This is a genomic window from Pelomonas dachongensis (assembly GCF_043555865.1).
GTDB classification, from domain to species: domain Bacteria; phylum Pseudomonadota; class Gammaproteobacteria; order Burkholderiales; family Burkholderiaceae_C; genus Pelomonas; species Pelomonas dachongensis.
This window is the reverse complement of the sequence record NZ_JBIGHY010000004.1, coordinates 397,412-453,450: the sequence shown is the minus strand read 5'-3', so window position 1 is coordinate 453,450 and position 56,039 is coordinate 397,412. Positions and strand designations below refer to the sequence as shown.

Sequence of the window (56,039 nt, the reverse complement as noted above, 5' to 3'; positions counted from 1 at the left end):
GCGGGCAGGAATGGCTGCTGGCCCACCCGGACTGCGACACCGGCTTCGTGCGCCTGCTGCGCCTGGAGGGCGCAGGCCCGCAGCTGGACATCCGCGCCGATGACCAATGCTGGGACAGCGGCGGCATCTTCGACCTGAACGTGCGCGTGCTGAACGTCGACGCGATGGCCGCCCGCATGCGTGCGCTGCAGTGGCATGGCGTGGCACCACCCATCGCGTGGGACTTCGGCACGCTGGGCGTCAAGGAATGGCTGGTGCGTGGGCCCGACAACGTGCGGCTGGCGCTGATCGAGCGCCTGCACCCGCCGCTGCAAGGCTTCGACCATCTGCGCGACTTCAGCCAGGTGTTCAACTCCACCCAGATCGTGCGCGACCTGCCCGCAGCGCTGGACTTCTACCAGCGCGTGCTGGGCTTCGAGGTGGCCTCGCGCTACGAATCGCCCGGCTTCGCGCCCGGGCCCAACCTGTTCGGCGCGCCGCCCGGGCTGGCCGCGCAGATCGGGCTGCAGCTGTGCATCGTCCATCCGCAAGGCAAGGTCGAGGGTTCGGTCGAGCTGGTCGCCGCGCCGGGCGCCGACGGACGCGACCTGTCCCATGACGCCGGCCCGCCGCACTTCGGCATGGCGACGCTGCGCTTCCCGGTGCGCGGCATCGAGGCGTTGTCCCGCCATGTCGAAGCCACCGGCCACCCGCTGGCGATGCGCCTCAGCACGGTGACGCTGGCACCGCATGGCGAGGTGCGCCTGCTGGCGCTGCGCGCGCCGGATGGCGCCTGGCTGGAGTTCTTCGAGGTGGTGTCCCCAGTGCTCGCAGGCTGATCATCCCGCCAGCCGGCTTTGGCCGGCGCCGCACGCCGGCCTATCGTTCCTGGCAAAGGAGCGACGCATGGAAATATCCGACAAGACCGCGCGCCAGATCTGGGCCGACATCAAGGCCAACCCCGGGCGGGCCCGCTTCAGCTACGGCCGCAAGGCCGTGCTGGTGAACATCGACTTCCAGTGCGCCTACACCAAGGTCGACGAGTTCAAGACCGCCTACGAGACCGACCCGCGCCAGATCGAGCATGTCAACGCGCTGGCCAAACGCTTCCGTGCGCTGGGCTGGCCGGTGGTGTGGACCCATGTGGCTTACGCCGAGTCAGGCGAGGACGCCGGCGTCTGGGGCACGCGCACCGACACGCCGGACTCGCTGCAGAACATCAAGCACGGCTCGCGCCGCGCGGCTTTCGACGAGCGCTGCGAGATCCTGACCGGCGAGCAAGGCCGCGACCTCGTCTATTGCAAGCGCATGCCCTCGCCCTTCTTCGAGACGCCGCTGCAGTCGCTGCTGGTCTGGCACCAGGTGGACACCGTGGTCATCACCGGCGGCTCCACGTCGGGCTGCGTGCGCGCGGCCGCGGTGGATTCGTTGTCGCGCGGCTACCGCACCATCGTGCCGGAGCAATGCGTGGCGGACAAACACGAGTCCTACCACTTCGCCAACCTGACGGACCTGATGCTGAAGTACGCCGACGTCGTCGACGTGCACGAAACGCTGGGCTGGCTGGACGCGCAGGCAAAGGCGACGGCATGAAGCCCGACACCGGCCACTACGACCACTGGCCCTACCGCAACCGCCCGAAGATCCGCTGGCCTGGCGGCGCGCGCGTGGCCTTCTGGGTGGCACCCAACATCGAGTTCTACGAGCTGGCCCCACCGGCCAACCCGGCTCGCGCGGCTTGGCCCCACCCCTACCCGGCCGTGCCGGGCTACTCCATCCGCGACTACGGCAACCGCGTGGGCCACGTGCGGCAAATGCAGCTGCTGGACAAGTACGGCATCCGCGGCTCCATCTCGCTGTCCACGGCGCTGTGCACCCACCATCCCGAGATCATCTCGATGTGCCGCGAGCGAGACTGGGAGTTCTTCAGCCACGGCATCTACAACACACGCTACACCTACGGCATGTCCGAGGCGCAGGAGCGCTCGATGATCCTCGAATCGATGGAGACCATCGAGCAGCACACGGGCCGCCTGCCGGCCGGCTACCTGGCGCCGGCGCTGTCGCACAGCGACCATACGCTGGACCTGTTCGCCGAGCTAGGCGGCATCTACAGCTGCGACTTGTTCCACGACGACCAGCCCACGCCGCTGCGGGTGCGCGGCGGCCAGCGTTTCGTGTCGGTGCCGTACTCGCTGGAGCTCAACGACACCATCGCGTTCGTGGTCAACAAGATCGAGCCGCGCCGCTATGGCCAGATGATCAAGGACAGCTTCGACCGCCTGTACGCAGAAGGCGCCGAGTCCGGCACCGTGATGTGCATCCCCACGCACAACTACCAGGTCAGCTGCCCGCACCGGCTCAAGGCCTTCGAGGACGCGCTGGCCTACATCACCGGCCACAGCGAGGTCTGGGTCACCACCGGCCGCGAGATCGCCGAGCACTACCTCGCGCATCACCACGACGAGTCGCTGGCCGACATCGCGAGCAAGGGGAATATCTGATGGCCCTCGATCAAGCGCACCTCGCCTACCCGCAGCGCCGCTACGGCATGGACCATGACCGCTACGACTGGTCGCTGCTGGCCGCCCGCCCGCCCGTGCGCTGGCCCGGGGCCAAGCCGCTGGCGGTCTGGGTCAACGTGAGCCTGCAGCACTTCCCGATGAACCCGTCGGCCAACCTGAAGCTGCCCGGCTCCATGACCATGCCTTACCCCGACCTGCGCCACTTCACGCTGCGCGACTACGGCAACCGCGTGGGCATCTACCGCTTCCTGCGTGCGTTCGACCGCTTCGCCATCCGGCCCAGCTTCGCCATCAACGCCGAGCTGGCGCTGCGCTACCCGGCGCTGATGGCCGACATCCGCGCGCGCGGCGACGAGGTGCTGGGCCACTCCTGGTCCATGGACACGCCGCATGTCGGCGGCCTGGCAGCAGACGAAGAGCGCGCCATCGTGCAGCGCTCGCTCGCCACGCTGCGCGAGGCCAGCGGCCAGCCCGTGCGCGGATGGCTCAGCCCCGGCAAGCTGCAAAGCCCCCACACACCCGAGCTGCTCAAGGCCGAGGGTATCGACTACTTCTGCGACTGGGTCAACGACGAGCTGCCCTACGCCTTCCACACCGCCCAGGGCAGCCTGTGGAACCTGCCGCTGACCACCGAGATCGAGGACCGTTTCGTCGTCATGGACAACCTGCATGCCGAGGCCTCCTGGGCGGAACAGGTGATGGATGCCTTCGACCTACTGCTGGCCGAAGCCCGCGAGCAGGGCGGCCGGCTGCTCAGCCTGTCGCTGCACCCCTGGGTGATGGGCCAGCCCCACCGCATCAAGCACCTGGAGACGGTACTGCAGCACATCAGCGCTTCCGCCGAGGTCTGGCAGGCGCAGCCTGGCGAGATCATCGACGCGTTCGCAGCCAACGAGGTGGCCGCATGACGAACACCCCAACTGAGCGCGACGTTCTCATCAGCGAAGTTGGCCCGCGCGACGGCCTGCAGAGCATCGCAGCCATCATGGCCACCGACGACAAGAAGGCCTGGGTCAGCGCGGCGGCGGCGGCCGGCGTGGCCGAGATCGAGGTCGGCTCCTTCGTGCCGGCCCACGTGCTGCCACAGCTGGCCGACACGGCCGAAATCGTGGCGCATGCGCGCACGATCCCTGGCCTCAATGTCGCCGTGCTGGTGCCCAACCTCAAGGGCGCTCAGGCCGCCATCGCCGCAGGCGCGCACAAGATCACCATTCCGCTGTCGGTCAGCGAGACGCACAGCCTGCGCAATGTGCGCCGCAGCCACGCACAGATGCTGGACGAGGTGCGCCAGATCTCGGCCCTCATCCACAGCCTGCCCACCGGCGAGCGACCGCATCTGGAGGGCGGGCTGTCGACGGCCTTCGGCTGCACGCTGGAAGGCGTGGTGCCGGAGCGCCGCGTGCTGGAACTGGCCGTGGCGCTGATGGAAGCCGGCTGCGACGAGGTAGGCCTGTCCGACACGACGGGCTATGCCAACCCGGCCCAGGTGCGGCGGCTGATCCGCGCCGTCTGGTCGGCCGTGGGCCGCGACCAGCTGACAGGCATCCACCTGCACAACACGCGCGGCCAGGGCCTGGCCAACGTGGTGGCCGCGCTGGACGTGGGCCTGACCACGCTGGACGCCTCGCTGGGCGGCCTGGGCGGCTGCCCGTTCGCGCCGGGCGCCAGCGGCAACATCGTCACGGAGGACCTGGTCTTCATGCTCGAAGCCATGGGCCTGCGCACCGGCATTGACATCGAGGCGCTGTTCGCCACGCGCGAGCTGCTGGCCGCCGCACTGCCGGGCGAGCCGTTGTACGGCCTGACGCCGCTGGCCGGCCTGCCCAAGGGCTTCGTGCCCGCCACTCCCCAGAAGACCGACAACGCATGACGACTCCGCAAGACCCGCCCGCCCCGTCTGACCTTCCCCTGGCCGGCCTGAAGGTGATCGAGTTCACCCACATGGTGATGGGCCCCAGCATCGGCATCATCCTCGCCGACATGGGCGCCGACGTGACCAAGGTCGAGCCCGTGCAGGGCGACAACACGCGCCGCCTGAGCGGCTCCGGCGCCGGCTACTTCGCGATGTACAACCGCAACAAGAAGAGCCTGGCCATCGACACCAAGTCGGCCAAGGGCCGCGAGATCGTGCAGCAGCTGCTGAGCGACGCCGACATCGTCATCGAGAACTTCCGTGCCGGCTCGATGGACGAGCTGGGCTTCGGCTACGACGCGCTGGCCGCCACCAACCCGCGCCTGATCTACTGCTCAGGCAAGGGCTTCCTCACGGGGCCTTACGAGCACCGCACCGCGCTGGACGAAGTGGCCCAGATGATGGGCGGACTGGCCTACATGACGGGCCTGCCCGACAAGCCCATGCGTGCCGGCGCCTCGGTCATCGACGTGACGGGCGCGATGTTCGGCGTCATCGGCATCCTCGGCGCGCTGGAGCAGCGCCACCGCACCGGCCGCGGTCAGCGCATCACCACCTCGCTGTACGAGACGACGGCCTTTCTCGTGGGCCAGCACATGGCGCAGTTCGCCGTCACCGGCAAGGCTGCGCCGCCCATGTCCATCCGCCAGTCGGCCTGGGCCGTGTACGACGTGTTCGAGGCCGGCGACGGCGAGCGCGTGTTCGCCGCCGTCGTCAGCGACACGCAATGGCGCAAGTTCTGCGAGGCCTTCGGCTTCGACGACTTCCTGGCCGACGCCAGCCTGGCCGGCAACACCGAGCGCGTACGCCAGCGCGAGCGCACGCTGCCCGTCATCCGCGAGCGTTTCCGACAGTTCGACAAGGCCGGCCTGATGGCCCGGCTGGAGGCGACGGGCCTGCCGTTCGCGCCCATCGCCAAGCCCGAGGAACTGCTGGACGACCCCCACTTGAACGCCGCGGGCGGCCTGGTGCCGGTGACGCTGCCGGACGGCCGCAGCACCCGGCTGCCGGCGCTGCCCATCGAGATGGACGGCCGCCGCTTCGGGCTGCGCCACGACCTGCCGCAGGTCGGCGCCAACAACCGTGAGCTGCTGCTGGCACGGGGCCTCAGCGGGGCCGACGTGGACGCGCTGGTCGCGCAAGGCGTGCTGCACCCATGAGCGCCGCGCAGGGCCGTCCCAAGCAAGCTCGCTCCCGCCTGGCGGGACAGGCGGCAGGCCGAAGGGTGCAGCAATGACCGGACTTTCCCTGTTCGAGAAGCTCTGGCGCCAGCATCGGGTGGCCGAGCTGGACGAGGGCGACAGCCTGATCCACATCGACCGCGTGTTCCTGCACGAGCGTACCGGCGGCGTGGCGCTGCAGGCGCTGGCCGAAGCCGGGCACACGGTGCGCAACCCGCAGCTGGCCTTCGCGACGCTGGACCACATCGTCGACACGGTCCCGGGCCGCAGCGACAACACCTTGATGCCCGGCGGCGAGGCCTTCATCCGCATCACGCGCGAGCAGACGGCCAAGAGCGGCATCCAGCTCTTCGACCTGGGCGACCCGCGCCAGGGCATCGTCCATGTGGTGTCGCCCGAGCAGGGCATCGTGCTGCCGGGCGCCACCGTCGTGTGCCCGGACAGCCACACCTGCACGCAGGGCGCCCTGGGCGCGCTGGCCTGGGGCATCGGTTCGTCGGAGGCCGAGCACGCGCTGGCCACGCAGACGCTGCGCGTCGTCAAGCCGAAGTCGATGCGGGTGACCTTCGACGGCACGCTGCCGCCAGGCGTGGGCGCCAAGGACATGATCCTCGCGCTGATCGCCCGCGACAGCGCCTCCGGTGCGCGCGGCGCGGTGGTGGAGTTCGATGGCGAGGCAGTGCGTGCACTGGGCATGGAAGCGCGCATGACCCTGTGCAACATGGCCGTGGAGTTCTCGGCCTTCACCGGCGTGATCGCGCCGGACGAGGCCACGCTGGCCTACCTCCAGGGCCGCCCGTTCGCGCCGAAGGGCGACGACTGGGAGCGTGCCTGCGCCACCTGGCGCGGACTGCGCAGCGACGCCGATGCGGTGTTCGATGCCCAGACGCGCATGGAGGTCAGCACCTTGCACCCGATGCTGACCTGGGGCACCAGCCCGCAGCACGCAGTGGGCGTGGACGCCCGCGTGCCCGACCCGGCCGACGCGGCCGACCGCGCCACGCAGGAAGCCATGCACAAGGCGCTGGCCTACATGGACCTGCAACCCGGCCAGGCGCTGGCCGGCACACCCATCGACGCGGCCTTCATCGGCTCCTGCACCAACAGCCGCCTGTCCGACCTGCGCGCCGCCGCCGCCGTGCTGCGGGGCCGCCGCGTGGCCGAGGGCGTGAAGGCCATCTGCGTACCGGGCTCCACGCAGGTCAAGCTCGCCGCGGAGGCCGAAGGGCTGCACCAGGTGTTCCTGGACGCCGGCTTCGAGTGGCGCGAGTCCGGCTGCTCGATGTGCTTCTACGCCGGCGGCGAGAGCTTCGGCCTGCGCCAGCGCGTCGTCAGCACCACCAACCGCAACTTCGAGAGCCGCCAGGGCCCGCAGACGCGCACCCACCTGGCCAGCCCGGTCACCGTGGCAGCCTCGGCCATCGCCGGCTGCATCGCCGACCCTCGCGCCCTGCTCTGACATGGAACCGTTCATCACCCACACCGGCGTCGCCGCGGCGCTGCTGCGCAGCAACATCGACACCGACGCCATCATCCCGTCGCGCGAGATGAAGACGGTCTCCAAGACCGGCCTCGCGGGCGGCCTGTTCGCCGGCTGGCGCTACGTGCAGGCGCGCGAGCCCGACCCCAACTTCGTGTTGAACCGGGTCAACCAGCGCGGCAGCAGCATCCTGCTGGCCGGGCTGAACTTCGGCTGCGGCTCGTCGCGCGAGCACGCCGTCTGGGCGCTGAAGGAGTACGGCATCCGCGCCCTCATCGCACCCAGCTTCGGAGCCATCTTTGCGGGCAACTGCGTGCGCAACGGCCTGCTGCCCGTCGTGCTGCCCGAGGCCCAGGTCAACGCGCTGGCCGCCTCGGTGGCGGCCGACCCGCAGGGCCGCAAGCTCAGCGTGGACCTGCAGCGCTGCGTCGTCAACGACGCCGCCGGCAAGGCCTACCCGTTCGAGATCGCCGCCAGCCAGCGCGAGATGCTGCTGAAGGGACTGGACCCGATCGCGCTGACGCTGGCCTCCAGCGCCACCATCGACGCCTTCCAGGCCGCCGACCGCCAGGCGCGGCCGTGGATCTACGGGAACTGACGTGCTCGACCGCCCGCACACCGAGTTCGTCCAGGCGCAGATGCTGCCGTGGCGCCGCATCCCGCCCGGCGCGGCGCGGCCCGACGCCGAGTACAAATACCTCAGCCGCGACGCCGGTACCGGCGCCTGCACCTGCCTGATCCGCTACCCCGCCGGCTGGTCGCGCCTGGCCGACGAATCCCTCGACGCCGCCGAGGAGTTCTACGTGCTGGAGGGCGAGCTGGAGATCAACGGCGTGCGCTTCGGCGCCGACCACTACGGCCAGGTGCCGCGCGGCCTGCTGCGCCGCTCGATGTCGACGCTGCGCGGCGCCGTCGTGCTGACCTTCTTCGACGCCCGGCCCGAGCTGGGCCGTCCGGTGCCGCAGGCTGGCCTGCCGGCCATCGGGCAGCGCGACGTGCTGCACATGCCCTGGGACATGCGGCTCAACGACCAGAAGCTCGCCCACCTGGGCATTTCGCGCAAGGACCTGCGCACCGACCCGGTGACGGGCGAGCGCACCTTCCTGTCGATGATGCTGCCTCACTCCGAGCCGCCCGGCTCGCAGGGCCCGCGCGAATCGCACCCCGTGGTGGAGGAGTGCTTCGTCATCGCCGGCTCGCTGGTGGGCCCGCACGGCGAGATGCATGCCGGCGCCTACTTCTGGCGGCCACCGGGCATCCCGCACGGGCCCTTCGGCACGCGCTGGGGCTGCGTCGCGCTGATCCGCTTCGTCGGCGGCCGCCACGTCAACGTCTGGACGGCCGACGAAGCGCCGTTCGATTTCCACCAGCCCTATGCGCCCGTGCTGCCGCCTGAGATGAGCCACCTGCGCGATGTGCCCTGGCACCCGGCGCGCAGCTACTGACGATGTTCATCGACCGCCACTTCCTGCGCCTGGCCGACGGCCGGCTGGCGCACTACCGCGCGGCCGGCGAAGCCCGGCCCGGCGAGCTGCCGCTGCTGCTGGCCCATGCCGGGCCGGGCTCGTCGGCCGGGCTGGTGCCGCTGATGCAGCAACTGGCGCCGCACCGCCGCGTCATCGCGCCGGACATGCCCGGCAATGGCGACTCCGAGCCGCTGCCGATGGCGCAGCCCTGCATGGCCGACTACGTCGAGCAGATGGTCGAGCTGCTGGACCGCCTGGGCATTGCCCAAGTGGACTTCTGCGGCCAGCACACCGGCGCGCACATCGGCATGGAGCTGGCGCTGCGCCATCCCCCGCGCGTGCGGCGGTTGATGCTGGACGGGCTCGGCCTGTTCGAGCCCGAGCTGCGCGCGCAGATGGTGGCCCGCTACGCACCGCCGGTCGTGCCCGATGACTTCGGCGGCCATCTGGCGTGGGCCTGGCATTTCGTCGAAGGCATGTTCCTGCACTTCCCCTACCACCTGCCCGACCCCGCGCATCGCCTGCACAGCAACGCCGTGCCACCTGCGGCCGCCCGGCAGGCGCTGGTGGTGGACGTGCTGAAGGCTTTGCCGAGCTACCACCTGGCCTACCAGGCCGTTTTTGCCCACCCGACCGCCGAGCGCCTGGCGCTGTTGAAGCACCCGACCTTGCTGATGGCTGACGACGGCGACCCGCTGGCGGTCTACCTGGATGCCGCTGCGGCGTTGGTCCCTGGGAGTGTGAAGGCGCGGATGGCGCGCGAGGAGCGGGCGGGGGTGATGCTGGGGTTTGTGGCCGGCGGGTGAGTGGCCCCGCCCTCAAAGGAGCGCCAGCACCGTCAGCGTGAGGCCGCCACTGCCGTCAAAGCAGGCAACTCCGGCGAACAAGCTTCAAACGGCACCCCTCTTTCGAGTCAAAGACCCATGTCGGTCAGCCCTGGATGGTCGTCCGGGCGGCGGCCGAGCGGCCAGTGGAACTTGCGATCCTCGGCCTTGATCGGCCTGTCATTGATGCTCGCGTGACGATGCGTCATCAGGCCATGTTCGTCGAACTCCCAGTTCTCGTTGCCATGGCTGCGGAACCAGTTACCCGCATCGTCGTGCCACTCGTAGACGAAGCGCACCGCGATGCGATTGCCGTCGAAGGACCACAGCTCCTTGATCAGTCGGTAGTCCAGTTCACGCGCCCACTTGCGTTCCAGCAGCGCCTGCGCCTGGACCCGACCGCGCGGGAACTCCGCCCGATTGCGCCAGACGGTGTCGGCGCTGTAGGCAAGCACGATGCGTGCGGGATCGCGGGTGTTCCAGCCGTCTTCTGCGAGGCGGATCTTCTGGACCGCGGTTTCTCGGCTGAAGGGAGGCAGCGGTAGGCGGGTGTCCATGGCGGAGGCTTTCAGTAAGGGTCATGAGGTGCCGAAGACCGACGGCATGTAGACAACTCTGTCTACATGGCGGATTCTGCCGCCTGTAGACAGACCTGTCTATAGTCGTTGCATGACCCATGACATCGGCACCGGCGACCTCTCCGCCCGAGAACGCATCCTGCGCACGGCGCATCACCTCTTCTATGCCGAGGGAATCCGGGCCACCGGTATCGACCGCGTCATCGCCGAAGCCGGCGTGACCAAGGTGACCTTCTACCGGCACTTTCCAAGCAAGAACGACCTCATACAGGCGTACCTGAACCATCGCCACGAGCAGTGGATAAAGTGGTTCACCGAAGCCCTGGAGCGTCACGGCGGTACTTCCGCGGGTGCGCAGGCGATCCCGCCGGCGATGAAGGAATGGTTCTGCGGTCAGGCGCTCGGTGACTTCCGAGGCTGTGCGTTCCTCAATGGTGTCAGCGAGTTGGGGCCGGTACTGCCTGCCGTCGTTGAGACAACACGTCAACACAAGCAGCAAATGACCGATGCCATCGAGGCATTGCTGCCGCAGTCGCATCGGCGAAGGCGCACGGCCGAGGCCTTGGCCACGGCCGTTGATGGCGCCATCGTGCAGAGCCAGTACAGCGGTGATCCGGCACCCGCGCTCAGCGCACTGCAGCTCATTGCCGACCTGTTGACCACAGCCGCCTGAAGCTGTCTTGAGTCTGCCGGGCACCGGGGTTTCAGCAAGACTGACCCCAATCCGGGCAGCGCCGACGCCAAACCCGGCGCAACCGCTGAATAGATACCCGGCCCTTTGGGATCTCACCGACAGGCGAACACGCCCCGCCCCGCGCTTCGGCCTCCCGTGGCTCGATGCCAGCATCCGCCCATCCATGAGCCGGTCCGGCTTCACGTCACCGGCCCGTGCGTTCGTCCCGGATGCCTGACCGAGCCCTGTCACCATGAAACGAAATCGCCAGAAGTACCTGCTGCGTCTCCTCGCGCCGACCCTCGTCCCTGCGCTGCTCTGCGCCAACGCCGCCAGCGCCGAAACCCACGCCGCCCGCGACGCCCCCGACGCCCGCGCCGCGCGCGTCGAGGCGCAGATGACCGATGCCGAGCGCATGGGCCTGCTGGTGGGCGTGATGCCCATCCCCTTCCCGGGACTGAAGGCCGACTTCCCACCCGGCGTGCCGCCGACGGCCGGCTATGTGCCGGGCGTACCGCGCCTGGGCGTGCCGCCGCAGCTGGCCACCGATGCCGGCCTGGGCGTGGGCAACCCCAACCTGGCCCGGCCGGGCGATGTCGCCACGGCCATGCCGTCGGGCCTGGCGCTGGCCTCGTCCTTCGACGCCGCGCTGGCCGCTCGCGTTGGCGCGACGGTGGCAAGCGAGGCCCGAGCCAAGGGCTTCAACGTGCTGCTGGCCGGCGGCATGAACCTGGCGCGCGACCCGCGCAACGGCCGCAACTTCGAATACTTGGGCGAAGACCCGCTGCTGGCCGGCGTGCTGGCCGGGCATTCCATCAAGGCCATCCAGCAGCAAGGCGTGGTGTCGACCATCAAGCACTTCGCGCTGAACGGGCAGGAGACGCTGCGCTTCTACGCGGACTCGGTCATTGCCGAGGCGCCGCTGCGCGAGAGCGAGCTGCTGGCCTTCCAGATCGGCATCGAGATCGGCCAGCCCGGCTCGGTGATGTGCGCCTACAACCTCGTCAACGGCCACAAGGCCTGCGGCAACGACTTCCTGCTGAACACCGTGCTCAAGCGCGACTGGGGCTACAAGGGCTGGGTCATGTCGGACTGGGGTGCCGTCAGCGCGGCCGAGTTCATCAACGCCGGTCTGGACCAGCAGGCCGGCAGCCAACTGGACAAGCAGGTCTGGTTCGGCCAACCGCTGCAGGCGCTGATCGATGCCGGCACCGTGAGCAAGGCACGCGTGTCGGACGCCGTGCGCCGCATGCTGCGCAGCTTCTACGCGCTGGGCATCGAGGCGCCCTACGCGCCCCAGCCCATCGACTACAAGGCCAACGCGCAGGTGGCACTGGAGGCCGCGCGAGCCGGGCTGGTGCTGCTGAAGAACGAGGGCGGCCTGCTGCCGCTGGACAAGGCCGCGCTGGCCGGCAAGAACGTGCTGGTCGTCGGCGCGAACGCGGACTTCGGCGTGCTGTCGGGCGGTGGTTCCAGCCAGGTCTTCTCCAGCAACGGCAAGCCGCGCTTCGCCAGCGGTGACGCGACGGACCCGTCGACCACCTTCACCCGCCAGGTCTTCACGCCAGGCGCGCCGCTGGCCGCGCTGAAGGCGGCGCTGCCCGACGCGAAGTTCCGCTTCAACACCGGCTACTCGCCCGACACGGCCGCCGCCTACGCGGCGCACGCCGACCTGGTCGTCGTGTTCGCCACCAAGTGGGAGGGCGAGGCCTTCGACTCCGGTTCGCTGGCACTGCCCCAGGGGCAGGACGAGCTGATCGCCAAGCTGGCCGCGGCCAATCGCAATGTCGTCGTCGTGCTGCAGACCGGCAACCCGGTCACCATGCCCTGGCTGCGCGACGTGCGCGCGGTTCTGCAGGCCTGGTACCCGGGCCAGGAGGGCGCGCAGGCCATCGCCGAGGCAATGACGGGGGCCACCAATCCTTCGGGCCGCCTGCCGGTGAGCTTCCCGCAGTCCATCGCGCAATGGCCGCGCGCCGCGCTGCCGGGCCTGGGGCTGGTCGAGCGCACGCCGGTCAAGGTGGTCTATGACGAAGGCGCCGACGCCGGCTACCGCTGGTTCGCCAAGACGGGGCTGACGCCGCTGTTCCCGTTCGGCCACGGCCTGAGCTACACACGCTTCACGCACAGCGGCGCCTGGGCGCGCCACGATGCGAAGCAAGGCGTGGAACTGGGCCTGACCGTCAGCAACGACGGCGCGCTGGCTGGCGCGGATGTGCCGCAGGCCTATCTCATTGCACGCAACGGGCAGAAGCTGCAGCGCCTGGTGGGCTTCGGCAAGCTGCCGCTGAAGGCCGGCGAGAGGCAGTCGCTGACCGTCAAGGTCGACCCGCGCCTGCTGGCCGACTACCGCGAGGAAAAAGGCCTGGGCGGATGGACCCTGCCGGCCGGCACCTACACCTTCGCCTTCGGCAAGAGCGCGGCCGAGCTGGGTGAGCCGGTGGAGCTGAAGCTGCCGGCGCAGCGGCTCAAGCCCTGACGCTCATTCAACAGGCGGACACCGCCGCAGCCTCGATTGGCTGCGCGCGAGGCGCCCGCAATCATGACTGCATCCCCCTGCTGACACGAGGACACCCGCCATGCGACCGCATGTAGAGCTCATCGACGAGAAAGACCTGATCTGGCACCCCGCCGAACTGCCGCACGGCAGCGGCGAGGCGCGCCAGCGCAACCTGAACTACTGCGAGGAAAAAGGCGAGGCCTCGCTGCTGGTGGAGTTCACCAGCGACTGGCGCCGCCCCGCCGGCCTGCATGCCGCGCAGACGGAGTGGTATGTGCTGTCGGGTGAGATCAGCGTCGGCGACGCCGTGCTGGTCAAGGACGACTACCTGATGGCCCCGCAAGGCGTGCTGATGCCGGCCGTCCAGGCCAAGGCCGGCACGCGCATCCTGCTGTTCCGCGAGTACGCCGACTGGGCCTTCACGCCGGGCAATGCGCACGGAGCGCACCGCAACCCGGCGCACGAGCTGGTCATCAAGCAGGCCAGCAAGATGGACTGGTATGACGTGACGCACCCGACGCACGGCAGCCCGATGGACTTCTCGCGCGGCGGCACGCCGGTGCCGGGCCTGTTCATCAAGCTGCTGCACCACGACAAGGTCACCGGCTTCTACACGCGGTTGATCCACGCCAAGGCCAACTGGAAGGAGCATCCGCTCGCCCACCACCCCTGCTACGAAGAGGCCTTCACGCTGGAAGGCAGCTTTGAATACAACTTCGGCACCATGTATCCGGGCACGTACTTCTTCCGCCCGGCCGGCGTGCGCCACGGCGACTTCGTGGCCGGCGACGAGGGCACGACGTGGCTGCTGCGCTGCGACGGCCGCCTCGTGGACTGGTACACGGACAACGCGCGTGTCGAGATGCACGGCGACCCGGTCAACTGGGGCCCCGAGTTCCCCGGCAGCGAGCCGCCGGTGCTGTTGCAGGCCACGCGCTCGCGCTCCGTCGGCCCCATGAAAGATCCGAGCTACGTATGAGCAAGATTCCCCATCCCCAAGGCCGTGACACGTTGGGCTGGCGCAAGGTCTTCGCCTGCTTCGGCCCATCCACCAACACTGTGGTCGAGCCCGAGTTCGCCGCCATGCGTCCGGCCGGCGTGACCAACCAGTACCGCGACATCTACATCGAGAACGCCAAGGCGCTGTCCAACGACTCCTTCATGGCCGGCATGGATGTGCTGCAGGCCGCGGTGGATGCGGCCATCCGCAGCGCCATGACGGCCGAGCCCGACTACTACGTGATGGGCGTGTCGGCGGTGTCCTTCATCGGCGGCGCCCAGGCCTGCCATGCCCAGCTCAAGCACCTGCGCGAGCTCGCTGGCAAGGACTTCAGCGTGGGCCCGATCAGCTGCGTGGAGGCCATCAAGGCTTATGGCGGCATCCGCCGCATCGCGGTGATCTCGCCGTACTATCCGGTGGCCAACCAGCACGTGAAGAACTTCTTCAGCGACTACGGCATAGAGACGGTGCGTGACGTGCCGCTGCAGTGCAAGAGCTGGACTGATATTTCACGCGTGACCGAGCCGCAGATCGCCACCGCGCTCAAGCAGCTCGACGGCGACGACATCGACGCCATCGTGCAGGTGGGAACCAACCTGAGCATGGCGCGCATGGCGCCCTATGCCGAGCATTTCCTCGGCAAGCCAGTCATCGCCATCAACACCGCGACTTACTGGCACGCACTGCGCACCAACGGCATTCAGGACGCGGTGGAAGGCTTCGGGCCGCTGCTGCAGCACTTGGACCTGAAGCGCGACTGAGCGCGCGGCGCGCAACACACAGGCCCGGCCGCATGTGGCGACCGGGCCTTTTCTCCTTCGGCTCGCGGTGTGCGCCGCTGGTCAGCGCGTGCCGCCCAGCCCCAGCACGCCGGGGTTCAGCGCCAGCGACGGATCAACGGCCGCCTTGATGGCCTCCAGCAGCTGCCAACTGGCCTCGTCGCGGCTGGCGCAATAGGGGTAGGTGCGGCCGATCTGGAAATGCCCGCAGCCGAAGCGCTGAAACACCGCGATGACGCGCTGCCGCGCCTGCACCACCACGGCCGTGGCAGCCGGGTCGTCCGGCAGCGCTGGCAGGCGGGCGAGATGCTCGGGCTGAATCGCGGCCGCATGCACGGCCAGGCGCTCGCCGGGCCAGTAGAAGACCGGCTCGACAAGCAGCGCGTTCGTCGAGATCGACGAGAAAAGGTAGCCCGCCTTGACGCCGCAGCGCTGGAAGTCCGCCGCCATGTCGGCGAAGACCTGTTCGATGGCCTCGAACACGTCGGGCGCGGTGGACAGCGGCGCCACGCCATGCACCGGCGCCCAGCGCTCGCCGCCCGGGCCCAGCACACTGTTCAGCGGCGGGAACGGCTGGGCGCGGATCACCTTGGCGATGGTGTTGGCGATCTCCTCGCCGCGGTGTGCTGCGGCGAGTCGCCGCGCCTCGGCGATGTCAGCCTGCACGGCGGCGGCGCTGCGGCCATCGGCAATCAGGTGCAGCGAGTAGTTTTCCTCGCCCACGAAGTCGCGCCCGGCCAGCGCCATCCTGCCGGCGGCCAGCAAGCCCTTCACCAGCGTCTTCTGCCGTCCCACCACGGCGCCCAGCGTCCTCACGTCGCTGGCCAGCGAGGAACGCTGCATGCGCACGCGGGTGAGGCCGGGGTCGAAGGCGCACATCTCGCTGGCGATGCCCGCACGTGCCATCGCCGCCATGGCCTGCAACAGGTCGCGGCCGGTCTGGAAGGCGAAGGACGCGTAGTCCTCGTGGGCGGGGTTGGTGATCAGGCGCATCGTGATGCTGGCCTTGATGCCGAGTGCGCCGCCGTCGCCGCAGAACAAGCCCGTCACGTCGGGCCCGTAGTGGCGGAAGAACGGCGCCTCGCCGCCCTGGCCGCGCGCGCCGGTGCGCAGCACGCGGCCGTCGCCCAGCACGACGGTCAGCGCGACGACGCTGTCTGCCGAGATGCCGTGCTGGCCGGCGCCCAGCATGGCCGCGTGCTGCGAGATCGCGCCGCCCACCGTGGAGCGCAGGCCCGACATCGGGCCCCAGAACGGCGTTCGCAGGCCCAGCGGGGCGAGAGCCGCGCGCAACGCGGCCCAGGTGCAGCCCGGCTCGACGGTGACAGTCATGTCGCCTGCATTGATGTCCAGAATGCGGTCCATGCGCGACAGGTCCAGCGACAGCGTGCGTGAGGAGCTCACCAGGTAGGCCCCGGTGTAGCCCATGCCGCCGCCGCGGGCTGCCACCACGCAGCCGTGCCGGCGCGCCAGCGCGACGGTGGACACGACCTGTTCCAGCGACGCAGGCGACGCCACCATCGCTACGCGCTGCGGCCCGCGCGACCAGATGTCCTGGCTGTGCAGCGCGAGTGTCTCGTCATCGGCGCGGACCTGCTCGTCGCCGAGCAGCGCGGCCAGTTCGGCCTGCAGGCGCGCCAGCGTGGCGGCGGCTTCAGCCTCGTTCTCAATCATCACGGCTCCGGGGGATGTCAGTCCTGCCAGCCTAGGCGAGAGATGCCGCCGCAGCAGGCGCGCACCGGCCTGCTGTTCGCTTGCTGGATAGCGGCCCACACTGCTTTCGTGATCCCTGCCGGGCTGGCCATCATCGTTGCGGGGTGGACTTGTGTCCGCCCACCAGCACCGTTTCAGGAGCAGATGAGGATGAGCATGAACACCGTAGGCTATGGCGAGTTCAAGAAGGGCTGGCCCATCGTGCTGGCCGCCTTCCTGGGGGTGGGGCTGGGGCTGTCTCCGCTGCCCTTCTACACGATCGGCCTGCTGGCGCCCGAGCTGGCGCGCGAGTTCGGCTGGGGCATCGGCCAAGTGTTCTTCGGCATCACGGTGATGACGCTGGCGACGCTGGTGGCCGCGCCGCTGACGGGCTATCTGGCCGGACGCTACGGCACCCGGCCGGTGGCGCTCGTGTCGCTGCTGTTGTTCTCGCTGTCCTTCATGTCGTTCGCGCTGGGCGACGGCTCGCTGACGATGTACTACCTGACCTGGGTGGGCATCGCTGTGCTGGGCGCCGGCACGCTGCCCATCACCTGGACGCGCGGCGTCAACGCCTGGTTCGAAGAGCGCAAGGGCCTGGCCCTGGGCCTGACGCTGACCGGGACCGGGCTGTTCGGCGTCATCGCCAAGCCCTACACCGCCTGGCTGATTGCGGGCTTCGGCTGGCGCGGCGCCTACATCGGCCTGGGCCTGCTGCCACTGCTGATCGCGCTGCCGGTGGCGTACTTCCTTTTCCGCAACGTCGATGGCGACCCGCAGCAGCGCGGCAGCGCGCGGGCCGAGGCCGCTGGCCTGACCTTCGCCCAGACACTGCGCGACTGGCGCTTCTGGCTGCTGGCCGGCGCGCTGATCCCCATCTCGTTCGCGCTCGGCGGCCCGATCCCGAACATGGAGAACATCCTGAGGACCAACGGCTTCGAGCGCTCGCAGATCCTGGGGCTGACGGCCCTCATCGGCCTGTCCGCGCTGACCGGGCGCCTGGTGGGCGGCTGGCTCATCGACCGCTTCTGGGCGCCGGGCGTGGCGCTGGTCATCCTGTGCCTGCCGGGCATCTCGTGCTGGCTGATCGCCAACGGCCAGCTTAGCTACACCACGGCGCTGCTGTCCATCGTGCTGATCGGCTTCGCGGTGGGCGTGGAGTACGACCTACTGGCCTTCCTCGTGGCGCGCTACTTCGGCATGCGCAGCTACACGCAGACCTACGCGCTGCTGTACTGCTGCTTCGCCATCGGCACCGGCTTCGGCCCCGCCGCGTTCGGCTGGAGCTTTGACAAGACGGGCTCCTACGCCACCGTGCTGACGGCGGCCGGTATCGCGCTGGTGCTGAGCGCCTTTTGCCTGCTGGGGCTGGGCCGGTACCGCAACTTCGAGACGCGATGAAACACGATCTGCACATCAACGGCGCGAAACATCATGTCGACGCCGACCCGGCCATGCCCCTGCTCTGGGTGCTGCGCGACAAGCTGGCCTTGACCGGCACCAAGTTCGGCTGCGGCATGGCGCAGTGCGGCGCCTGCACGGTGCACCTGAACGGCGGGGCCACGCGCGCCTGCGTGATGCCGGTCGAGGCCGCTGCGGGCCAGAAGGTCGCCACCATTGAAGGCGTTGCGGCCGACACCGACAAGGTCGCGCAGGCCGTGCTGGCCGCCTGGGTGCAGCACGACGTGGCCCAGTGCGGCTACTGCCAGGGCGGCCAGGTCATGACAGCCGTGGCCTTCCTGAAGAACCTGCCACGCAGCAAGCGGCCCAGCGCCGAGGAGATCGACGCAGCGATGTCCGGCAACCTGTGCCGCTGCGGCGCCTATGCGCGCATCCGCGCCGCCGTGGCGGACGCGGCCCGAGCCCTGGGGTGAGGCTGTTGACGCCGGGTGGGTCGCGCAAGGCCCGCCAGGCTGGATGCTTCCCGCCCCCGGCGCCGCGGCGCGGTCCTCCGAGTTGACCTTGCATCCCGACAAATACCAACGAACATCGAATCGCGCAGCCGCATCGGCTTGAGACAGCTCCTGCTATCTGATCTCGCGCAGCACACGGAGCTTGAACTCCTGGCTGCAGTGATCGAACTTCTTGCTTAGAGCCCGCGCTCCGTGCTGCTGGTAGCCGGCGATCCAGCGCCGCACACTGCCCGGCACCACCTCGTACTGCTTGGCGAGGGCTTTGCACCCAATCGGTCCAGCCAGATACGCCTGAACAATTTCGAGCTTCAGGCTCTCGTCATGCTTTGCCAATGAAAACACCCCATCGGTTGGATTGGTGTCCAACCTTTGGGGTGCAGTTCAGGCGTGGTCCCCTTTTTTGCAGGCGGCCAGGGCCGTCACGTCAGGCTCAGAAAGGTTTGACGGCGCCGAAGAAGGCCACCGACAGGATGATGACCCAGTAGCAGTAGGCGGTGAACCGGCTGATGCGCAGCGAGCGTTCCAGCGTTGCCTCGACCTTCGGGTTCGGTCCCTTGGCCAGCTCGCGGAACATCAGCGTCCACTCGCGCATGACGAAGCGCAGGTACAGGCCAATCACCAGTGTGCCGGAGTACAGCAGGATCTTGATCGAGTACCACTTCTGTCCCGTCTCGGCCGAGAACGGCCCATGCCCCAGCAGCGAGCTGAGGGCGCACACGGCCAGCAGCGGGATCAGCACGAAACGCACCTTCTCGTCCAGCATCGTCAGCCGGATGCCGGTGTCGGTCTCGCGCTTGAAGAAAGCCGTCAGGCACAGGCCCAGCCACGCCAGCGCCAGCACCCACATACCCGCCAGCCAGGCTCCGCCCAGCGGCTGCGTGCCCCAGAAAAAGCCCATGTGCAGGCCCAGCGGCAAGAGCAGGATGATGCCGGACCGTGCCAGGATGTCGATGCGGTAGGCCGTCTCCATGTGGCGGCGGCGCTCCTCCATCGGCAGCGTGCGGTTCACGATGTGCCGCGAGAGGTTGAAGATGCCCCACTCGCCGCCGAGCCAGTACACCATGCAGACGATGTGGACCCATCGCAGCACAGCCAGTTCATTGAATTCCATTTCCTTGTTCCTTTTGAAGGTGTGGCCGGGTCGGCCCTTGTGCCAGCGCCGCAGGCCGCGCGCTTGCTGCGGCGGTGCGGTATGCACTGGCTTTCATGATCAGCGTTGCCGACGCACCTTGCCGGCTGGCGAGCGCCGCTGTTCAACCTGCGAACGGCGTGTGGCCGCAGCTCAGCGAGCGCGGATCAGCACCTTGCCGAAGTGCTTCGCCGAACGCAGATGGGCATAGGCCGCGGCGACGGCGTCGAAGCCAAACTCGCGGTCGATCACGGGCTGCAGGCCATGCGATGCGGCGGCCTGCACCAGCTGCGCCAGCATCGCGCGGCTGCCCGAGGTGATGCCTTTGACCGTCAGGTTCTTCAGCACCAGCGTCGTGAAGTTCGGCAGCCGTGCAGCGCGACGACCGCCCAGCGCGCCGATGATCGCAATGCGCGCATTGGGCGCCGCTGCGTCGATGGAGGCAGGCAGCGTAGCCAGCCCGCCGGTTTCCAGGATTACGTCGGCGCCCTGCCCGTCGCTGAGGCGCAGCAAATTCGCCGCCCAGTCGGGATGCGTGCGGTAGTTGACCGTGAGGTCGGCACCGAGTTCGCGGGCCCGTTCCAATTTGGCATCGCTGGAAGAAGTAATGGCCACACGGGCGCCTTTGAGCTTAGCCAGCTGCAGCGCAAGGATGGACACGCCGCCGGTGCCCAACGTCAGCACCAGGTCGCCGGCCTTGACGCGGCCCACGTCGACCAGCGCATGCCAGGCCGTCAGGCCCGCCGCACACAGCGGCGCGGCCTGCGCGTCGCTGAGCCCATCCGGCACGACCACCAGCGCCGCCGCCGGCACCAGCACCGCTTCCGCCGCCCAGCCGTCGAGCGACGTCCCAAGGTCCGCGCCGAAGATGTCGGGGTTGAAGTCGCCGTCAATCCAGCTCACGAAGTGCGGGCAGATGACCCGCTGGCCCAGCCGCAGGTCGCCGCAGCTGGCGCCCAGCGCGATCACCTCGCCCACGCCGTCGGACAGCGGGATGCGCTGATCGGGCCGCAACGGGCCGTAGCGCCCCTGCAGCACCAGCAGGTCGCGGTGGTTCAGGCAGGCCGCGCGCAGGCGCAGCAGCGCCTCGCCAGGGCCTGGCACGGGCAGCGGACGCTGCACGGCGCGCAGGCTGCCCAGCCCCTTCTGGGGCCCGATTTCATAGGCCTTCATCATCTCGAGGCCGACCCGTCGAGCCGTATGGGCAGCGAGCGCACCGGTTTGCCGGTCAGGCGCGCCACCGCGTTGGCCACGGCAGCCAGGATGGGCACGCTGCCGGGCTCCCCGATGCCAGTGGGATCGGCGTCGCTGGCGACGCTGTGCACCTCGATGACAGGCATCTCGTTCAGGCGCAGCACTGGGGCATCATGGAAGTTGCTCTGCCGCACGCGGCCACCGTCCAGCGTCAACTCGTTGTGCAGCACGGCGCTGAGGCCCCAGGCGATGCCGCCCTCCATCTGCGCGCGCAGCGTGCCGGGGTTGATGACGATGCCGCAGTCCACCACGCAGACAACGCGCTCGACGACCACCTGAGCCTGCTCGATGCGAACCTGTGCGACCTGCGCGACGACGGTCTTGTAAGCTTCCTGCACGGCCAGGCCCAGCGCTCTGCCGGCTGGCAAGGCCTGACCCCAGCCTGCGCGCTCGGCCGCCAGCCGCAGCGCCGCCGCGTGGCGCGGATGCCCGCCCAGGTGGGCGAGCCGGAAGGCCAGTTCGTCCTGCCCGGCGGCGCGCGCCAGCTCGTCCATCAACACTTCCTTGCTGAAGGTGGTGTGGTTGTAGCCCAGCGCCCGGTAGGTGTGAACGGGAACGCCGACGTTCGGCTTGACCCAGCGCACGCGCGCATGCGGCACGTCATAAGCTTCGGCCAGATGCCCTTCGGTGACGAAGGGGTCGGGCCGCGTCGGCGCGCCGGGCTTGAGCATGCTGGGCGAGAAGGACTGCGCAACGATGGTCTGCTCCACGGCCAGCAGCCGACCCTGCGCGTCCAGCCCGGCGCGCAGCCGGTGCAGGTTCATCGGCCGGTAGTAGCCACCGGTGATGTCGTCCTCGCGGGTCCACATCAGCTTGACGGGGCGCACGTCGCCGGCGGCGGCCTGCGCGCGCAGCAGCTCGGCCAGCTCGCTGATCCAGTCGGCGCTGAAGGTGGCGCGGCGGCCGAAGCTGCCGCCGCTGGGCAGCGGGTGCAGCACGACGTGCTCCGGAGGCAGCCCGAGGATGCGAACAACAGCGCGGTGGTCGATGCTGGGGCTCTGGAAACCGCCCCAGATCTCGCATCGGCCGTCGCGCACCTCACCCACCGCCGCCAGGGGCTCCATCGGCTGGTGGGCGAGGTAGGGCAGTTCAAAGTCGGCCGTCAGCACCTTGGCTGCGCCTGCCAGCGCCTGGGCCGCATCGCCGCGCACCAGCGCATCGATGCCCGGCTCGCCACTGGCGGCCATTCGCTTGAACTCGGCCTTCAGCTCGGGCGTGGAGCGAGTCTCGGCCTGGCTGTCGTCCCATTCGATCTTCAGCAGGCCGCGGGCCTGCATCGCCGTCCAGCTGTCGTCAGCCACGACAGCCACGCCCTGCGGCAGCCGGTGCACGGCGCGCACACCCGGCAGCGCACGGGCGGCAGCGTCATCCACGCTGCGTACGCGGCCACCGAAGCGCGGCGAGCGCCGCAGCACCGCCACGCCCATGCCGGGGCGCTGGATGTCGATTCCATACGTGACCGCGCCACGGGCCATGTCGGCCGAGCCGAGGCGGGCGCGCTCGCGGCCGATGAGGGTATACGCATCGCCGGACTTCAGCGGCACGCCGCTTGGCACGGGCAGCCGGGCTGCCGATACGGCCAGCTCGCCGTAGCCCAGCTGGCGGCCGGTGGCACCGTGCATCACGCGGCTGCGGTGCGCCGTCAGCTCGACCACCGGCACGCCCCAGCGCTGCGCTGCAGCCTGCAGCAGCATCGCGCGCGCCACGGCGCCGGCCTCACGCAGCTGCTGCCAGCTGTTGGCGACCGACGTGGAGCCGCCCGTCGTCTGCATGCCGAAGACGGTGTGCTTGTAGAGCGCCGGGTTGAACGGCGCCGGCTCGCTGCGCACCTGGTGCCAGTCGGCGTCCAGCTCCTCGGCCAGGATGGTGGCCAGCCCCGTGGACACACCCTGCCCCATCTCCAGGTGCTTGATCAGGATGGTGATCTCGCCGTCGGGCGCAATCCGCAGGAACGGTTGGTTCAGGCCTTGACCGGCTGGCGACGTGCTGCCCGCCGCCGCTGGCAGCCCCAGCACCAGGCCGCTGCCGGCCAGCGCGACGAAACCGCGGCGGCTGACCCCGCTCATGCCGCAGCCACGCACCGCTGGCCCTGCCACACCGGCTGCCTGGGCGCCGGCAGGCCAGTCTCTTCGAGGCAGCGCGCGCGCAGCGTCTCGATGTCCGGCCCGAAGTTGAAGGTGCCGAACTCGCCACGTGCGGCGCGCATCTCGGCGCGCAGTGCTTCGGTGGCCTTGGCGTCCACCTCGCCGGCTACCAGCACGACGCCGTAGTCCCGCGCACCCTGCGCGCTGACCAGGCCCTGCTTCAGCTCCTTGGCCAGCAAGGCGGGGTCGCGCGCCAGCGGGTCGCCCCAGCCGCCACCGCCCCAGGTGATGAACTGCAGCGTGTCGCCGGCTTCGACCGGGTAGCCCTCCAGCTTGTTGCCGACGACGATCTGCGTGCCGTCCGCCTTGGTGAGAATCTTCCTGGCGCGCTTGCCCGGCAGGCCGCCGTTGACGCCCCAGGGCGGGACGAACCAGCGGTCGTCGTGGATGGCGATGGTGCCCGGCTCCAGGAAGCGGTAGACCATGTTGATGCCGTTGCCGCCGCGGTGCAGGCCGGCGCCGCCGGAGTCGGTCACGGTCTCGTAGCGCACGATCTCCAGCGGGAAGTAGCGCTCCAGGAACTCGTTGGGCACGTTGGTGAAGCCGGGGAACAGCGAGTGGCCGTCGGGGCCGTCGCCCAGCGGGCGGCCAGGGATGCCACCGAACCCGATCTGGAACAGCTGAAACCACTTGCCGTGCTTGTCGGTGCCCGCATAGAACAGGTGCGGCGACGAGGAGAAGCCGGCGGCGTTCAGGAACTGCGGCGTCTTCTGGCCCAGCAGGCCACCAAGGATGTCGAACAGCCGGCCCAGCACATGGGTGCGGCCCGACAGTGCGGCCGGGAACCTGGGCTTGAGCAGCGAGCCTTCCGGCACTCGCACGTCGATGAGGTCGTAGTAGCCGTCGTTGAACAGGATCTGGGGGTCGAACACCATGATCATGTAGATGCCGAAGAACATGCGCATCATGTTTTCGTTCAGCAGCATGTTGATCGACGCCTGCGACTGTGGGTCGGTGCCGTCGAAGTCCAGCACCACGCGACCGTTCTCGCGCCACATCGTGCACTTGATCTTGTAGGGGCCGTAGCCCAGGCCGTCGTCGCAGACGTAGTCCTCGAAGGACACCTTCTCCTCGCCGATGGAGTTCTCGATCAAGTGCTTCATCGCGCGGTGGTTGCGCTGGAGCAGCAGGTCGGTGGCCGACACGAACACGTCGTCGCCGAAGCGCGTGACCATCTCGACGACGCGGTGCGCGGCGACGCGGCACGCTGCGATCAGTGCGTTCAGGTCGGCCTTGCACCAGTCGGGCGTGCGGGACTGGTGCATCACGAGCTTGACGAGGTCCTCGTTGTACTCGCCCTTCTTCCAGATCTTGACGGGCGGGATGCGCACGCCTTCCTGGAAGATCTCGGTGGCGTGGATGGGCATGGAGCCGGGCACCATGCCGCCGATGTCGCTCTGGTGGCCGAACATCGACGTGTAGGCGATCAGCCGGCCGTCCTTGAACACCGGCAGCAGCACCAGCCAGTCGTTGCAGTGGCTGATGGCGCCGCCGACCGAGTAGGGGTCGGACAGGAAGATCAGGTCGCCGTCCTCGACGGTGCCGTCATAGCCGTCCAGGAAGGGGCCGATGTACGAGCCGAACTGGCCGACGATCATCTTGCCCTGGTGGTCGGCGATGAGCGGGAAGGCGTCGCCCTGTTCGCGGATGCCGGGCGACATGGCGGTGCGCACCAGCGTTGCGTCCATCTCGATGCGGGCATTGCGCAGCGCGTTCTCGATGATGTCCAGCGTCACCGGGTCGACGGCGACCTGGTTGAAAGGCCTGGCATTGGCCTGGATGATTTGTGCGGGCATGGTGGGGCGTCCTCGTCAGGCCAGGTGGATCAAGATGTTGCCGACGTGGTCGACGGTGCCGACGCAGCCGGCTTCGATCAGCGTGGTCGAGTCCATCTCGACGACGACGGCAGGGCCGGAGATCACGTCCTCGGCCAGCAGCCTGGCGCGGTCGTAGATGACGGCGGGCACCATCTGCCCGCCTGCCCACAGCTGGTGGTCGCGGATCTTGGCGCGAGCGACATTGCCGTCGCTCTTGGCCAGCGGCGGCGCCGGCAGTTCCAGCGCCGGGCCCATGGCCACTGCACGCAGGTTGACCAGCTCGTGCGCCGAGTCCATGTTGAACGTGAACAGGCGCAGATGCTCGGCATCGAAGCGGGCGGTGACGCCGGCCAGCCCGTCGCGGCGCAGCGTGTCCGGGTCGATGGAGAGTGGCACTTCGAAGGCCTGGCCTTCGTAGCGCACGTCCAGCTCGAACAGGCTGGTGATGTCGGCGTCCGCGATGCCCTCGGCGCGCAGCTCGGCGCGGGTCTGCTTGGCCATCTCGGACAGCAGCGCGATGACCGATTCTTCGTTCGTCTCGGCAACGCGTTTCGAGAAGCTGCGGGCGGTCTCAGTGCGCATGCGCGTCGTCGCGTCACCCAGTGCGCACAGCACGCCCGGCGACACCGGCGAGATCGCGGGCCAGGAGCCCATCAGCCGCGCCACCGCGTTGACGTGCAGCGGGCCGGCGCCCCCGAAGCCCATCAGCGCAAAGTCGCGCGGGTCATAGCCCTGCTGCACGGAGATCATGCGCAGCGCGCCGAACATGTTCTCGTTGACGATGTCGATGATGCCGCGTGCGGCCTCCATCAGGCCGATGCCCAAAGCGTCAGCAATCCCCTGCACCGCCTTCTTGGCGCCCTCGCGGTCCAGTTTGAAAGTGCCGCCCAAAAGGTTCTCGGGCAGGTAGCCCAGCACCACGTTGGCGTCGGTGACGGTCGGCTGCGTGCCACCCTTCTGGTAGGCCACGGGGCCGGGCACGGCGCCCGCGGACTGCGGGCCCACGCGCAGCGCCTTGGTCAGCTCGGGCACATAGGCGATGGAGCCGCCACCGGCGCCGACCGTCTTCACGTCCAGCGCCGACGCGCGCACCGACAGGTGAGCCACCTCGGTGCTGCGCTGGCGGCGGGCGTCCAGGTTCTCGATCAGCGCGACGTCGGTGGACGTGCCGCCCACGTCCAGCGTCAGGATGTTCCTGATGCCGGCGTTGCGGCCCACCCAGATGGCGCCGGTGACGCCGCCGGCCGGGCCGGACATCAGCAAGTTGACCGGCTGCAGCTCGGACTTCTCGGACGACATCAGGCCGCCGTCGGAGCGCAGCAGGCTCAGCGAGCCGCTCATGCCGGCGCCGCGCAGCTTGTCGCGCAGGTTGCGCACGTAGCGGCCGACGACCGGGCGCATGCTGGCGTTGGCCACCGTCGTCAGCGTGCGTTCGTACTCCTGCATCTCAGGCAGCACCTCGTGGCTCAGCGAGATCGGCACGTCGGGCATGATCTCCGCGGCCAGTTCGCCCACGCGCTTCTCGTGCGCGCCGTTCAGGTAAGCGTTGATGAGGCTGACAGTGAGCGCCTGGATGCCGGCGTCGCGCAGCGTGATCAGCGCCTGGCGGACCTGCGCCTCGTCGATGGGGGCGATCTCGCGGCCCTCGGCGTCCATGCGGCCGGAGATCTCCAGGGTGTCCTGCAGCGCGGCCAGCGGCTCGGGCTTGGGCCAGACGATCCAGCCGGCCAGGCCGCCAGGCACGAAGCTGCGCGCGATCTGCATGATCTGGCGGTAGCCCTCGGTCGTCACCAAGCCCACGCGCGCGCCCTTGCCCTCCAGCACCGCGTTGGTGGCCACGGTCGTGCCGTGCAGGAAGAACTCGACCTGCGACGGCGCGATGCCGGCCTTGTCGCAGATGGCGTTCACGCCGTTGAGGATGCCCTCGGACGAGTCGTGCGGCGTGGACGGTGTCTTGTGGCGCCAGAAGCGACCGTCGGCATCGTCGAACAAAAGCAGGTCGGTGAACGTGCCACCGACGTCCACACCGAGGCGAAAGGCCATGGGAAAAGCTCCAGCAAGTCGCCCTGGGCAGGACGGATGCCGAATTCTTCGCAGCCGGCAACCCGCCGGAAAACCGGGGCGCGGCTTTGTTCGCCTGATGGCTTGGACGCTGTCCTTGTCTCGCTACGTAAGGCTGCGCAGCGCGCTCGTTCTCATCGCTCCGCGGCTGCCTGCCCCCGGTGCCACGCTCCACCGTGCCACGCCCGCTGCCGGCGCCACAAGTTCTGCTTCGGGTCGATTTGCGTGCAGGGTGGGCCGATTGCGCCGCTAGCCAGAAAAGCTGCGGATCTGCGCGTAAAGCCCGGCCGCACGGCGGGTGGAGGTTTCAAGCTCCTGCAACAGCGGCGCCACCGGCGGGCCGCCGCGCGCGTCGGCGATGTCCATCGCGGCAAGACTGGCGTTGGTCAGGATGGCCGAGATGACCTCATCGGCCTCTACCGAACCGCCTTGCGCCGCGAGCTGCAGCGCGCTTTCGAGGTTCAGCCGTGCGGTGTCGGCGCGGCGGGCCTCGCGCAAGTCGATCAGCGTCAGCACGAAGCCGAGCAGCGCGCCGTCGCGTCCGCTCACCGGTTCGGCATGGACAGCCATCGGCACAGCCTCACCACCCTCGGTCCGCAGGTCCAGCTCATGACGCCAGCCGTGGCGGGCATGGCGCATCTGTGCCAGCGCCTGCTGCACAGGCGCCTCGGCCACGAACAACGCTTCGATGGGGATGCCCTTGTCGACCGGCGCACCGCGCAGCGCCAGCAGGGCCGCGTTGGCGAAGACGGCACCACCTTGCGCATTCGCTACCAGCACCGGCTCGCGCGAGCCGGCCACCGCGCCACGGATTTGCACCAGCTGGTGCTCGGCGATCAGCAGCCGCACCGCATGCACCTGCACGATGATGTCCACCAGCGCCACGCCGATGCCACGCGCCAGCGCGATCTCGCTGCTGGACCAGGGCACGGCCGTGCCGCGCACGATCTCCGACCAGGCCGCGAACGAGCGTCGCGGCGACAGCTCCAGCGGGTTGTTGGCCACCATGGGCTTGGCGGGGTCGCCAGCCCAGGTGATGCTTTGCAGCTGCTCCTTGCGGAACCAGATCAGCCAGTCCGGGCTGTTGGTGGACAGCCTCACCGCCAGCACGCCGCTGGCCGTGGGCGTGAGGCTGGCCAGCGCCGGGTTGGCCTGGCCGACCGACGCGCAGGCGAAAGGCTCGTCGCCGCGCGGCGGCTGCTGCTGCACCCAGGCCAGCAGCGCGCGGAGTTCGGGGGTGGATGGCGCCTCGCCGGTGGTCAGCACCTCACCCTCGCAGAACAACGCGGCGCCGGTGGCGTCCAGCGGCTGCAGCAGCGTGCGCGGGTTGCGGAACAGCGCGTAGCGCCAGTCGCCTTCGGTAGACGTGGCCTCCACCAGCCGCTGCTCCAGCCGGCGCACCATCAGCGCGACCTGGGCATGGGCGTAGTTCTCGATGGCCGAGATGCGCGTGGAGGCCACCTCGGCCAGCAGGTCGGCGGCGGCTCGCAACGTGCAGCGCAGGTAGCGCGGCGAGTAATGGTGGCAGGCGATCAGCCCCCACAGCTGGCCCTCGCGCACCAGCGAAGCGGTCAGCGTGGCGGTCACGCCCATGTTGCGCAGGTACTGCAGGTGAATGGGCGACATGCTGCGCAACTGGCACAGCGACATGTCCAGCGGCGCCTCGGTGGCTGGTAGATGCGCGGGCAACAACGGCGCCTGCACGGCGTCGACATCGACCAGCATGCGCACGCGGTTGAGCAGGTACAGCGCCCGGGCGCGCTGCGGAATGTCGCTGGCCGGGTAATGGTGACCCAGCAGCGATTCCAGCCGCGGGTGGCGGGCCTCGGCGATGACCTTGCCATGGCCGTCGGGGTCAAACTTGTAGACCACCACGCGGTCGTAGCCAGTCAGATGACGCAGCACCTCCACGACCGCATCGGCCAGCACGCCCACCGACGGGGCAGCGCCGAAACGCTGCAGCGCGCCGGACAGCGTGGCGGCCAGCACGTCGGGCGCCAGGTCCTGCAGCTCGACGCCGTCGAGCGCCGTCGCGGCCGGTTCTAGCTCCAGCACCAGATGGCCGTCGGCCAGGCGGTGCAGCGCCCCGTCGAAGCGGCGCTGCGCCACGCCAAGGCGGCATTGCAGCGCGACGGCCTCGCGCAGGTCGGCGCCCTGCTGCAGCTGGGCCACACGCTCAGCGACGTCACCACCCAACACGGCCAGCGGCCGCTGCAGCAGCGCGTCGGGCGCCACGCCGAGCAGCCGCGCCACGTTGCCGCTGAGCTGCTGCACGCGCAAGTCCGCGCCGGCAAGCACCAGCAGCGCGCCATGGGGCTGAACCGCCCCCGCGAGGTGGATCAGCTCGCGCTCGCAGTTGCTGAGGTCGGCCTGGCCGAAGGCGGGTGCGGCTTGCATCGCTGCCCTGTTTGCGCGCTTGCTAGCGGTCGTTCAATTGATCAGCGGGGGCGTGCCGCCGCCGTCGGCCGGGTAGCCCAGGCCGGCCAGGCCGTGTCGCTGGATGCGCAGCTCCAGCGCCTCGGGCGTCATGCCCAGCGCATGCGCGGCGGCGGCGCGCTGCCCACCGGTGCGCAGCAGCGCGCTCTCGATGAGCTGGCGCTCGGCCCGATGCGCCACCTCCACCAGCAGGTCGGCCAGCGGCACGCGGCCGACCTGGTCCAGCAGGCCCGTCAGCACGTCGTCGCCCGCCAGGTGCGCCGGCAGCCGGTGGCTGGAGCGCAGGATGAAGCCCAGGCAGGCCTGCTCGCCCTCGGCCATCAGGGCGGCCGACACGCGCACGCGCTGCGGGCTGCCGTCCAGCGACCCGACCTCCAGCGGCAGGTTGGACACCATGCCGGCACCGCGCACGCGGGCGACCAGCCGCGACCAGCCGCCGCCGCCATCCAGCAGCAGTGCCGACAAGGGCTGGCCGCGCAGCTGCGTCTCGTCACGCTGGCGGCTCAGCCGCAGGAAGGCCGGATTGGCCATCAGGATGCTGCCAGCGGCGTCGGTGATGACGACCGCGTCCGGCGTGGTCTCGACGAACTCGGCCATGCGTGACAGCGCCAGGCTGTCGGCCGCACCGGCCGGGGCCTCGTCGCGGCGGGCGCGTAGCAGGATCTGTGGTTGGTCGTCCACCTTGAAGGGTGTGGCCGAGATATCCAGCACGCCGGGCGTGGCGGGCGCGCGCACGCGGATCTCGCCGGCGCGGCCGGTGCTGCGGGTGGTGGCCAGCAATTCGGCCACCGCCACGCGCGCCGAGGGCGGCAGGCTGTCGGTCAGCGGCCGGCCCTGGATGACGCTCAGCTCATGCCCGAACAGCAACGCGCTGGCCGCGTTGGCCTCCAGCACGCGCAGGCTGTCGGCATCGAGCACCAGCACGGCATCGTTGGCCACCTGGAACAGCAGCTGGTAGCGGTTCTCGGCCTGGCGGCGACTCCAGTAGTGGCGCTCCATGTCCTGCTGCGCCTCGACAAAGCGCTGCTGGATGGCGGCCACGGCCCGCAGGTCGCGGCCCACAGCCAGCACGGGGCCGTCGGCGCCGAGCCGGATGGCCGACCAGGTGACGGGCAGCTCATCGCCGCCAACTGCCGGATCTGCCGGGTGGCTGACCTCGCGCCGGCGTGACACCACGCCGCTGCGTGCCACCTCGTCCAGCAGCGACTGGATCTTCGGCCGTGTGCTGGCGCTGACGGTGTCGACCCAGCGCCGCCCGACCCACTGGCCGCAACCCTGCGCCTGCACGGCCGCGCCTTCGGCGACCGACGAGATCACACCGTCCTTGTCGATGACCAGCGCGATATCGCTGGCGACACGGGCGATGGTCGTCGCCAGCTCGGTGGCCAGCGGCGACAGTGCGCTGAGGTCGGGGTCGGTCGGGGTGGGCACCTTGGGTGGTCTCGATCAGGTGACGACGGAGCCAGGCGGCAACGGCTGGCCGCCTGGAGACGAGGTCGATTATCACCAACGCACTGATCGTAGACGCCCCCCGGCGTCGCCCGGGCCCTGCCCGGCCTGATGCCGCTCAGCCGGGCACGGCCGCCGGCTTGGCATCGGCCGCCGGCAGGGTCTGCAAGGCCTTCAGGTCATCGACCGTGACGGCAGCGGCGACGCCCGAGGCGGCGGCCGCGGCCGGCATGGCCTTCACGAGCAATTCCGGATGGTGCTTGGCCATCTCCGCGCCGTACAGCGGCTTGTGCGCGCCCTGGTGGCAGGTGGCGCAGTTGACCTTGGCGACGTCCCCGCCTGGGCCCAGGCGGTTGGCCGGGAAGGCGCTTGTCAGCGGCACCATGTATTCCAGGTTCAGCTCGCGCGCCATGCGGATGCCATGCCAGGCGCTCAGCCGCGGCGGCGAACTGTTTTCCCACGAGCCCAGCGAGCGGGTGTTGTGGCACTGCGTGCAGTTGACGCCCAGCGACTTGGACATGTGCATCATCAGCCCGTAAGTCCACTCGGCCTGCTTGGTGGACTGCCGGTTGCCGGCCGGCAACGCTTCGGTGCCCGCCACGCGGATGTTCTCCGCGCCAAGCAGGAAGGGTGTGAACGGGTCGTTGGGCAGTGCGCTCAAGCCCACGGTCTCGGCGGGCGCGTTCTGCCCGGCCTTGTTGCCGGCAAAGTCGTTCGCCCCCTTGGGCATCAACGGCTGGAACCAGACCTCCTTGGGCACCGGCTCGCCGCGGTGGCAGGTGAAGCAGGTGACGCCCGTCTTGGCAACGTGGGACTTCCAGTCGCTGTTGATGGTTTGCGTCATGACCAGCATGCGCCGCGCGACGACCTTGGTGTAGAGCGAGTCGTCGGCGAAGTTGGCGGCGTTGTGGCAATGCACGCAGCCCTGCTTGGGCGCCACCCAGTTGGTCATGGCCAGCATGGTGCGGTTGAACTCGCCGACGCTGAGGTTGCCCAGCACCTTGACGTTCTGGTAGACCTGCCCGGCCTTGGGGCCGTCCGGTGAGGCGGCCTCCAGTGGCGCGGGCGCCTCATTGCTGGCAGCCTGTTCGGCGAGGGTGCGCGGGTTGTAGACCTGCTCCATGCCTGTGCCGCGGTAGCCCCGCTGCACGGTGTCGACGGGCGGGCGTTCGCAGCCGGCCAGCAGGGCTGCGCCCAGCGTGAGGGCCAGCAGGCCGAGGTGGAGGCGGCTCATGCGTTCGCTCCCGGCTGCAGCGGGGTCGGCTGGTGCGCAGGCAGGTGCGCCTGGACACACAGGCTGAACGCCGGCCCGCCAAAACCCCGACCCACGGCCTCGCTCAGACGGACCAGCAGCGGCCTGGCCCAGCGCTTCAGTTGTTGACGGCTCATCACTTGACTCCCAGCAGTTGCAACGCGGGGTCGACGACCGGCGGGAACACCGCGGGATACATCGGCGCCAGGCCGTGCTTGACGCCCCAGAGGTACCAGTTGTCGACCACGGTGCCGGTCAGCAGGATGCCGATGCCGCCGGTCAGCGGGCACAGCACTGCGAACCACCAGGCCCAGCGGTGGATGGACTCCATCGTCGCGTTGAAGCCCATCGTCCAGCGCCAGAACAGCGCGGCACGCTCGCTGGCCGTGCCACGGTCGGTGATCTGCTCGATCTCGCGCTCGCCGCCGAAACGGCTGACCGCCAGGATGGTGGCGCCGTGCATCGCGAACAGCAGCGTGCTGCCGTACAGGAAGGCGATGCTGAGCATGTGGAAGGGGTTGTAGAACAGGTTGCCGTAGCGCAGGCTGAATGCCGCCGTCCAGTCCAGGTGCGGGAAGATGCCGAACGGCACCGCCTCACCCCAGCTGCCCATCAGCAGCGGGCGGATGAAGCCCAGCACCAGGTACAGCCAGATGGCCGCCGCGAACGCCCAGGCCACGTGCGTGCCCATGCCCAGCTTGCGCGCGCGGCGGTACATGCGCACCCACCACAGCAGGATGGACATCGTCAGGAAGAAGCCCGTCAGCAACCACCACCCGCCCTCGTTCAGGGGCGGCAGGCTCAAGCCGTAGCCGGGCGGTGGTGGCTCCAGCGCCAGCCAGGGCAGTTGGCGCACGAACTGCACCGGGTCCCAGCCGACCGAGGCCCACATGTTCAGGCCGATGATCTCGAAGGCGATGAAGCCGCAGAGCAGCGAGCACACGCCCAGCCAGCCCAGGTAGATGGGCCCGAGCTGTGCATCTCCGATGCGGCCCAGCAGGTGCCAGTGCAGGCCCTTGCCTTCGCGCTGGTACTCGTCGCGGCCCAGCGGCACGCCGGGGTAAGAGGGTGCCGCGACCTGCACGCTGGTGAAGAGGTTCTGGTACTCAGCCATGGTGCGTTCTCCTTACTTCCAGACCGGCAGGTTGAGCCACCAGCTCCACCATTCCGGCCAGCCGCGCGTCCAGAACGGCCCGCTGATGACGATGCAGACCGCGCTCCAGAAGCCGGCCGACAACGCCAGGAACAGGCCCAGCCGGTGGATGCCCAGCGTGCCGATGGAGTAGCCGATGGTGTCGCGGAAGAACGTGTTCTCGTGCTCGGCGGTCTTCACGACCTGCCCGTGGCCCGGGTTGGTCGCCGACAGGATCAGTGCGCCGTGCAAGCTCAGCGCGAAGGTGGTGGCGAAGAAGAAGCTCACCGCCAGCATGTGCGCCGGGTTGTAGTGGAAGTGCAGGTACTGGTAGCCCGTGTTGGACACCCAGTCGAGGTGACTCATGATCCCGTACGGGAAGCCATGACCCCAGGCCCCCATCAGCAGCGGCCGAAAGATGACCAGCGTGACGTAAGCCAGGATGGCGACCGCGAAGGCAAAGGGCACGTGGTAGCCGATGCCGAGCTTGCGGCAGATCTCGACCTCGCGCAGCGCCCAGGAGATGAAGGAGCCGGTGGCGCAGACCGTGATCAGCTGCCACAGCCCGCCCTCCATCAGCGGCGCCATGCCCAGGCCGTACTTCAGGTCGGGCGGTGCGATGCTGATCTGCCACAGGTTCCAGGTGCCGCCTTGGCTAGCGCCCCAGACGATCAGCAGGATGCCGACCAGCGAGAAGAACGCGGTCGTCACGCCGAAGAAGCCGACGTAGAACGGACCGACCCAGAAGTCGAACAGGTCGCCTCCCAGCAGCGTTCCGCCGCGCACGCGGTACTTTCGCTCGAAGTTCAGCATGGACATGCTCAGCTCCCCTGACAGCCGCAGCACGGCAACGCCGCTGCGCCTGAGTTCATTCAAGTGGGCACGCAGGCCGTGAGGCCGGCGCACCGCGGGTTGGGCCTCGCGGCCCGGCCAGGCCTACTTGGGAGCAGGCGCCGGCATCGACGAGTTCTGGCTCACCGCCTGCGTGCGCGGTCCATCGAGCCAATTGAACTTGTTGGTACTGAGCAGCACGAAGTGAATCACCAGCGCCAGTACGAACAGGAAGGCAAACAACGCGACCAGCGCACGGCGCGGGTCGAAAAGCAGCCAGATCTTCCACATGGTCATCTCTCCTAATTGAGGTGCGACAGGAAGGTGTAGACACCCGCCCGGACACCCTTGATCAGCGATCTCTCGCTCTCTGCGCCGGGGAACCACCGTCGCCACTTGAAGAACAGCAATTGCGCCGTCACGGCGACGCAGAACACGACGGCAAAGCTCAACAGGAACAGCGTCCCGTTGGCCATGCCGTCGTGGACGGCGGCGTGGACGTGGGCGGGCAAGGTGGTGGTCTGGGCCATGGTGGCTCCTTGATGCGCAGGTTCAACTCACAGCCAGGGACGCCACATCCACACCAGCACATGGGCCACCACGGCAATTGCCGTGAAGCCGATGAAGCTGGACATGAAGATGCCGTGGAATTCCCGGGCTTCGTTTTCGGTCAGCCCGGATAACGAGCCTTTCCTTTCCTCAGCCATATCGTTAGCTCCTCGAACAGTGGCCTCTCGGCCGCACCGCGCAGCTCCCGCGCGGCAAGGACTTCCATGGCAGCAGGCCCACGGCAAGACTTGAATTCATGTCAGGGCATCCAGGGCCGCGGCGGCGATCTGCCGCGCGTGGCCTTCGATGTCCATCACTTCCACCACCGCGGCGCCCCGCGCACGGGCGGCGGCCTCGGCCCGGTCGCGCAGCCGCTTGGCCGCCGAAATGCGCACCAGCACCGGCTGCGCCTCCAGCAGTTCGCTCAGCAGCTCGCGGGCCTCAGGCGCCCAGCTCATTTCGGCGAGCGCACGCGCGGGCGTCGGGTCGACCCGATCCAGCTCGACGCCCAGCGGCAGGATGTGGAAGAGCGCGTCGAACAGCGCATTGCAGAACTCCTGCACCAGATACGTGGCGCCGGCATAGCCCATGAAGGGCGTGCCGGTGGCGCGGCGCACGATGGCGCCGGGGAAGGACGCCGGGATGAAGGCTGGCTTCATCGGACCTTTGCTCGCCGCCTCGGCCAGGTACATGCGCTCGTTGAAGCTGCCGTACAGCACCAGCGGCGCCTTGTCGTGGACCAGCGCGCGGATGGCCGCGTTGTCCGTCTTCTCGCCTGGCTTGCGCGCCACCGCGAAGTGGCAGGGCAGGCCCAGCTCGGTCTCGAAAAAATGGCGCACGCCGCGCGCGTAGGTCTCGCTGGCGACGATGCCAAAGCTGGCCGTCGCGAAGAAGTCCTGCGTGACCGAGCGCCACAGGTCCCAGATCGGCTTGATCGTCGTGTGCTTCTCGCGCTCGATGAAAGGCTCAGGGTCCAGGTGCAGCAGCTCGCCCAAGCGGCGCAGGAAGGCCGTGGTGCTGTGCAGCCCGATGGGCGCCTGCAGCCAGGGCCGGTCCAGCGCCTCGCACAGCAGTTGGCCGAACTCGCGGTACAGGCAGACGTTGGCATCGGCATGGGCCAGCAACTGCACGTCGGCCAGGTGGCTGCCCAACGGGAAGGCCATATTGACCTCGGCGCCGATGCCTTCGACGAGGCGGCGGATCTCGTGCAGGTCGCTCGCGCTGTTGAACTGGCCGTAGCAGGGGCCGATGAGGTTGACCCGCGGCTTCTCACCGGCGGGCCGATCGGCGAAGGGCTTGCGCGCCGGCACCTTGCGCAGGCCGTATTCCGACCACAGCCAGAACATTGCGCGGTTGGCGCATTGCCACTGGTCTTCGTCGATGGTGCGCGGCAGGAAGCGCGCGATGGTCGTGCCCTCGGGCGTCACGCCGCCGCCGATCATCTCGGCAATGGAGCCGGTGACGACGACGCTGGGCAGGTCGGGGTCCAGCGTGGCGTGGGCGCGCTTCATGGCGCCCTCGGTGCCCTCGCGGCCCAGCTGCTCCTCGGCCAGGCCGGTAACGACGATGGGCAGCTCGTGCGGCGGCAGCGCGTCGGTGTAGTGCAGCACAGAAGTCACCGGCAGGTTCTCGCAGCCCACCGGGCCGTCGATGACGACCTGCAGGCCCTTGATGGCGGTGAACACGTAAACGGCGCCCCAGTAGCCGCCGGCACGGTCGTGATCGAGAACGAAGTTCATCAGATCATTTCCTCCGCCTTGCGCCGCTTCTGGATCTTGATGACCTGGCGGCGCGTGTCGGCGCGGAACTCCGGCCGCAGCACAGGGGTGTCCGTCCAGACACCAGCCCGATCGCCCTGCCCGGCTTCGCCGAAGAACTCGCGCATCGTGTCGAAGCGCGCCTGGTTGGCGATGGCCCCGTTGATGACCTGTGCCAGCGAACCTGCGCCGGCCGGCCCCATCAACGGTCGCGCCGAGATGAGGTTGGTGAAGTACAGCGCCGGGATCGCCCGCTCCTTGCAGGCCTGCACCAGCGGCGTGGTGCCGATGGCGAGCTGCGGGCGGTGGCGGTGCACGGCGGCCAGGTCTTGCTCCAGCGATGCGCGGTACTGCACCTCGCAGCCACGCGCTTCCAGCCACAAGCGGTCGGGATCGGACCAGGGGGTGCGCGGGCAGGCGGTGCCGACGTAGGGCACCGTGGCGCCGCTCTCGATGAGCAGGCGGGCAACCAGCAGCTCCGAGCCCTCGTATCCGCTGACCGTCACGGTGGCGTTGATGGGGGACTTGGCCAGTGCGCCGCGAATGGCGGGAAGGATCGCGGCAATCGCCGCTTCAACCTGCGCACTCGGCACCTCGGCCGCTTCGCCGATGGCGCGCAGCCAAGCGGCCGTGCCGTCGGCACCGACGGGCGCTGAGCCGACGATGGGCCGGCCGGCCGCCTGCAGCTCGCGCACGCTGGCCGTGTAGAAGGGATGGATGGCGGCGGCCACCGTGCAGTCCAGCGCGGCATACAGCTCGCGCCACTCGCGCGTGGGCACCGTGGGGCCGGTTTTCAGGCCCAGGGGCGCCAGCAGTCCACCGATGACCATGGGATCGGCCGGGAACAGCTCGCCCAGCAAGCTGACCGTCTTCGCCTGATCCATGCCCTGCTCTCGCCAGCCCTTGGGAGCGCTGACGGGGCCGGACTCAGCCTCGCTGCGGGCGCGCTGCAGCATGGCGCCGGCCAACACATCCTTGGCCTCGGCATGCGTGGGCACGCCGAAGCCGGGCACGTCGATGCCGATGATGCGCACGCCGTTGATGACCTTGGGCAGCAGTTGCAGCGGCACGCCGCTGGCGGTCGGCACGCACAGGTTGATGACGACCAGCGTGTCCAGCTTCTCGGGGTCGGCCTGAGCGTGCACGGTGTCGCGGATGTCCTCGAACAACTTGCCGGTCACCAGGCTCTCGCTGTTGAAGGGCACATAGCCCACGCTGCGCTTGGCGCCATAGAAGTGGGACGTGAAGGTCAGGCCGTAGACGCAGCAGGCCGAGCCGCTGAGGATGGTGGCCGTGCGGCGCATGCGCAGGCCCACGCGCAGCGCGCCGAAGGCCGGGCACATGCTTTGCGGCTGGTCGTGCGGGCCCTTCGGATAGTCGGCCGCGTAGCGATCCAGCGTCTCGCGCGTGGCGGCGCTTTGGTTCTGGCTTTGGGCCAGGGCCATCTCGGGAGTCGCGTGGCAGTTCGACATGGCAGCGTGCTCAGGCGGCGTCGTAGACGACTTCCAGCGTGGGCTTGACCAGCTCAGTCTTGCCGACCATGTCGAACAAGGTCGCCGGCTCCATCTGGAAGTCGCGCCCTGTCACCTCGGCGGAGAAAAGGCCCAGCAGCTGGTCCTGCGTCTGCGGCTTGGGCCGTACCGGCGGCGCCTCGCCGACGTTGGTGGCCAGCGTCTCGAACAGCGACGCCCACTGCGTTCCGGGCCGACCGATGATCTCGTAACTGGCGCTCTTGCGGCGGATGTCCTCGTGGGCAGGAATCGCGGCCAGCACGGGAATGCCGGCTGCCGCGGCAAAAGCTTCGGCTTCGCCCGTGCCGTCGTCCTTGTTGATGACCATGCCGGCCACGCCGACGTTGCCGCCCAGCTTGCGGAAATACTCCACCGCGCTGCAGACGTTGTTGGCGACGTACAGGCTCTGCAAGTCGTTGCTGGCGACGACGATGACCTTCTGGCACATGTCGCGCGCAATCGGCAGGCCGAAGCCGCCGCAGACCACGTCGCCGAGAAAGTCCAGCAGCACGTAGTCGAAGCCCCAGTCGTGGAAGCCCAGCTTCTCCAGCGTCTCGAAGCCGTGGATGATGCCGCGCCCGCCGCAGCCGCGGCCGACCTCGGGGCCGCCCAGCTCCATCGCGTAGACGCCGTCGCGCTTGAAGCAGACATCGCCGATGGCCACCGCCTCGCCGGCCAGCTTCTTCTTGCTGCTGGTCTCGATGATGGTGGGGCAGGCCTTGCCGCCGAACAGCAGGCTGGTGGTGTCGCTCTTGGGGTCGCAGCCGATCAGCAGCACCTTCTTGCCCTGCTGCGCCATCATGTAGCTGAGGTTGGCCAGCGTGAAGCTCTTGCCGATGCCGCCCTTGCCGTAGATCGCGATGATCTGCGTGGTCTTGGTGACCGGGCCGGTGGCGACGGCATCAGGCTCAATGGCGGCTTCGGCACGAAGCTGCTGGAAGCGCACCGGCGCCTCGCTCGGAATCGTCGAGGTGCTCATGCGTGGTGTCTCCAGTCCAGGACCATCTTCAGGCAGCCGGCATCGCCGAAGGCCTGGGTGTAGGCAGCGCCGGCGTTGTCGGCCGGCTCGCTGTGGGTCAGCAGGCCGTCCAGCGACAGCCGGCCGGCATGCAGCAGCGCGTTGACGGCCAGCATGTCGGGGCGCTTCCATTCGGCAGCCACCCGGATCCGCGCCTCCCGCATGAAGGCGGGCGCAAAGTTCAGCGACAGCGGCTGCGCGTAGAAGCCGGCCAGCACCACCTCGCCGCCGAAGGCCAGCCGCGCGATCAGGTTGTCCAGCAGGCCGGCATCACCGCTGACGTCGTAGATGGCCTTGTAGTCGCGGCGCTTGTCGTCGTCCGGGTGCACGACGGTGTAGCCCACGGCGCCATCCGCACGCGCCGGGTTGGTTTCCCAGACGGTGAAGTCGGTGAGGCCGGCGGCCACGTTCATGCGCGCCAGCAGGCGGCCCAGCACGCCGTGGCCCACGATCAGGTCGGGCGGCGTGTGCGGCTGGCTGGTGCCCCCGCCGGCCACGCTGTGATAGGCCGTCGCTGCCAGCGCCAGCAGCACAGCCTGCTCGCCGAGCTTCTCGTCGACCGGCACAACCTTGGCGCTGGGCACCACCAACCGTGAGGCCGAGCCGCCGAACAGGCCGCGCACCTCGCCGAAGCAGCGCGCGCCCGGCACAAAGACTCGCTGGCCGACCCAGTTCGAGCTGGCCGGACCGACCGCCATCACGCGGCCGACTGCCTCGTAGCCGGGCACCAGCGGGTAGCCCATGCCCGGGAACATCGGCATGGTGCCGGTCCAGATCAGGCGCTCGGTGCCAGTGCTGATGCCGCTCCACTCCACCTCGACGACGACGTCGCCGTCCTCCATGGCCGGCAAGCGCAGTGCGCTGAGGCTCAGGTGCTCGGGCCGGTCGATGACGACGGCCACGGTGTTCATGACACCGCCTTGCAGCAGCTCGGAGCGGTAGTGGTTCTCGAATCCATGCGAGTCATCCTACGCTTACGTTGATAAACGTCAACTCAGCTTTACATAGGACAAACACCTGCCTCGGCGACCAGCACGCTGGCCTGCAAAGGCTGGTGGGTGGCCAGGCGGCGTACGCGGTCAAAGCCGGCCTGCGCCAGCAGCTCGCGCAGGCGGGCCTCGCTGCGGGGCTGTCCGCGCCCCATGGCCAGCAGGTAGAAGCCGAAATAGGCGTGCCCCATGGCCTGCGCCCCCGGCGTGTCGGCCAGCGGCTCGGCGATCAGCAGGCGGCCGTGCGCCGGCAGCGCGCGGCGCACGGCCTGCAGCAGACGCAGCACACGCTCATCGTCATGGTCATGAACCACGCGCAGCAGGGATACCAGGTCGGCGCCCGCCGGCAGCTCGTCGCGCAGGAAGTCGCCGCCCTGCGCGCTGCAGCGCGACGCCAACCCGGCTTGCTCGAAACGCAGCGCGGCACGCGCCGCCACACCGGGCAGGTCGAACACCTGCACCTGCAGCGCCGGCGCATGACGCGCCGCTGCGCAGGCGAAAGCGCCGTCGCCGCCGCCCACGTCGAGCAGGCAGCGATGTCGCTGCAGCGGGTAAGCCTGCAGCACCTGTTCAGCCACCAGCGGCTGCGAGGCCGCCATCAGCGCTGAGTAGGCTGCCACCTGCCCGGCCGGCAGCTCGCCCGGCGCGGCGGCGCCCGCATAGGGCCAGAAGCCGGCGAGCCTGCCCGCGCCGGCGTCGCCGCGCAGCAACGCGAGCGGGTCAGCGAGGTCGGCGTACAGCACGCGGTGGTGCTCCACCATCGCCGCCAGGGCGGCATTGCCGGCCAGCGGCGCGCCGAGCGGCCCCAGGCCGAAACGTCCGTGCGGCCGGGCCTCCAGCAGCCGCAGCGACACGGCGGCGAGCACCAGGCGCTCGGTGGCCGCCAGCGGCAGTTGCAGGCGCGGCGCCAGCGCGTCCAGCGTTAGTGCACCCTGGGCCAGCAGCAGGTCGAACAGGCGCAGCTGCACGCAGGCCAGCAGCACCTGCGAGTACACGAAGCCGGCCACCAGGTCGAACACCTGGGCAGCACGGCGCCGGGCGATCCAGCGCGTGGGCAGAAAGGCTTCGGCCCAGCGGCGAAAGCGCGCGCTGCCCAGCAGCTGGTCGCGCCAGGCCAGCGGGGCGTCGCTCCAGTGCGGGGCGGCGACGGGTGTCATGCAATCGCCGCCACGCGTTCCACCAACTGCTGCGGCACGAGCCGGTTCGCTTCATGGCGGATCAGCTGCCGGAACTGCGACGCGCCCGGGCAGACCGGCACGGTCAGCAGCGTCGCCTGCACCAGGCGATGGAACTCGGCCAGCGCGCCGTCCAGCCCCAGCTCGCGTGCGCTGCTGGGCCGGTCCAGCGCGACGTCCTGGCCGCCGGGCTTGCCCAGCGCGCCGGCATCCAGCATCACGTCGCGAATGTCGTCCGCCACCTGGTAGGTCAGCCCCAGCTGCTCGCCCAGCGCGCGCCATGGCGCTCCGTCAGCGCCGGCCGCCTGCGCGCCGGCCATGGTGGCGGCAGCGAACAGCGCGCCGGTCTTGGCCCGCTGGTAGTCGCTCAGGGACAGCTGCGGTTCGCACTCCCAGGCCTGGCCGGCGACGATGCCCATCGGCATGCCCACGCCCTGGCAGACGGTGCGCAACAGCACGGGCAGCCGCGACAAATGGCGCCGGGCGCTGGCGCTCAGCACCTCGAAGGCCGCGACGATGAGCGCATCGCCCGCCAGCACCGCCAGCCGCTCGCCGAAGGCGCGGTGCACCGACGGCAGGCCGCGGCGCGTCGCGGCGGCGTCGAAGCAGGGCAGGTCGTCATGCACCAGCGATGCGCAGTGCAGCAGTTCGATGGCCGCCGCCGCGCCTTCACTGAGGGCGGGGTCGTCCTCGCCGCAGGCCATGGCCACCGCCAGCGTCAGCTTGGGACGTATGCGCGCGCCCCCGGGAAACACCGCGTGCTGCATCGCCGCAGCGAGCCGGGGCGGATGACCGCCCTGCAGGGTGGGTGCCAGGCTGGCGCGTAGCGCCCGCTCGATCCTGTCTTCATGCGGCATAGCGGCCTTTGCTGGAAGAGGACACTGCAATCCGCCGTCGTCTCATGCGAATTACATTACGATGTGTCAATCAGAATAGACACATGCGGAAAGGCCGTCAATGAGCTTGCAGGCGCACGCCCACAGCCGTCGGCCGCCCCGGGTGCTGGTCATCGGCGCCGGCGTGGGCGGGCTGACAGCCGCGGCCTTGCTGGGGCAGCAGGGCTTCGACGTCCATGTCATCGAACGGGCGGCAACGCCGGGCGGGAAGATGCGCCAGGTGGAGGTGGGGCCCCAGCGGCTGGACGCCGGGCCCACCGTGCTGACGATGCGCTGGGTGTTCGACGCGCTGTTCGACCGTCTGGGCCTGTCGCTGGACCGCCAGCTGCACCTGCGGCGCTGCGAGGTGCTGGCGCGCCACTTCTGGGGGGCGGGCGAGACGCTGGATCTGTCCGCCGACCTGGAGCACAGCGTGGCCGCCATCGCCAGCTTCAGCGGCACGGCCGAAGCGGCGCGCTACCGCGTCTTCTGCGCGCGAGCCGAAGCGGTCTACCGGACGCTGGACCGCCCCTTCATGCAAAGCCCCAGGCCCACACCCGGCTCGCTGGCCTGGCGGGTGCTGCGCCAGCAAGGCCTCCCGGGCCTGCGCCAGTTGCTGCGCATCTCGCCATTCACCACGTTGTGGCGCGAGTTGGGCCGCTATTTCCACGACCCGCGCCTGCAGCAGCTGTTCGGCCGTTACGCCACCTACTGCGGCTCCTCGCCCTTCGAGGCGCCGGCCACGCTGATGCTGGTGGCGCACGTGGAGCGCGAGGCCGTGTGGCAGGTGGAGGGCGGCATGTTCCGGCTGGCGCAGGTGCTGGCGGCCGCCGCGCAGCAGCAGGGCGTGCGCTTCAGCCACGGCTGCGAAGTGCGCCGCCTGCTGATGGCCGACGGTCGGGTCAGCGGCGTGGAGCTGGCCGACGGCCAGCAACTGGGCGCCGACATCGTGCTGTTCAACGGCGACGCCCAGGCGCTCAGCCAAGGGCTGCTGGGCGAACCGGTGCAGCAAGCACTGGCCGACGACACGCACCGGCCACCGTCGCTGTCGGCGCTGACCTGGCATGTCGAGGCCGAGGTGAGCGGCGCGGAGCTGTCGCACCACAACGTGTGCTTCGGCCCGCCGGCCGGCTACCGGGCCGAGTTCGAGCGCATCGCCCGCGGCCAGCTGCCTGAAGCGCCCACCGTCTACGTCTGTGCGCAGGATCGCAATGGCGACACCCGGCCCCTGCGCCATGGCACGCGCCGCACCGAGCGGCTGATGGCCCTCGTCAACGCCCCGGCCACGCACGGCCGCCCCCTCACCGAACCGGAGATCGCGCAATGCGAGCAGCAGATGTGGACCCAGCTGAGCCGCGCAGGGCTGCGCCTGAAGCCCGGGTCGCAGGCGCCGGTGCTGACCCGGCCGCAGGACTTTGCGCAGATGTTCCCGGGCAGCGGCGGGGCGCTGTACGGCCCGGCCGCCCAGGGCTGGCGGACGAGTTTCTCGCGCCCCCAGGGCTGCACGCGGGTGCCGGGTTTGTTCCTGGCCGGGGGCTCGGTGCATCCGGGGCCGGGCGTGCCGATGGCGGCGCTGTCGGGCCAGCTGGCCGCCGAGCAGATCTGCGCGGCCCTGCGTTCGACATCGCGCTCGCCGGCGGTGCTTATGCCTGGTGGTATCTCGACGCGCTGAGCGACCCGCAGCCCGACGGCAGCGTGCACGCGCTGACGCTGATCGCCTTCGTCGGCAGCGTGTTCTCGCCCTATTACGCGTGGGCACGGCGGCGGCTGGGCGATGCCGCCGCGGCGCCCGAGGCGCACTGCGCCCTGAACCTGTCGCTGTACCGCCGCCCGGCGGGCGCCAAGCGCTACCAGCGCCTGTGGGCCATGACCGAGCGCGGCACCGGCCAGGTGCAGCGCAGCGCAACGCAGCTGCGGATCGGCGCCAGCCGCCTCGCCTGGGGCGCGGGCGGCGACCTGCTCATCGACGTGGACGAATGGACCGCCCCCTGGCCGCAACGCCTGCGCGGGCGCATCCACCTGCAAACCGGCGCGCTGCCCGGCCGCGCCTTCGCGCTGGACGCCGCGGGCCGCCACCACTGGCAGCCCATCAGCCCCGGCGCCCGCGTCGCGCTGGACTTCGAAGCCCCACAGCTGCGCTGGCAGGGCGATGCCTACATGGACGCCAACCATGGCACCCGGCCGCTGGAGCGCGACTTCGACAGCTGGCAGTGGTCGCGCAGCGCGCTGGGCGACGGCTGCAGCCGCGTGCTGTACGACGTGCGCGGCGCCGACGGCCACGAGCGCGCGCTGGCGCTGCGCTTCGCGGCCGACGGGGACATCAGCGCCCTGCCCCTCGCGCCGCGCCAGGCGTTGCCCGACACGGCCTGGGGCATCGCTCGCGGCAGCCGCGGCAACCGGCCACCCGAGGTCGCGGCGACGCTGGAAAGCGGCCCGTTCTACAGCCGTTCGTTGCTGCGCGACGCGGTGGACGGCTCGCTGTCCGTGCACGAGAGCCTGTCGCTGCAGCGCTTTCGCCAGCCCTGGGTGCAGGCGCTGCTGCCGTTTCGCATGCCGCGCTGGAGCCGCGGATGACGGCGCCGTCGCAACGCGTGTTCATGCTGGGCGCGACCGGCACCATCGGCCAGGCGACCGCGCGCGCGCTGCTGCGACGCGGCCACGAGGTCGTCTGCTTCGTACGGCCCCGCTCGGGCCCGGGCGGGCGGCTCGACGCCACCGCGCTGGCGGCGCGGCTGCCGGGCGCCGAGCTGCGCTTCGGCGACGCGACCAACCCCGTGTCCCAGCGCCGGGACGGCTGGCGGGGCGAGCGCTTCGACGCGCTCGTCTCCTGCCTGGCGTCGCGCACCGGCGCCCCGCGCGATGCGTGGGCCATCGATCACGCCGCACATGCCGATGCGCTGAGTGCGGCGCGGGACGCCGGCGTGTCGCAGGTGGTGCTGCTGTCCGCGCTGTGCGTGCAGAAGCCGCGGCTGGCCTTCCAGCAGGCCAAGCTCGCCTTCGAGCGCGAGCTGATGGCGTCGCCGCTGGCCTGGTCCATCGTGCGGCCCACGGCCTTTTTCAAATCGCTGTCAGGCCAGGTGGAGCGACTGCGCCGTGGCCGGCCCTTCCTGCTGTTCGGTGACGGGCGGCTGACCGCCAGCAAGCCCATCAGTGATGACGACCTCGCCGACTATCTGGCCGACTGCCTACAGCGCAGCGACCGCCAGCGCCAGGTGCTGCCCATCGGCGGCCCGGGACCGGCCCTCACGCCGCGCGAACAGGGCGAGCTGCTGTTCGCGGCGCTGGGCCTGGCGCCGCGCTTCAAGCAGGTGCCGGTGGCGCTGATGGACACCATCGTCGCCACCCTGTGCCTGCTCGGCCGCGCCTGGCCGGCCGCCGCGGCCAAGGCCGAGCTGGCGCGCATCGGTCGGTATTACGCCACCGAGTCCATGCTGGTGCTGGACCCGCTGACCGGCCGCTACGAAGACCGGCTCACACCGTCCACCGGCCGGCAGACGCTGGCCGACTTCTACGCCGCGCTGGCCAGCGGGGAGGCCGCGCTGCCGGAGCGCGGCGACCACGCGGTGTTCTGAGCCGCGGCAGCGCCGCGGTGGCTCATGACGCCAGCTGGAACACGCTGACCGTCTTGGCCAGCTGGCCGGCCTGCTGCTGCAGGCTGTCGGACGCGGCGGCACTCTGCTCGACAAGGGCCGCGTTCTGCTGAGTGGACTCGTCCAGCTGCGTCACCGCGCGCCCGACACGCAGGATGCCGTCGGCCTGCTCGGAGGTGGCCGTCGAGATGGTGCCGATCAGCGCACTCACGTGCTGAACCTGCTTGACGATCTCGTCCATGGTGCGCCCGGCATCGCCGACCAGCCGGCTGCCGTCATCCACCTTTTCGACACTGCTGCCGATCAGGCCCTTGATCTCGCGCGCCGCGCCCGCGGAGCGTTGCGCCAGGCTGCGCACCTCGGACGCCACCACCGCGAAACCGCGCCCCTGCTCGCCCGCACGGGCAGCCTCGACGGCGGCGTTCAACGCCAGGATGTTGGTCTGGAAGGCAATGTCGTCGATGACGCCGATGATGTCGGCGATCTTGCGCGAGGAGGCAGCGATCTCGTTCATGGTGCTGACGACCTGGCCCATCGCATCGCCACCGCGCACCGCAGCCGCCGACGCATCGGCCGACACCCGGTTGGCCTCCATGGCCGTCGACGCGTTGGCCTGGACAGTCTGCGACAGCTGCTGCATCGACGACGCCGTCTGCTGCACGTTGGTCGCCTGGTTCTCGGTGCGGTGGCTGAGGTCGGAGTTACCTGAAGCAATCTCCTGCGACCCGGTGGCGATCGCGTTCGACACGCTTCGCACCTGGCCCACCAGCTCGGCCAGGCTCAGCTGCATCGCACCGAGCGAGGACAGCACGCTGCCGGCCGGCGCCACATCCGCACCGCGCACAGGGTGCAGATCGCCCTGGGCCACCCGGCGTGCCACATCGCCCAGCGTCGCAGGCTCCGCGCCCAGCTGGCGGATGATGCTGGCCGAGATGCGCCAGGCCAGCGCGACGCCGATCACCAGTGCCAACACCAGCGCGCCCAGCATGACGGACAGGAAGCCCGCCGCCTGTGCCGACGCTGCCTTGGTGTTCTGCTGCACCAGCACCTCCTCGTAGTCGATGAGCTTGTTGATCGCCGCCAGCCACTGCACGTACTGCGGCTTGGCCTGGGTCCACAGCATCTCCTGCGCGCTGGCGCTGTCGCCCTTCTCGACGGCGGCGACGATGGCCTGTGTCGTGGCCACGGCGCGCTGCTCGATGTCTTTGATGCCGGCATACAACCGGGCCAGTTCGGGCTCGGCGCCAGGTTGGCCGATCAGCCGCTCCAGCGGACCGGCGGACTCGGCGTAGAACGCCGCCAGCCGGTCGATCGCGGCCTTCTCGCGTTCACGCTCGGCGGGTTGGGCGCTGAGCACCACGTCGCGGATGGCGATGGCCCGGTCATGGGCCGAGCCACGGAAGTTGATCGCGTAGCGCTGGATGAGCACGTGCGCCTCGCTGTTCTCCTTCAACGCGCGGTTGATGACCTGGACCTTCACGACCGACACGGCCGTGACGACCAACAGGATGGACAGCATCAGGGCGAATCCCAGATACAGCCGCCTGGAAACAGTAAATCTGGCAAACATGGCAGTCTCGGCGCGAAACGGTTGAGCAATGCACGACGCATTCGGCAATATAGTAGCCATCAATTGATAAAACCGATCAAATAGTCAAAAGCAAAACGTGCAGTCCCGTGGCTTTTTGCACGGCCGCAGGGTCGTTGTGCATTCGCGCCGGGCGGCTGCCAGCAGCGCCGGGGCGCTGGCGCCTTTCAATCCGGCTGCTGCCGTGCTGCGCGCTCCCGCTTCGCCTGCTCGCGCTTCCAGCGCCGCCAGCCCCACCACTGCCAGCCGGCCCAGCCGAGGATCGCGCCGAACACCAGGCCCAGCTCGATCAGGCCGTACCAGCGCGGGTCGATCACGCGCCGCCGCGCAGGAACAACCGCTGCACGGACGCCATCCACTGCTGGTGCGCGTCGCCCGCGCTGCCGTGCAACTCGCTCAGGGCGCCGTGCAGCATCTTGCGCGTCAGTGCGGCAGACAGCGTCTCCATCACGGCGTCCACGTCCGTGCCCTTGGCCAGCGCGCGGCGCGCCTTGGTGAGCTCGGCCTGGCGCCAGTCCTCCGTCTGCCGGTGCAGCGCCTGGATCAGCGGCACGCTGGCGCGCTGCTGCAGCCACTGCGCAAAGCTGTCGACGCCGGCGCTGACGATGGCCTCGGCCTGCTGCACCGCGGCCTGGCGGCGCTCGCCGCCCGTCTGCACCTGGCGGGCCAGGTCGTCCACGGTGTACAGGAACACGTCGTCCAGCCGCGCCACCTCCGGCTCGATGTCGCGTGGCACGGCCAGGTCCAGCATCAGCATCGGGCGGCGCCTGCGGGTTTTCAACGCGCGCTCCACGGACCCCACGCCGATCAGCGGCAGGCTGCTGGCGGTGCAGCTGATGACGATGTCGAACTCATGCAGGCGCTGGCCGAGGTCGCCCAGCGGCACCTGCTGCGCGCCCAGCCTTGCGGCGAGCAGCCGGCCACGCTCGGCGCTGCGGTTCGCCACGGCCATTTGCAGTGGCTTCTGCGCCGCGAAGTGCGTGGCCACCAGGTCGATCATCTCGCCCGCGCCGACGAACAGCACGCGCGTGTCGTGCAGGTCCTCGAACAGCTGCAGCGCCAGCCGCACCGCGGCTGCCGCCATGCTCACGGCGTGCGCGCCGATCTCCGTGCTGCTGCGCACCTCCTTGGCCACCGAGAAGCTGCGCTGGAACAGCTGGTGCAGCGTCGTGCCCAAAGCCCCGGCGCTGTCGGCCTCGCGCACGGCCACTTTCATCTGACCCAGGATCTGCGGCTCGCCCAGCACCATGGAGTCCAGTCCCGCGGCGACGCGGAACGCATGCCGCGCGGCCTCGGCGCCCTGCAGGAAGTAGCTGTGGCCGCGCAGGTCTTCGGGGCGGGCCGCGCCTTGTGTGGCCAGCCACTCGATGGCGGGCTCGGCCAACTCCAGCGCGTGGCGCGGGCAGGCGCTGGGTGGCAAGCCGATGTAGAGCTCCGTGCGGTTGCAGGTGGACAGGATGGCCACCTCCGGCTGCGCCCGCGCCAAGTGGTGGCGCAACCCCTGCACGCTGCGGCCCAGCGCCTCCAGCGGAATGGCGAAGCGGCCGCGCAGGTCCAGCGGCGCACTGCCGTGGTTCAGCCCCAGCGCGAGAACGCTCATGCCCCGCCCCGCCCCCAGGCGGCCTCGCGGTCCTGCCGGCCCAGGCGATCGAACAGGTCAAAGACGAAATCGACCTTGCGGCCCACGTCCGGCCCCGGTGTGGCCGCCACTGCGGCAAGCAACGGCCGGTTAGCAGCCAGCGGCGGCTCCATCAACCGGTCCGTCCGGGGCCACAGGCTGACCGCCGCACGCAGCAGCAGCCGCTGCTTGCGCCGGCGCGGCACCACGGCGCGCCGCGTGACCGCATCGCAACCCGCGTGCGCCACCTCGTGGCCCACGGCGGCGTACAGCAGGCGCGCGGCGTTGATGCCCGGGCGGCAGGCCAGCGGCAGGCAGGCGACCCCGGCCGCCGCGCGCGCGTACAGCCCGTCCGCAGCGTCCAGCAACCGCTGAACCACACCCGCCAGCGCCGGGCTGTGGCCGGGCGCGGCCAGCCAGGCGTCCGGGTCCAGGCCCGCCTCCCGCAGCCACTGACGCGGCAGGTACAGCCGCCCCATCGCGGCGTCCTCGCCCACGTCGCGTGCGATGTTGCTGAGCTGCATGGCCACGCCTAGGTCGCAGGCCCGCGCCAGCGCCGGCGCGCCGCGCACCCCCATCAGCAGGCTCATCATGGCGCCCACCGTGCCGGCCACACGGGCGGCGTAGTCCTGCAGGTCGTCCAGCGTCTCGTAGGTGCGGCCGTCCACGTCCCAGGCCAGGCCCTCCATCAGCAGGTCCAGCAACGCGCGCGGAATGCCGTGGCGGGCGACGACGGCGGCCAGCGCGCGGTCGGCGGCCACGGGCTGGGGCTGGCCTTCGAACACGCGGTCCAGCCGCCGGCGCAACTGGCTCAGTGCCAGGCGGCGGCCCCCCTCCACGTCCACCGTGTCGTCTGCCAGCCGGCAGAAGCCGTACAGCACCGTGGCCGGCGCGCGCACGGCCGGCGGCAGCAGCAGCGAGGCGGCGTGGAAGGTCTTGGAGTTGTGCGCCAGGCTGGCGCGGCAAGCAGCAAGGTCAGTGTCCAGCAGTTCAGGCATGTCAGGCATGAGCGAGCCCTCCCTCGGCGGGGTTCAAAAAATGGCGGGCGAGCTCGCGGCCGTGCGGCACCACCGCGTCCAGCACGCGGGCCGACGACAGCACGCCTGGCAGCCCGGCGCCCGGGTGCGTGCCGGCGCCAACGAGGTAGAGCCGCGCCACCTCCTCGCTGCGGTTGTGCGGGCGGAACCACGCGCTCTGCGTCAGCACGGGCTCCAGCGCGAAGGCGGCACCCTTGTAGGAACTGAGCCGGTCCTGGAAGTCCTGCGGCGTCAGCATCAGCGAGCTGACGACCTCGTCCTCCAGCCCCGGCAGCAGCGTTTCGGCCAAGCGCTTGGCAATCGCCGCGCGGTAAGGCTCGGCGCGCTCGCGCCAGTCCACGCCCGCATCGAGGTGCGGCACAGGCGACAGCACGTAGAACGTGTCGCAGCCCGGTGGCGCCAGGCTCGGGTCGGTCGCCGTGGGACGGTGCAGGTAGAGGCTGAAATCGTCGGCCAGGTGCTTCTTCGTGAAGATGTCGTCCAGCAGGCCGCGGTAGCGCGGGCCCAGCGAGATGGTGTGGTGGGCTACGTCGGGGTACTGCCGCTTGGTGCCGAAGTACCAGACGAACAGGCTCATCGAATAGCGCGCCTTGGCAATGCGCTTGTCCGTCCAGCGGCGCCGGTAGCGGGCGGGCAGCAGGTGCTTGTAGGTCCAGGCGGAGTCGGCGTTGGACACCACCACATCGGCACGCAGCAGCTGGCCATTCTGCAGCCGCACGCCACAAGCCGCGCCGGCTTCCACGAGGATCTCGTCGACCCCCTGCCCGCACAGCACGCGCCCGCCCTGCCCTTCGATCAACCCCACCAGCCCGCGCACCAGCGCGCCCGTGCCGCCCATCGCGAAGTGCACGCCGAAGCGCCGCTCCAGAAAAGCGATCAAGCAGTACACCGAAGTGGTGGAGAACGGGTTGCCGCCCACCAGCAGCGACTGAAAGGTCAGCAGCACGCGCAGCTTCTCGTCCTTGACGTGCTTGCAGGCCAGGCCGTAGACCGTGCGGTAGCCTTCCAGCTTCAGCAGGTCGGGCAGCACCTTGGCCATGTCCGTCCAGCGCTCGAAGGACACATGGCCCAGCTGCTCGAAACCCACCTTGTAGATGGCCTCGCTGGCGGCCAGGAAGCGCTCGTAGCCGGCCACGTCGCCGGGCGACAGCTTCGCCACCTCGGCACGCATGGCGTCGGCATCGCCGCTGTAGTCGAAGACCGTGCCGTCGTCAAAACGCACGCGGTAGAACGGCGCCACGGGGCGCAGGTCAACGTCGTCGGTGAGCTGCTTGCCGCACAGCGCCCACAGCTCCTCGAACAGGAACGGTGCGGTGATGACGGTGGGGCCGGCGTCGAAGGTGAAGCCGTCCTGCCGGTGCACGTAGCCCCGCCCGCCTGGGGCGTCGAGCTTCTCGAGCACCGTCACACGGTAGCCCCGCGCGCCCAGCCGCACCGCCGCCGCCAAGCCGCCAAAGCCACTGCCGATGACCACGGCATGGGCCTGGTGCGGCGCCGGCAAAACGGCCTGACTTGGTGTCAACATCGTTTGATCCTATGCTTGTCCACTTTAGTTGACAACCCAGGATGCACCCGGACGCTGGCCCGCCCTCTCCCGTTGCTGCATTAGCTCCCGTGCAGGCCGGCGGCCTGCGCTGGCGGCTGCAGCGCGCCGGCACGACGGGGGCGCCGGGGTTGCTGCTGCTGCACGGCACGGGCTCGTCGGGCCAGTCGTGGGCCGGCTGTCTGCCGGGGCTGGCAGCGCAGTTCGACGTGCTGGTGCCCGACCTGCCCGGCCACGGCGGCACCAGCGCCTTTGCCGACCGCGAGGCCAGCCTGGCCCGCATGGCCCAGGTCGTGGCCGCGCTGCTGACGGCGCTGGGGTGGCAGCCACAGCTGGTGGCGGGTCACTCCGCCGGCGCAGCGGTGATGGTGCAACTGGCGCTGGACGGCCACCTGCCCACCGCGCGCGGCCTGCTGGCCATCAACGGCGCGCTGCAGCCGCTGCCGGGCCTGATGGGCCTGGTCGCGCCGGCGGTGGCCAAGCTCGCGTCACGCAGCGCCTGGCTGCCCACCTGGGTGACCCGCCACGCCAGCCAGCCCCGTGCGCTGCGCAACCTGATCGCCTCGACCGGCTCACGCCTGGACGACGCCGGCGTGCAGCACTACGGCGAGCTACTGAAGCAGCCCGACCATGTGCGCGGCGTGCTGGACATGCTGGCCAACTGGCAGCTGGACGACCTGCAGGCCCGCCTGCCCGAACTGCGCCCGCCGCTGTGGCTGGCCGCCGGCCTGGCCGACCGCACGATCGCGCCCGTTCAGTCGCTGGAGCTGGCGAGGCGGCTGCCTGGGGCCAGCTTTCACCCGCTGCCGGGGCTGGGGCATCTGGCGCATGAGGAGGCGCCGGAGGCTGTTAACGCGCTGCTCATCCGCTTGCTTCGGTCGAACTCAAGCCGCGCGGTCCCGGATTCCGACTGCAGAGCCTGATGCACGCGGCGCAGGGGTACGACACCCGCCGGTCGAGCCGATTGCAACGACCGCAAGAGGCTGGCTGCTGCCGCTCGGTTTGGTCCGTCGTGAGGCAGCAATGTGCCCAAAGCCGAAGCTCGCCGAATCTCAGCGACAGGCTGGTCAGAGTTATTCGCGTTCAGCGGCCTGAGCGGCTGCGACAACCAGCAGCGGCCATTCGAAATTCGGCGTCGCGTAGGACCGCTGCACATCAAAGTACGGACGTTCGACAGCTGGTGGCAGCAACCCGCTCCTGAATGACCGGACCCGCGCAGATTGACTGGGCGGTGCCTACCTCAAGCGACATGCTTTGACCAGATTTCGTCACCGCAAAGCTGCCTGTCAGGCGCGAAGACAGCCTGAATTGAGCCTACTGCGCTGTGCACACATCGACGGGCATCCTCAGGGCGATAAGGGGGGCGATTTCAGATGTCGACTAAACATCCATTCGCGCTAGCTCGAAATGCATGCCGTCGCGGTCCTTGCCGCTGAAATGCCCTCCCCAGGCAAAGCCCTCAGCGGCGAAGAACTCCACCAACTCGCGCAGGCAGCCGGTCCGGCCCAGCAGCGCCGGCTCCACGCCATAGCCGTTCCAGGCCACGTTCAGGTCGATGGCAATGCCCCAGCTGTGGGAACTCAGTTCGCGCTTTGGGTCCCAGCCTTTGTGGCGGGGGACGTAGGTGCCGCCACAGCTCAGGATGCGTTCGTCCAGCCCTTTCTGCTGGATGGCAGCGAAGACGCGGTCAAACGCCGGGAAGGCCCGCGTGTGCACTTGCAGGAAGCGGTGGCCCAGGTCCTGCAGGCACTTGGGCTTGAAGGCCTGCAGATGCTGCTTCCAGGCGGGATCGGTGATGGTGACCGCGCCGTTGCCGCTCTCGGCGTAGCTGAGGGGCCCATAGACCTGTTCGATCTCTCGGTTGGTCAGCGGGCGTATCGTGCCGTCGACGCGGCGGTTAACCCGCATCGAGGCCGTGGCAACCGTGGTGGACGGGGATGCAGACTCATGTAGGCGGGCGCCGCCGGACCAGAAGTAGAGGCCGGTGCCGTCCTCCTGGAACCAACCGTTCTCGCCCAGGTACTCCTCGCCTTCCACCAGGCGGGAGACCCGCAAGACCTGCTCGGGCGTGGCGCGGCGGCGCAGCACGGACAGGCGCGAGGGTTCCGCGCGCAAGTTCAGCTTCACCGTCACCACCGCCTCGCGCGGCGTGGGGAAGGTCTGGACCGTCACCGGGCTAGCCGACATAGCCTTCTCCATCGCCCGAGGGCGGCCTGCCCAGCAACTCCAGGATCTGCGCGGCGGTCAGCTCGCCGGTCTCGTTCTCCTGGCGGCCACGCTGCCACAGGGCGATGGCGTCGCGGGTGGCCTGGTTGAAGTAGCCCGATGCGGTGGTGTTCAGGCGGCGCTGCACTTCCTCGACCTCGGCCGTTGTCAGGCCCGCCTCGGCCAGGTTGAGCACGTCGCTGGAAGCGGGCGTGCGCGGCGGCGGCGCGTCGGACGCAGGCCTGGCCATGACGCCACCGGGGCCTGCTTGTGCGGGGGCGCCGGCTACTGTCGTGCCCGTGGCGTCCACCGCAGCACCCGAGGAAGAGGCGGCCGGCTCCGGCTTGCCGCCGGCCCCACGGAGCTTGACGAAGCGTGTCAGCAGGTCGAACCAGAAGGTGGCGCCCAGCGTGCCGGCCAGCCCCATCAGCAGCCAGCCGGCAAAGGCGAACCAGATGTTGGGATTGCTCAGCAACCCCAGGCCGGAACAACGCCCCGCCTCGGATTCGTCCGGCTCCTCCTTGGCGTTCCTGATTTCCTGGGCCAGGCGTTCGCGGGTCCACTCCACCCGCTTGCAGCTGGAGGCCTGGACCACGTTGGGCAGGTAAGGCGGCGACCACCCCACCGGCAGGCCGGCCACCTGCAGCGAGTTCAGTTCGTTCATGCGCTGGCAAAGGACAGCGGCCTCCGGCGAGCCCGCCTTGTCGCACTTGCCCGGCGGCTGCCGGGGACGCCGGGCCTCATGGCGGGCCTCGAGTTCAGCGGCAACGGCGATCTGGAGGTCGTCCATCTTCACGGACAGGCCGCCGGCCAGGGGCTGAGCCGCCGCCGTCGCGGCCAGGGCACGCAAGGCCGTGAGTTCGGCGTCCAGGGCCAGCTTCGCCTGAGTGATCTGGCGCTGACGCTCCAGCGAGCCATCGCCGGAAAGCCGCGCCGCATCCAGGGCCTTCACCAGCTTGCTCATGCCGTCCAGCGCCTGGAGCAGCACCACGAGGGAATCGCTGCCCGCGCTCGCGGAAACTGCCGCGGCGCCCGTCAGCTGCAGCTTCAGCTCCGCGAGCATCTTCTCCACCTTGGCGGATTCGGCCGTCGCCAGCACCTTGGATGCCGGAGCACCAGAGCCGCCCGGCTCCGCCCCCAGCGAGCGCACGCCCGCAGCCGCGCCGGCCTCCACCGCCGAGGCCGCGACGGCCGGATCGCCGGGCGTCCCCTTCTGCAGCGCATCGCTGTAGGCCTTGCTGGCCTGCTCCCCCGCCGTGACCAGCGACTGCCGCAGCACGTCGTCATCCCACAGCCTAGGGCCGATGACGATGGGGTTGATGTTGAGCAGCGCGGCGGCCACGGTGCCGATGAGCAACATGTCGCGCTGGGTCTTGCGCTTGTACCAGCCGGTGGCGCGCTCTCCCACCGCGTCGTACCAGGCGCACAGGCGCTTCTCGAACGTCGGCCAGTCGGTCTCGGCGCCAGGCAGCAGGGACTTGAAGCTGTCGGCCAGGTTGGTGGGCAGCTTCACCGCCAGCCGGGTGACGAACTCGCCCGGCGTGGGCGGCTTGTCCTCGCCAGGCAGATAGTCCTTGGCAAGCTGGCTGATGAGGGCACTGACGAACACGTCGGCCGAGAGGTAGGACGGCCGCAGCCGGGACTTGGCATCGCCCTCCGCCATGGAAACCAGCAGCGGGTGCTTCATCAACTTGTCCGCCATCTCGGCGTTGTCACCCAGCAGGGACACCACCGCCACCCGCAGCGTCTTGCCGCGCGACTTCATCGCCTGCGCCAGGGCCTCGTGGACGGCGGTGACCAGGAGGCCGAACAGGGCGAAGACCAGCGCCAGCCCGATCGCAACTTCCAGCATGCGTGAGTCCATGCGCGTTCCCCTCAGTCGATGTTCTTGTAGAACGCGTGGTTGCCGATGACGCGGCAAGGCGGACGACCCTGGACCCAGCGCGGCGGCCGCGCCATCCAGCGGTTGTGATAGTGGGTGGCGCCATCGGTGGGGTCGGGATAGGCATGGCCCTGCACCCGCTGCACCACCTGGGCCACCTGCTGCAGCCGCGCGTCTCCGGCCTGCAGTTCCAGCAGCCTGGCGCGGTTGGGGTCGTTGGCATTCCAGCAGCTGAACTGGTAGGGCTTCAGGCACACCGCTGTGATCGTGCGCCCCCAATAGCGCTGCGCCCTGACGCGGTTGAGGACCACATGCGCCACCGCGGCCATGCCGTCCTCCGGCTCCCCGCGCGCCTCGCCATAGACGGTGCGGATGAGCACATTGGTGTCGTCGCCGTTCGCGGCATCGGAAGCGGCTGGCGCAGCCTCTCCGGTGGCGACCACGCGGTGCACGGTCGGCAGCAGGGGCGGCTGGGCGGATGGCTGGAAGCCCCGGCTGACCAGCTCTAGCGACCACCGGTCCAGGATGCGCTGGATGGGCACGCCCAGCGCATTGCCGGCCGTCCCCGGCGGCGTGGCGCCGATGTGGATGGCCACCAGGCGTTCATGCTGATCCCATACGGGCGCGCCGCTGTTGCCGTGCACGCTGGCGTCGTCCAGGTGGTAGCACACGGCGTCATGGATGAAGTAGCGCTG

Annotated in this window: 51 protein-coding genes (2 of these 51 running past the window's edge); 20 read left to right on the top strand and 31 right to left on the bottom strand. The window is 69.8% G+C overall.

The window, feature by feature from the left end; translation table 11 throughout:
- The 10 genes from ACG02S_RS14125 to ACG02S_RS14080 all read left to right on the top strand — a co-directional run.
- Window positions 1–818 carry the 3' portion of a VOC family protein gene (locus ACG02S_RS14125; RefSeq protein ID WP_394471094.1) on the top strand. 181 nt of this gene lie to the left of the window's left edge, so only the last 818 of its 999 coding nucleotides appear in the window; the start codon falls outside the window, past its left edge; its stop codon occupies window positions 816–818.
- A gap of 67 nt (window positions 819–885) precedes the next feature.
- Complete coding sequence (locus ACG02S_RS14120; protein ID WP_394471093.1) at window positions 886–1,572, top strand: isochorismatase family protein; 687 nt, start codon at window positions 886–888, stop codon at window positions 1,570–1,572.
- Window positions 1,569–2,483 (top strand): polysaccharide deacetylase family protein, encoded by a 915-nt coding sequence (locus ACG02S_RS14115; protein WP_394471092.1) that lies wholly within the window; start codon window positions 1,569–1,571, stop codon window positions 2,481–2,483. Before ACG02S_RS14120 ends, ACG02S_RS14115 begins: the two co-directional genes overlap by 4 nt.
- Window positions 2,483–3,412: a polysaccharide deacetylase family protein gene (locus ACG02S_RS14110; protein WP_394471091.1), complete on the top strand. Its 930-nt coding sequence runs from the start codon at window positions 2,483–2,485 to the stop codon at window positions 3,410–3,412. Before ACG02S_RS14115 ends, ACG02S_RS14110 begins: the two co-directional genes overlap by 1 nt.
- Entirely contained in the window at window positions 3,409–4,374 is a 966-nt protein-coding gene (locus ACG02S_RS14105) for a hydroxymethylglutaryl-CoA lyase (protein ID WP_394471090.1), read from the top strand. Before ACG02S_RS14110 ends, ACG02S_RS14105 begins: the two co-directional genes overlap by 4 nt.
- Complete coding sequence (locus ACG02S_RS14100; RefSeq protein ID WP_394471089.1) at window positions 4,371–5,576, top strand: CaiB/BaiF CoA transferase family protein; 1,206 nt, start codon at window positions 4,371–4,373, stop codon at window positions 5,574–5,576. Before ACG02S_RS14105 ends, ACG02S_RS14100 begins: the two co-directional genes overlap by 4 nt.
- Before the next feature lie 73 nt (window positions 5,577–5,649).
- The gene (locus ACG02S_RS14095) at window positions 5,650–7,056 is read left to right on the top strand and encodes a 3-isopropylmalate dehydratase large subunit (protein WP_394471088.1); all 1,407 of its coding nucleotides are present in this window, start codon (window positions 5,650–5,652) and stop codon (window positions 7,054–7,056) included.
- Window position 7,057: 1 nt separating this feature from the next.
- Complete coding sequence (leuD, locus tag ACG02S_RS14090) at window positions 7,058–7,675, top strand: 3-isopropylmalate dehydratase small subunit (protein ID WP_394471087.1); 618 nt, start codon at window positions 7,058–7,060, stop codon at window positions 7,673–7,675.
- 1 nt (window position 7,676) lies between these two features.
- The gene (locus ACG02S_RS14085; RefSeq protein ID WP_394471086.1) at window positions 7,677–8,522 is read left to right on the top strand and encodes a cupin domain-containing protein; all 846 of its coding nucleotides are present in this window, start codon (window positions 7,677–7,679) and stop codon (window positions 8,520–8,522) included.
- A 2-nt stretch (window positions 8,523–8,524) separates the two neighbouring features.
- Complete coding sequence (locus ACG02S_RS14080) at window positions 8,525–9,349, top strand: alpha/beta hydrolase (protein ID WP_394471085.1); 825 nt, start codon at window positions 8,525–8,527, stop codon at window positions 9,347–9,349.
- A 107-nt stretch (window positions 9,350–9,456) separates the two neighbouring features.
- On the opposite strand, the gene ACG02S_RS14075 is transcribed toward ACG02S_RS14080, so the two are convergent.
- Window positions 9,457–9,924, bottom strand: coding sequence for a nuclear transport factor 2 family protein (locus ACG02S_RS14075; RefSeq protein ID WP_394471084.1), 468 nt, complete (start codon window positions 9,922–9,924; stop codon window positions 9,457–9,459).
- 112 nt (window positions 9,925–10,036) lie between these two features.
- Between ACG02S_RS14075 and ACG02S_RS14070 the strand changes: the two genes are divergently transcribed.
- The 4 genes from ACG02S_RS14070 to ACG02S_RS14055 all read left to right on the top strand — a co-directional run bounded on the left by ACG02S_RS14070 (window position 10,037) and on the right by ACG02S_RS14055 (window position 14,879).
- Window positions 10,037–10,618 (top strand): TetR/AcrR family transcriptional regulator, encoded by a 582-nt coding sequence (locus ACG02S_RS14070; protein WP_394471083.1) that lies wholly within the window; start codon window positions 10,037–10,039, stop codon window positions 10,616–10,618.
- 253 nt (window positions 10,619–10,871) lie between these two features.
- Window positions 10,872–13,097: a beta-glucosidase gene (locus tag ACG02S_RS14065; RefSeq protein ID WP_394471082.1), complete on the top strand. Its 2,226-nt coding sequence runs from the start codon at window positions 10,872–10,874 to the stop codon at window positions 13,095–13,097.
- Between the two features lie 100 nt (window positions 13,098–13,197).
- Window positions 13,198–14,097: a DUF4437 domain-containing protein gene (locus ACG02S_RS14060; RefSeq protein WP_394471081.1), complete on the top strand. Its 900-nt coding sequence runs from the start codon at window positions 13,198–13,200 to the stop codon at window positions 14,095–14,097.
- A complete protein-coding gene (locus ACG02S_RS14055) occupies window positions 14,094–14,879 on the top strand; it encodes a maleate cis-trans isomerase family protein (RefSeq protein WP_394471080.1) in 786 nt (261 codons plus the stop codon). Before ACG02S_RS14060 ends, ACG02S_RS14055 begins: the two co-directional genes overlap by 4 nt.
- Before the next feature lie 81 nt (window positions 14,880–14,960).
- Here ACG02S_RS14055 and ACG02S_RS14050 read toward each other — a convergent pair whose 3' ends face one another.
- Window positions 14,961–16,571 (bottom strand): FAD-binding oxidoreductase, encoded by a 1,611-nt coding sequence (locus ACG02S_RS14050; RefSeq protein WP_394471079.1) that lies wholly within the window; start codon window positions 16,569–16,571, stop codon window positions 14,961–14,963.
- Between the two features lie 195 nt (window positions 16,572–16,766).
- Here ACG02S_RS14050 and ACG02S_RS14045 point away from each other — a divergent pair, with 195 nt between their 5' ends.
- Both ACG02S_RS14045 and ACG02S_RS14040 read left to right on the top strand, forming a co-directional pair.
- Window positions 16,767–17,990 (top strand): MFS transporter, encoded by a 1,224-nt coding sequence (locus tag ACG02S_RS14045; protein WP_394471078.1) that lies wholly within the window; start codon window positions 16,767–16,769, stop codon window positions 17,988–17,990.
- Window positions 17,987–18,463, top strand: a complete 477-nt coding sequence (locus tag ACG02S_RS14040) for a (2Fe-2S)-binding protein (protein ID WP_394471077.1) — start codon at window positions 17,987–17,989, stop codon at window positions 18,461–18,463. Before ACG02S_RS14045 ends, ACG02S_RS14040 begins: the two co-directional genes overlap by 4 nt.
- Before the next feature lie 153 nt (window positions 18,464–18,616).
- Here ACG02S_RS14040 and ACG02S_RS14035 read toward each other — a convergent pair whose 3' ends face one another.
- From ACG02S_RS14035 to ACG02S_RS13935, 21 genes are all read right to left on the bottom strand, one after another.
- Window positions 18,617–18,868 carry a transposase gene (locus ACG02S_RS14035; RefSeq protein WP_394471076.1) on the bottom strand — a complete coding sequence of 84 codons (252 nt, stop codon included), beginning with the start codon at window positions 18,866–18,868 and terminating at the stop codon, window positions 18,617–18,619.
- Window positions 18,869–18,932: 64 nt separating this feature from the next.
- Window positions 18,933–19,613 carry a hypothetical protein gene (locus ACG02S_RS14030; protein ID WP_394471075.1) on the bottom strand — a complete coding sequence of 227 codons (681 nt, stop codon included), beginning with the start codon at window positions 19,611–19,613 and terminating at the stop codon, window positions 18,933–18,935.
- 171 nt (window positions 19,614–19,784) lie between these two features.
- Window positions 19,785–20,804 (bottom strand): zinc-dependent alcohol dehydrogenase family protein, encoded by a 1,020-nt coding sequence (locus tag ACG02S_RS14025; protein ID WP_394471074.1) that lies wholly within the window; start codon window positions 20,802–20,804, stop codon window positions 19,785–19,787.
- Entirely contained in the window at window positions 20,804–22,951 is a 2,148-nt protein-coding gene (locus ACG02S_RS14020; protein ID WP_394471073.1) for a xanthine dehydrogenase family protein molybdopterin-binding subunit, read from the bottom strand. Before ACG02S_RS14020 ends, ACG02S_RS14025 begins: the two co-directional genes overlap by 1 nt.
- Window positions 22,948–24,825 carry a hydantoinase B/oxoprolinase family protein gene (locus tag ACG02S_RS14015; protein ID WP_394471072.1) on the bottom strand — a complete coding sequence of 626 codons (1,878 nt, stop codon included), beginning with the start codon at window positions 24,823–24,825 and terminating at the stop codon, window positions 22,948–22,950. Before ACG02S_RS14015 ends, ACG02S_RS14020 begins: the two co-directional genes overlap by 4 nt.
- Before the next feature lie 15 nt (window positions 24,826–24,840).
- Window positions 24,841–26,889: a hydantoinase/oxoprolinase family protein gene (locus ACG02S_RS14010; protein ID WP_394471071.1), complete on the bottom strand. Its 2,049-nt coding sequence runs from the start codon at window positions 26,887–26,889 to the stop codon at window positions 24,841–24,843.
- Window positions 26,890–27,156: 267 nt separating this feature from the next.
- Window positions 27,157–29,304, bottom strand: coding sequence for a GAF domain-containing protein (locus ACG02S_RS14005; protein WP_394471070.1), 2,148 nt, complete (start codon window positions 29,302–29,304; stop codon window positions 27,157–27,159).
- Between the two features lie 33 nt (window positions 29,305–29,337).
- Window positions 29,338–30,774 carry a transcriptional regulator PpsR gene (ppsR, locus tag ACG02S_RS14000; protein WP_394471069.1) on the bottom strand — a complete coding sequence of 479 codons (1,437 nt, stop codon included), beginning with the start codon at window positions 30,772–30,774 and terminating at the stop codon, window positions 29,338–29,340.
- A 136-nt stretch (window positions 30,775–30,910) separates the two neighbouring features.
- A complete protein-coding gene (gene pufC / locus ACG02S_RS13995; protein ID WP_394471068.1) occupies window positions 30,911–32,026 on the bottom strand; it encodes a photosynthetic reaction center cytochrome PufC in 1,116 nt (371 codons plus the stop codon).
- Window positions 32,023–32,181, bottom strand: coding sequence for a hypothetical protein (locus ACG02S_RS13990; RefSeq protein WP_394471067.1), 159 nt, complete (start codon window positions 32,179–32,181; stop codon window positions 32,023–32,025). Before ACG02S_RS13990 ends, pufC begins: the two co-directional genes overlap by 4 nt.
- Complete coding sequence (gene pufM / locus ACG02S_RS13985; RefSeq protein WP_394471066.1) at window positions 32,181–33,158, bottom strand: photosynthetic reaction center subunit M; 978 nt, start codon at window positions 33,156–33,158, stop codon at window positions 32,181–32,183. The genes ACG02S_RS13990 and pufM overlap by 1 nt, the downstream gene beginning before the upstream one ends.
- A gap of 12 nt (window positions 33,159–33,170) precedes the next feature.
- Complete coding sequence (pufL, locus tag ACG02S_RS13980) at window positions 33,171–33,995, bottom strand: photosynthetic reaction center subunit L (RefSeq protein WP_394471065.1); 825 nt, start codon at window positions 33,993–33,995, stop codon at window positions 33,171–33,173.
- A gap of 117 nt (window positions 33,996–34,112) precedes the next feature.
- Entirely contained in the window at window positions 34,113–34,298 is a 186-nt protein-coding gene (gene pufA / locus ACG02S_RS13975) for a light-harvesting antenna LH1, alpha subunit (protein WP_056273600.1), read from the bottom strand.
- An 11-nt stretch (window positions 34,299–34,309) separates the two neighbouring features.
- Window positions 34,310–34,537, bottom strand: coding sequence for a hypothetical protein (locus ACG02S_RS13970; protein WP_394471064.1), 228 nt, complete (start codon window positions 34,535–34,537; stop codon window positions 34,310–34,312).
- 27 nt (window positions 34,538–34,564) lie between these two features.
- On the bottom strand, window positions 34,565–34,714 hold the full coding sequence (pufB, locus tag ACG02S_RS13965) for a light-harvesting antenna LH1, beta subunit (RefSeq protein WP_130480664.1): 150 nt from the start codon (window positions 34,712–34,714) through the stop codon (window positions 34,565–34,567).
- Between the two features lie 96 nt (window positions 34,715–34,810).
- The gene (bchZ, locus tag ACG02S_RS13960) at window positions 34,811–36,295 is read right to left on the bottom strand and encodes a chlorophyllide a reductase subunit Z (protein ID WP_394471063.1); all 1,485 of its coding nucleotides are present in this window, start codon (window positions 36,293–36,295) and stop codon (window positions 34,811–34,813) included.
- Window positions 36,295–37,785 carry a chlorophyllide a reductase subunit Y gene (gene bchY, locus ACG02S_RS13955; RefSeq protein ID WP_394471062.1) on the bottom strand — a complete coding sequence of 497 codons (1,491 nt, stop codon included), beginning with the start codon at window positions 37,783–37,785 and terminating at the stop codon, window positions 36,295–36,297. Before bchY ends, bchZ begins: the two co-directional genes overlap by 1 nt.
- A 10-nt stretch (window positions 37,786–37,795) precedes the next feature.
- The gene (locus ACG02S_RS13950; protein WP_394471061.1) at window positions 37,796–38,803 is read right to left on the bottom strand and encodes a chlorophyllide a reductase iron protein subunit X; all 1,008 of its coding nucleotides are present in this window, start codon (window positions 38,801–38,803) and stop codon (window positions 37,796–37,798) included.
- Complete coding sequence (gene bchC, locus ACG02S_RS13945; RefSeq protein ID WP_394471060.1) at window positions 38,800–39,753, bottom strand: chlorophyll synthesis pathway protein BchC; 954 nt, start codon at window positions 39,751–39,753, stop codon at window positions 38,800–38,802. Before bchC ends, ACG02S_RS13950 begins: the two co-directional genes overlap by 4 nt.
- Window positions 39,754–39,842: 89 nt before the next feature.
- Window positions 39,843–40,988, bottom strand: a complete 1,146-nt coding sequence (locus tag ACG02S_RS13940; protein ID WP_394471059.1) for a methyltransferase — start codon at window positions 40,986–40,988, stop codon at window positions 39,843–39,845.
- A complete protein-coding gene (locus ACG02S_RS13935; RefSeq protein ID WP_394471058.1) occupies window positions 40,985–41,863 on the bottom strand; it encodes a polyprenyl synthetase family protein in 879 nt (292 codons plus the stop codon). Before ACG02S_RS13935 ends, ACG02S_RS13940 begins: the two co-directional genes overlap by 4 nt.
- 100 nt (window positions 41,864–41,963) lie before the next feature.
- Between ACG02S_RS13935 and crtD the strand changes: the two genes are divergently transcribed.
- Genes crtD through ACG02S_RS13920 form a run of 3 tightly spaced genes read left to right on the top strand, consistent with a single transcriptional unit; the run spans window position 41,964 to window position 45,453 of the window.
- The gene (crtD, locus tag ACG02S_RS13930; protein ID WP_394471057.1) at window positions 41,964–43,553 is read left to right on the top strand and encodes a 1-hydroxycarotenoid 3,4-desaturase CrtD; all 1,590 of its coding nucleotides are present in this window, start codon (window positions 41,964–41,966) and stop codon (window positions 43,551–43,553) included.
- Window positions 43,554–43,576: 23 nt separating this feature from the next.
- Window positions 43,577–44,455 carry a carotenoid 1,2-hydratase gene (locus ACG02S_RS13925; protein ID WP_394471056.1) on the top strand — a complete coding sequence of 293 codons (879 nt, stop codon included), beginning with the start codon at window positions 43,577–43,579 and terminating at the stop codon, window positions 44,453–44,455.
- Window positions 44,452–45,453 carry an NAD(P)H-binding protein gene (locus ACG02S_RS13920; RefSeq protein ID WP_394471055.1) on the top strand — a complete coding sequence of 334 codons (1,002 nt, stop codon included), beginning with the start codon at window positions 44,452–44,454 and terminating at the stop codon, window positions 45,451–45,453. Before ACG02S_RS13925 ends, ACG02S_RS13920 begins: the two co-directional genes overlap by 4 nt.
- Before the next feature lie 22 nt (window positions 45,454–45,475).
- Here ACG02S_RS13920 and ACG02S_RS13915 read toward each other — a convergent pair whose 3' ends face one another.
- The 5 genes from ACG02S_RS13915 to ACG02S_RS13895 all read right to left on the bottom strand — a co-directional run bounded on the left by ACG02S_RS13915 (window position 45,476) and on the right by ACG02S_RS13895 (window position 51,239).
- Entirely contained in the window at window positions 45,476–47,041 is a 1,566-nt protein-coding gene (locus ACG02S_RS13915; protein WP_394471054.1) for a methyl-accepting chemotaxis protein, read from the bottom strand.
- A gap of 185 nt (window positions 47,042–47,226) precedes the next feature.
- The gene (locus tag ACG02S_RS13910; protein WP_394471053.1) at window positions 47,227–47,376 is read right to left on the bottom strand and encodes a hypothetical protein; all 150 of its coding nucleotides are present in this window, start codon (window positions 47,374–47,376) and stop codon (window positions 47,227–47,229) included.
- Entirely contained in the window at window positions 47,373–48,659 is a 1,287-nt protein-coding gene (gene hemA, locus ACG02S_RS13905) for a glutamyl-tRNA reductase (RefSeq protein WP_394471052.1), read from the bottom strand. Before hemA ends, ACG02S_RS13910 begins: the two co-directional genes overlap by 4 nt.
- Window positions 48,656–49,684, bottom strand: a complete 1,029-nt coding sequence (locus ACG02S_RS13900; protein WP_394471051.1) for a phytoene/squalene synthase family protein — start codon at window positions 49,682–49,684, stop codon at window positions 48,656–48,658. The genes hemA and ACG02S_RS13900 overlap by 4 nt, the downstream gene beginning before the upstream one ends.
- Window positions 49,677–51,239 carry a phytoene desaturase gene (locus ACG02S_RS13895; RefSeq protein ID WP_394471050.1) on the bottom strand — a complete coding sequence of 521 codons (1,563 nt, stop codon included), beginning with the start codon at window positions 51,237–51,239 and terminating at the stop codon, window positions 49,677–49,679. Before ACG02S_RS13895 ends, ACG02S_RS13900 begins: the two co-directional genes overlap by 8 nt.
- 89 nt (window positions 51,240–51,328) lie before the next feature.
- On the opposite strand from ACG02S_RS13895, the gene bchO reads away from it, so the two are divergent.
- Window positions 51,329–52,180: an alpha/beta fold hydrolase BchO gene (gene bchO, locus ACG02S_RS13890; protein ID WP_394471049.1), complete on the top strand. Its 852-nt coding sequence runs from the start codon at window positions 51,329–51,331 to the stop codon at window positions 52,178–52,180.
- 457 nt (window positions 52,181–52,637) lie between these two features.
- On the opposite strand, the gene ACG02S_RS13885 is transcribed toward bchO, so the two are convergent.
- The 3 genes in view from ACG02S_RS13885 to ACG02S_RS13875 are tightly spaced (at most 11 nt apart) and all read right to left on the bottom strand, a layout consistent with a single transcriptional unit that may run on beyond the window.
- A complete protein-coding gene (locus ACG02S_RS13885; RefSeq protein WP_394471048.1) occupies window positions 52,638–53,444 on the bottom strand; it encodes a M15 family metallopeptidase in 807 nt (268 codons plus the stop codon).
- The gene (locus tag ACG02S_RS13880; protein ID WP_394471047.1) at window positions 53,434–55,326 is read right to left on the bottom strand and encodes a peptidoglycan-binding domain-containing protein; all 1,893 of its coding nucleotides are present in this window, start codon (window positions 55,324–55,326) and stop codon (window positions 53,434–53,436) included. Before ACG02S_RS13880 ends, ACG02S_RS13885 begins: the two co-directional genes overlap by 11 nt.
- An 11-nt stretch (window positions 55,327–55,337) precedes the next feature.
- A protein-coding gene (locus ACG02S_RS13875) for a cell wall hydrolase (RefSeq protein WP_394471046.1) crosses the window boundary here: on the bottom strand, window positions 55,338–56,039 show its 3' portion. 435 nt of this gene lie beyond the right edge of the window; the window shows 702 of its 1,137 coding nt (coding positions 436–1,137); its start codon lies beyond the right edge, outside the window; it ends in the stop codon at window positions 55,338–55,340.

Bases quoted from the DNA above. Each gene is read 5' to 3' on its own strand.
- leuD (WP_394471087.1), top strand. From the start codon at position 7,058: ATGGAACCGTTCATCACCCACACCGGCGTCGCCGCGGCGCTGCTGCGC.
- ACG02S_RS14075 (WP_394471084.1), bottom strand. From the start codon at position 9,924: ATGGACACCCGCCTACCGCTGCCTCCCTTCAGCCGAGAAACCGCGGTC.
- ACG02S_RS14020 (WP_394471073.1), bottom strand. From the start codon at position 22,951: ATGAGCGGGGTCAGCCGCCGCGGTTTCGTCGCGCTGGCCGGCAGCGGC.
- ACG02S_RS14080 (WP_394471085.1), top strand. From the start codon at position 8,525: ATGTTCATCGACCGCCACTTCCTGCGCCTGGCCGACGGCCGGCTGGCG.
- bchC (WP_394471060.1), bottom strand. From the start codon at position 39,753: ATGAACACCGTGGCCGTCGTCATCGACCGGCCCGAGCACCTGAGCCTC.
- bchZ (WP_394471063.1), bottom strand. From the start codon at position 36,295: ATGAACTTCGTTCTCGATCACGACCGTGCCGGCGGCTACTGGGGCGCC.
- bchY (WP_394471062.1), bottom strand. From the start codon at position 37,785: ATGTCGAACTGCCACGCGACTCCCGAGATGGCCCTGGCCCAAAGCCAG.
- ACG02S_RS14055 (WP_394471080.1), top strand. From the start codon at position 14,094: ATGAGCAAGATTCCCCATCCCCAAGGCCGTGACACGTTGGGCTGGCGC.
- ACG02S_RS13950 (WP_394471061.1), bottom strand. From the start codon at position 38,803: ATGAGCACCTCGACGATTCCGAGCGAGGCGCCGGTGCGCTTCCAGCAG.
- ACG02S_RS14025 (WP_394471074.1), bottom strand. From the start codon at position 20,804: ATGAAGGCCTATGAAATCGGGCCCCAGAAGGGGCTGGGCAGCCTGCGC.
- ACG02S_RS13915 (WP_394471054.1), bottom strand. From the start codon at position 47,041: ATGTTTGCCAGATTTACTGTTTCCAGGCGGCTGTATCTGGGATTCGCC.
- ACG02S_RS14110 (WP_394471091.1), top strand. From the start codon at position 2,483: ATGGCCCTCGATCAAGCGCACCTCGCCTACCCGCAGCGCCGCTACGGC.
- ACG02S_RS13970 (WP_394471064.1), bottom strand. From the start codon at position 34,537: ATGGCCCAGACCACCACCTTGCCCGCCCACGTCCACGCCGCCGTCCAC.
- pufA (WP_056273600.1), bottom strand. From the start codon at position 34,298: ATGTGGAAGATCTGGCTGCTTTTCGACCCGCGCCGTGCGCTGGTCGCG.
- ACG02S_RS14115 (WP_394471092.1), top strand. From the start codon at position 1,569: ATGAAGCCCGACACCGGCCACTACGACCACTGGCCCTACCGCAACCGC.
- ACG02S_RS13900 (WP_394471051.1), bottom strand. From the start codon at position 49,684: ATGCCTGACATGCCTGAACTGCTGGACACTGACCTTGCTGCTTGCCGC.
- ACG02S_RS13920 (WP_394471055.1), top strand. From the start codon at position 44,452: ATGACGGCGCCGTCGCAACGCGTGTTCATGCTGGGCGCGACCGGCACC.
- ACG02S_RS14105 (WP_394471090.1), top strand. From the start codon at position 3,409: ATGACGAACACCCCAACTGAGCGCGACGTTCTCATCAGCGAAGTTGGC.
- ACG02S_RS13935 (WP_394471058.1), bottom strand. From the start codon at position 41,863: ATGCCGCATGAAGACAGGATCGAGCGGGCGCTACGCGCCAGCCTGGCA.
- ACG02S_RS14015 (WP_394471072.1), bottom strand. From the start codon at position 24,825: ATGCCCGCACAAATCATCCAGGCCAATGCCAGGCCTTTCAACCAGGTC.
- pufB (WP_130480664.1), bottom strand. From the start codon at position 34,714: ATGGCTGAGGAAAGGAAAGGCTCGTTATCCGGGCTGACCGAAAACGAA.
- ACG02S_RS14005 (WP_394471070.1), bottom strand. From the start codon at position 29,304: ATGCAAGCCGCACCCGCCTTCGGCCAGGCCGACCTCAGCAACTGCGAG.
- ACG02S_RS13885 (WP_394471048.1), bottom strand. From the start codon at position 53,444: ATGTCGGCTAGCCCGGTGACGGTCCAGACCTTCCCCACGCCGCGCGAG.
- ACG02S_RS13880 (WP_394471047.1), bottom strand. From the start codon at position 55,326: ATGGACTCACGCATGCTGGAAGTTGCGATCGGGCTGGCGCTGGTCTTC.
- ACG02S_RS13895 (WP_394471050.1), bottom strand. From the start codon at position 51,239: ATGTTGACACCAAGTCAGGCCGTTTTGCCGGCGCCGCACCAGGCCCAT.
- ACG02S_RS13990 (WP_394471067.1), bottom strand. From the start codon at position 32,181: ATGAGCCGTCAACAACTGAAGCGCTGGGCCAGGCCGCTGCTGGTCCGT.
- ACG02S_RS14095 (WP_394471088.1), top strand. From the start codon at position 5,650: ATGACCGGACTTTCCCTGTTCGAGAAGCTCTGGCGCCAGCATCGGGTG.
- pufC (WP_394471068.1), bottom strand. From the start codon at position 32,026: ATGAGCCGCCTCCACCTCGGCCTGCTGGCCCTCACGCTGGGCGCAGCC.
- ACG02S_RS14045 (WP_394471078.1), top strand. From the start codon at position 16,767: ATGAACACCGTAGGCTATGGCGAGTTCAAGAAGGGCTGGCCCATCGTG.
- ACG02S_RS13940 (WP_394471059.1), bottom strand. From the start codon at position 40,988: ATGACACCCGTCGCCGCCCCGCACTGGAGCGACGCCCCGCTGGCCTGG.
- hemA (WP_394471052.1), bottom strand. From the start codon at position 48,659: ATGAGCGTTCTCGCGCTGGGGCTGAACCACGGCAGTGCGCCGCTGGAC.
- ACG02S_RS14010 (WP_394471071.1), bottom strand. From the start codon at position 26,889: ATGGCCTTTCGCCTCGGTGTGGACGTCGGTGGCACGTTCACCGACCTG.
- ACG02S_RS14060 (WP_394471081.1), top strand. From the start codon at position 13,198: ATGCGACCGCATGTAGAGCTCATCGACGAGAAAGACCTGATCTGGCAC.
- pufM (WP_394471066.1), bottom strand. From the start codon at position 33,158: ATGGCTGAGTACCAGAACCTCTTCACCAGCGTGCAGGTCGCGGCACCC.
- pufL (WP_394471065.1), bottom strand. From the start codon at position 33,995: ATGTCCATGCTGAACTTCGAGCGAAAGTACCGCGTGCGCGGCGGAACG.
- ACG02S_RS14040 (WP_394471077.1), top strand. From the start codon at position 17,987: ATGAAACACGATCTGCACATCAACGGCGCGAAACATCATGTCGACGCC.
- ACG02S_RS14050 (WP_394471079.1), bottom strand. From the start codon at position 16,571: ATGATTGAGAACGAGGCTGAAGCCGCCGCCACGCTGGCGCGCCTGCAG.
- ACG02S_RS14065 (WP_394471082.1), top strand. From the start codon at position 10,872: ATGAAACGAAATCGCCAGAAGTACCTGCTGCGTCTCCTCGCGCCGACC.
- ACG02S_RS14100 (WP_394471089.1), top strand. From the start codon at position 4,371: ATGACGACTCCGCAAGACCCGCCCGCCCCGTCTGACCTTCCCCTGGCC.
- ACG02S_RS14120 (WP_394471093.1), top strand. From the start codon at position 886: ATGGAAATATCCGACAAGACCGCGCGCCAGATCTGGGCCGACATCAAG.
- ACG02S_RS14030 (WP_394471075.1), bottom strand. From the start codon at position 19,613: ATGGAATTCAATGAACTGGCTGTGCTGCGATGGGTCCACATCGTCTGC.
- crtD (WP_394471057.1), top strand. From the start codon at position 41,964: ATGAGCTTGCAGGCGCACGCCCACAGCCGTCGGCCGCCCCGGGTGCTG.
- ACG02S_RS14070 (WP_394471083.1), top strand. From the start codon at position 10,037: ATGACCCATGACATCGGCACCGGCGACCTCTCCGCCCGAGAACGCATC.